This is a genomic window from Enterobacter sp. SST3, assembly GCF_000286655.1.
Classification (GTDB): domain Bacteria; phylum Pseudomonadota; class Gammaproteobacteria; order Enterobacterales; family Enterobacteriaceae; genus Enterobacter; species Enterobacter roggenkampii.
In genome coordinates this window covers 115,344-173,014 of sequence record NZ_ALNS01000023.1, presented here as the reverse complement: position 1 = coordinate 173,014, position 57,671 = coordinate 115,344, and the positions used below count along the sequence as shown (strand labels likewise).

Sequence of the window (57,671 nt, the reverse complement as noted above, 5' to 3'; positions counted from 1 at the left end):
CGCTGGCGCGCAGGGAGAGCGTCGTGGTTTCGTTCAGGTTGCCGGTGACGCCCAGCTCTAACTGACCGCGATCTTCCGGCGTATCGTTGCTGACGGTCTCGCCGTTAAACGCCAGATCGTTCTGACCTGCGCCTTTCAGCCAGTTCACGGCAACGTACGGCTGCCAGGCTTTCACGTCTTTCTGTTCGAAGTAGCTTGATTTGACGCCCAGACGACCAAACAGACCGTCGTTGTCCAGCGTGGTAATCCGCACGCCGTCGCGATCGGTATGGTTTTCCTGATCCAGATAGCTGTAGATAACCTGCGCCTGAGGTTCGATTTTCCAGGTGCGCTCATTTTCTGAATCAATCACCCATGCATGGCCCACTTCGACGGATGCCGCGAAGCCCTCACTGTCGTAATCTTCATCATTACGGTTGCTGGTCACTTTATTGTTGTACCAGCTATAGGCGGCCCAGGTATCAACGTAGCTGCCCAGACGCAGCTTCTGATCTTCCTGCCTGGTTGCATACAGGCCGACGTTAAAGCCATCCACTTTGCCCTGCGCATCACGTACGTTGTGTTTTGCATCAGAGTGGGTCTTCGCCTGGCCTGCCCCGAACATGCCACCCGCACGCAGGATGCCGTTGTCCATTGGCTTACTCATGAAGTCGCTGCCTACCTGAAGGACAGTGGTGGTGGTGTCATAGCTGACTTTGTCACCGCCCGCATTGTTTTCATGGTAGCGGCCTTTGACGTACATCCAGGTGTTAAGATCTTCCTCGTTACGGAAGGTGATCTGATCGCGATCGTCACGCTTGTGCAGGAACATGCTCTGCGCGGCAAGGTAGTTACCTAAGTAAGCGCCGACCTCAGGAGCCATGACTTCGGGACCGCTATTGCTGCCGTTGTCGGTGTTACCACCGTTGTCAGTGTTACTGCCGTTGTCGGTGTTACTGCCGTTGTCGGTGTTACTGCCGTTGTCGGTGTTACTGCCGTTGTCGGTATTACCGCCATTGTCGGTGTTACTGCCGTTGTCGGTATTACCACCGTTGTCGGTATTATTGCCGTTGTCGGTATCGTCTGCCGGAATGTCTGATGGCGTTGCCTTCGATTCCAGATACCAGTTTCCGTCGCCGTGCTGATAAAGATTATACTCATACGCACCCGCAACAACCGGTTTTGCCAGGGTGAGCTGAGCTTCTGAACTGCCGCCAACTCTGACAATTTCCATCCCGTTTACGGTTTGCGCGCCCAGCCCCCCCATGTTGCTGACGCTGACCCCGGATTGGCCAAAGCTGCTCCCGGTGATGGTGAGATGGTCGGTTGGTGCATTATCCTCACCGAGCGTACTGTTTAACACGATCTGGCTGCCCGCGGAGCCGGTATAGTCGCCGTTAATGGTGAAATTGTTGCCAACGCTGTTATTGGCGGCGCTGAGCAACAGTTTGCCGCCATTAGCCACGTTGCCGTTGATAGTATCAACGCCGGCAGCGCTGAGCGTGGCGTTACCCTGGACTGCATTCCATGCCGCCAGCGTACCGCCCGCCAGAACATGAATGTTATTGTTCACTTCACCCGCAGTAGCAAACGTAGCGCCATTTTCAACGGTGACGGTGGCGTTACTGTTCTTTACGCCGAGCGTAGCACCATTAGCGACCAGGGTGGTGCCGCCGTGCAGAACAGTATCGCCCGTGTAGCTGTTCTTGCCGGTGAGGGTCAGGGTGTGTGAATCTACTTTCTCAACCTTGCCGCTACCGGTCATATCGGTGGCGAAAGTGGAATTGTTGCCCTGATTAAATATTACCGTACCGTTGTTTTTCAGGCCGCCACTGAGCGAAGCTGTTTTTTGGCCATTGCCTAATTGTAGAGAGGCATCTTTAGTAACCAGCGTATTGCCGCTATTAGAGACGGTTCCCGCCAGCGTTAAATCACCGCTGTTAACCTGAAGGGAATCGCCAGAACCGATCACGTCGAGATCGCCCGTCAGCGTCCAGCTTTCACCCTCCATTTTGACAGAGGCAAAACCGTCTCCCTTATTCAGGCCAACAAAATTGCTGTCTTCTATTCCGGCACCAACCAGCGTGAGGCTATTTCCCGTTGAGCCGGTAGAGATCACATCACCGTTGAACGAGGAACCGGTATTGAGTACCAGCGTATTATTTTTATTACTGGCAAAGGAGATTGCCGTATTGCCGCCACCGATTGAACCACTGTTTATGATGTCGACTTTAGCGGTATTCGTTACGTTGATTCCGTGCTGAAGGCCCTCTACGGTACCCGTGTTCGTGAGCTTAATATTGCCATCGCTCAGGGTAATACCGTCAACTTCTGTACCCTTGATGGTGCCAGCGTTATGAATGGCAACACCTACTTCAGCATTAAGACCTGATTTGCCTTTAATAAGACCGGTAGCGGTATTGGAAATACTGACAGCAGATGAGTTTTTACTGACGAAAACACCATTTTCAGCCGCAGTAATATTCCCTTTGTTAATCAAGTCCCCTTGCATGGTATCAATATTAACACCTGTCGCTGAAGTAGAGGAAATTGTCGCCCCTTCCTCGTTATTCACTACTAAACGTTGTGCTCCAGTGCTAATATCAAGTCCATTCCCGTAACCAGAAATATTTCCCATATTTTCAACGTTTGAAACATCAATCCCATTGACCGACACGGCAGCTTCATTCCCGGAAGAGGTTATCGTAACGTCTTTATTAATGACGTATTCAGCGTCGGTGGAGAAGTTTTGTGGAATTGAGGTTGATTGGTCAATCGTGCTGGCAAAAGCGACGGCGGGGGTGAATAACAATAGGGCAGGAAAGAGACTTCCCAGAGTTTTAGTCGTTTTATTGAGTCTGAAATGTTTGTTGCTCATTTACACATCCATTTGAATTAGAAAGGCGCGATACGACGTATTAAAATTACGTCAGTATGCGGAGAAAAAGAATGAGCTCGCTACAAAGAGCGTAAAATTATTATTTTTTCAATGTTTTATGTATAGATCGATTTATTAAATAATTATTTTAGATTTTCTTAAAATATCTCATTCCTTTATGGATTGAAGTGAGATATTCACATCCTGGATTTTTTGGAGAGGAAAAATCGTCCAACGAATGATGATTACCAATAGCTGCGCTTTCCTTTTCATGGCTGCTGCGCCCCTTTCACCGGGCGGGTTAACTGTCTACACTCACTGCTACAAGAAGAGAAGAAGACAGGCCATTTGATGATACTCATAATTTATGCGCACCCCTATCCGCAGCACTCGCATGCGAATAAGCGGATGCTTGAGCAGGTAAGGACGCTTGAAAACGTCGAGATACGTTCCCTCTATCAACTCTATCCCGATTTCAACATCGATATTGCCGCCGAACAGGAGGCGCTCTCCCGTGCCGATCTGATCGTCTGGCAGCATCCCATGCAGTGGTACAGCACGCCCCCGCTCCTGAAATTATGGATTGATAAAGTCTTCTCCCACGGCTGGGCGTATGGCCACAATGGCCATGCCCTAAAAGGGAAAAGCCTGATGTGGGCGGTCACCACGGGTGGAGGGGAAAGCCACTTTGATATTGGTTCCTTCCCGGGGTTTGAGGTTCTGGCACAGCCGCTGCAGGCGACCGCACTTTATTGCGGGCTGAACTGGCTCCCGCCTTTTGCGATGCACTGCACCTTTGTCTGCGACGATGAAACGCTGCAGGCGCAGGCGCGCCATTATAAACAACGCTTACTTGAGTGGCAGGAGGCGCACCATGGATAGCCATACGCTGATACAGGCGCTGATATACCTCGGCGCGGCGGCGCTGATTGTGCCCGTGGCGGTTCGCCTGGGACTGGGCTCTGTTCTCGGCTATCTGATTGCGGGCTGCGTCATTGGGCCGTGGGGCTTTCGACTGGTGACGGATGCAGAGGCAATCCTCCATTTCGCTGAAATCGGCGTTGTGCTGATGCTCTTTGTGATTGGTCTGGAACTCGATCCGCAGCGCCTGTGGAAGCTTCGCGCCTCGGTGTTTGGCGGCGGGGCGCTGCAGATGGTGGCCTGCGGCCTGCTGCTGGGTGGGTTCTGCATCCTGCTGGGCATGGACTGGAAAGTGGCAGAGCTTATCGGCATGACGCTGGCGCTCTCCTCGACCGCCATTGCCATGCAGGCCATGAACGAGCGCAATCTGACGGTCTCCCACATGGGACGCAGCGCGTTCTCGGTGCTGCTGTTCCAGGACATTGCCGCTATCCCGCTGGTGGCGATGATCCCACTGCTGGCGGCCAGCGGTTCCGCCACGACGCTGGGGGCGTTTGCGCTGTCGGCATTAAAAGTGGTGGGGGCGCTGGCGCTGGTGGTGCTGCTTGGTCGCTACGTCACCCGTCCGCTGCTGCGGTTCGTTGCCCGCTCGGGCCTTCGCGAAGTGTTCAGCGCCGTGGCGCTGTTCCTGGTGTTTGGCTTCGGTCTGCTGTTGGAGGAGGCCGGGCTGTCGATGGCGATGGGGGCCTTCCTGGCGGGCGTTCTGCTGGCGAGTTCTGAATACCGTCACGCGCTGGAAAGCGATATCGAGCCGTTTAAAGGCTTGCTGCTGGGGCTGTTTTTCATCGGCGTGGGGATGTCCGTCGACTTCGGCACGCTGGTGACGCATCCGCTGCGGATCGTCGTCCTGCTGGTCGGCTTCCTGATCATTAAAATGGCGATGCTGTGGCTGATTGCGCGTCCGCTCAAGGTGCCGAATAAGCAGCGCAACTGGTTTGCGGTTCTGCTGGGGCAGGGGAGCGAATTTGCGTTTGTGGTCTTTGGCGCAGCACAGATGGCAAACGTCCTCGACCCAGAATGGGCGAAAGCGCTGACGCTCGCGGTCGCGCTGTCGATGGCCGCGACGCCTATTCTGCTGGTGGTGCTGACGCGTCTGGAAAAATCGGGTAGCGAGCAGGAGCGCGAAGCCGATGAAATTGACGAAGAGCAGCCGCGCGTCATTATTGCCGGATTTGGCCGCTACGGGCAGATCGTTGGCCGTCTGCTGCTGTCCAGCGGGGTGAAAATGGTTATCCTCGATCACGACCCCGACCATGTCGATACCCTGCGAAAATTTGATATGAAGGTGTTTTACGGCGATGCGACCCGCGTCGATCTGCTGGAATCTGCCGGGGCGGCAAAAGCGGAGGTGTTGATTAACGCCATTGACGATCCGGAGACCAGCATGCAGATGGTGGAAATGGCGAAAGAACATTTCCCGAATCTGACCATCATTTCCCGCGCCCGCGATGTGGATCACTATATCCGGCTGCGGCAGGCGGGGGTAGAAGCACCGGAGCGTGAAACCTTTGAAGGCGCGCTGAAGTCTGGCCGCATGGCGCTGGAAAATCTGGGGCTCGGCGCGTACGAAGCGCGCGAGCGTGCGGACCTGTTCCGCCGCTTTAATACTGAGATGGTGGAAGAGATGGCGGCGATGGCCGGGAGTACGGCCACCGAGCGTGCGGCGGTGTTTAAACGCACCAGCGCGATGCTGACGGAAATCATTAACGAGGACCGTAATCACCTGTCGCTGATCCAGCGTCACGGCTGGCAGGGAACGGAAGAGGGCAAGCATACCGGGGATCCGGCTGACGAACCGGAGAGTAAACCTTCCGCGTGAAGTGGAGTTGCCAGCAATAATAAAAAATTTCTTTATCTTTACCCTGCCGCCAGTCGACGAAAGATTAAGCTTTCCGTATAGTGGCGGCAATTTTTTGCATCCGGGAAATTTTCAATGATCAGTCTGATTGCAGCGCTGGCGGTGGACCGCGTTATCGGTATGGAAAATGCCATGCCGTGGAACCTGCCTGCCGATCTCGCATGGTTTAAACGTACTACGTTAAACAAGCCGGTAGTGATGGGCCGCCTGACCTGGGAGTCGATTGGTCGTCCATTGCCGGGCCGTAAAAATATCGTTATCAGCAGCCAGCCGGGCACTGACGATCGCGTCGAATGGGTAAAATCAGTCGACGAGGCGATTGCTGCATGCGGCAATGCCGAAGAGATCATGGTGATTGGCGGCGGGCGCGTGTACGAGCAGTTCCTGCCAAAAGCGCAGAAGCTGTATCTGACCCACATTGATGCGGAAGTGGAAGGGGATACCCATTTCCCTGACTACGATCCGGACGAGTGGGAATCGGTATTCAGTGAATTCCACGACGCGGATGCACAGAATTCTCACAGCTACTGCTTCGAGATTCTGGAACGTCGTTAAGTGATTTTTTCCCTCTCCCGGCCGGGAGAGGGAAGTGCATATCAGGAGGCAACCGCCTCGTCTCCCCCTAAATCCAGCTGTCGGTTGGACGGCTGAACAAAGTAAGTTTTATCTTCCCAGCGTAAGCAGGTTAACTCTCCGCCCCAGCAGCATCCGGTATCCAGACCGTAGATCCCTTCCGGCGTTCCTTTTCCTTCCAGTGCAGCCCAGTGACCAAATACCACGTTGTACTCACTTGTCACCGGCCCCGGAATGGCAAACCACGGTTTTAGCGGAGCGGGCGCGCTCTCCGGCGTCTCTTTGGAATACATGTCCAGCTGTCCGTTCGGGAAGCAGAAACGCATGCGGGTGAAGGCGTTGGTAATAAAGCGCAGACGCGCCAGACCGCTGAGATCCTCGCTCCAGTGGTTCGGCATATCGCCGTACATGGCATCGAGGAAGAAAGGATAGGAGTCGCTCGCCAGCACCGCCTCAACGTCACGCGCACAGGTTTTCGCCGTCTCAAGATCCCATTGTGGGGTGATCCCGGCATGCGCCATGACCAGCTTTTTCTCTTCGTCGACCTGCAGCAGCGGCTGACGGCGCAGCCAGTTAATCAGCTCGTCGGCATCTGGCGCATCCAGCAGCGGGGTGAGGCGATCTTTAGGCTTGTTGCGGCTGATCCCGGCGAACACCGCCAGCAGATGCAAATCGTGATTGCCCAGCACCATGCGCACGCTGTCGCCTAGCGATTTGACGAAACGTAATACTTCAAGGGAGCCGGGGCCACGCGCGACTAAATCGCCCGTCAGCCAGAGTGTGTCCTGTCCTGGCGTAAAGTCGACCTGTTTTAATAATGCGATCAGTTCATCGTAGCAACCGTGAACGTCGCCAATCAGATATGTAGACATTAGATTAATGAATGAGTGTGGTTACGGCGAGACGGAACACAGGAATGGCAACGCGGAAATCATTGCCATCGACGTCGACCATTTCATAATGGCCTTGCATGGTACCCATCGGCGTTTCAATCACCGCGCCGCTGGTGTACTGGTACTCTTCGCCAGGGGCGATATGAGGCTGTTCACCGACCACACCTTCCCCCTGGACTTCGATTTCGCGGCCATTGCCGTTGGTGATAAGCCAGTAGCGCCCGCGCAGCTGCACGGGCGTCCGCCCCAGATTGCGAATGGTCACGGTGTAAGCAAAGACAAAACGTTCTTCATCCGGTGAGGACTGTGATTCAACATAAACGCTTTGTACATGGACACATACGCGGGGCGAATCAATCATGGCTTAACTCTCCTTCGGCGGCGCATTTTCGCTGATGTAATTAGCCAGCTTGCAGTACTGCTCTACGGAGATGTTCTCCGCACGCATTGCCGGGTCGATCCCAAGCTCAGCTAACACCTCAACGGTGAAGGAATTGCTGAGGCTGTTACGGATCGTTTTACGACGCTGGTTAAAGGCTTCAGTGGTGATGCGGCTCAGTACACGCAGATCTTTTACCGGGTACGGTTTCGTTTTGTGCGGCACAAGGCGCACAACCGCTGAATCCACTTTCGGTGGTGGTGTGAACGCTGACGGCGGTACTTCGAGTACCGGGATCACGTTGCAGTAATATTGCGCCATCACGCTTAAACGACCATACGCTTTACTGTTCGGGCCTGCAACCAGGCGGTTAACCACCTCTTTTTGCAACATGAAGTGCATGTCGGCAATGGCATCAGTATAGCTAAAGAGGTGGAACATGAGCGGCGTGGAGATGTTATACGGCAGGTTGCCGAATACGCGCAGCGGCTGACCCATTTTTTCTGACAGTTCGCCGAAGTTCATGGTCATGGCGTCCTGCTGATAGATGGTCAGCTTCGGCCCGAGGAACGGGTGCGTTTGCAGGCGTGCGGCCAGATCGCGGTCCAGTTCGATGACGGTCAGTTCGTCGAGGCGTTCGCCTACCGGCTCGGTCAGTGCGGCAAGGCCCGGGCCGATTTCGACCATCGCCTGGCCTTTTTGTGGATTAATAGCCGAGACAATGCTTTCGATCACGAACTGATCGTTAAGGAAGTTTTGCCCGAAACGTTTACGGGCTAAGTGGCCCTGATGGACTCGATTAGTCATTGAGTATTAACAATCATTTTGATGGCGAGATTAAGCGCCGTAATAAAACTGCCGACATCCGCCTTCCCCTGGCCTGCCAGATCCAGCGCAGTACCGTGGTCAACGGACGTTCGAATAAAGGGTAAACCGAGGGTGATATTCACGCCGCGGCCAAAGCCCTGGTATTTTAGCACGGGCAGGCCCTGATCGTGGTACATCGCGAGCACGGCGTCGGCATTATCCAGGTATTTCGGCTGGAAAAGGGTATCAGCAGGCAGCGGACCGCTGAGATTCATCCCCTTCGCCCGCATTTCGTTGAGTACCGGAATGATGGTGTCGATCTCTTCGGTACCCATGTGCCCGCCTTCGCCGGCGTGCGGATTCAGGCCGCAGACCAGCACATGCGGCTGCGGGATCCCAAATTTTGTCTGCAGATCGTGATGCAAAATCCCGATGATCTCGCGCAGGAGTTCAGGCGTGATCGCATCCGGAATCGCTTTGATCGGCAGATGGGTGGTCACCAGCGCAACGCGCATTTCTTCCGTCGCCAGCATCATCACCACTTTCGGACTGTGCGAGCGCTCTTCAAAGAACTCCGTATGCCCGGTAAACGGTATACCCGCTTCGTTGATGACGCCTTTGTGGACGGGGCCGGTAATCAGGGCGGCAAATTCGCCCTTCAGGCAACCGTCGCAGGCGCGCGCAAGGGTTTCAACGACATAGTGGCCGTTTTCCGTGCTGAGCTGGCCAGGAATGACCGGCGTACGAAGGGGAACAGAAAGAAGGGTGAGGGTACCGGCTTGCTGCGGTGCAGGCTGTTGACCTTCAACGTAAGGGATGAGCGTTAAAGGCAGACCGAGCAGCGCTGCCCGGTCTTGTAACAGTGTTGCATCGGCGCAGACAACCAGTTCTACTGGCCAGCTGCGCTGGGCAAGCTGGACAACGAGGTCAGGCCCAATCCCGGCGGGTTCGCCGGGCGTGATAACAACACGATGCTGTTTCATTAGTTGCTCAGCACTTTCACGTAAGCACTGGCGCGTTGTTCCTGCATCCAGGTGGCTGCTTCTTCAGAAAACTTACGGTTAAACAGCATGCGGTAGGCTCTGTCTTTCTGTGCTGCATCCGTTTTATCAACGTTACGAGTGTCCATCAGCTCGATCAGATGCCAGCCAAACGAAGAGTGTACCGGCGCGCTGATCTGGCCTTTGTTCAGCTTCATCAACGCGTCACGGAAGGCAGGATCGTAAATATCCGCCGCTGCCCAGCCCAGATCGCCACCCTGGTTAGCAGAGCCAGGATCCTGAGAGAACTCTTTTGCTGCCTTCGCAAACGAGGTTTTACCGCTCTTAATATCTGCCGCAATCTGTTCCAGCTTCGCACGCGCCTGATCGTCAGTCATGATTGGTGACGGCTTCAGCAGAATGTGGCGAGCGTGAACTTCGGTAACGGAGATATTTTGGCTCTGGCCGCGCAGATCGTTCACTTTCAGAATGTGGAAGCCCACGCCTGAACGGATTGGACCGACGATATCGCCTTTCTTAGCCGTGCTCAGTGCCTGAGCAAAGAGGGATGGCAGCTCCTGAATACGTCCCCAGCCCATCTGGCCGCCTTTCAGCGCCTGTTGGTCTGCGGAGTAGGTGATGGCCAGCTTGCCAAAGTCACCGCCGTTACGCGCCTGTTCGACAATTGAACGCGCCTGGCTTTCTGCTTCCGCAGCCTGATCGGACGTAGGGTTCTCTGGCAGTGGGATCAGAATGTGGCTCAGGTTCAGCTCTGTGCTTGCATCGTTCTGGTTACCCACCTGTTTTGCCAGCGCGTCCACTTCCTGAGGCAGGATAGTAACGCGGCGACGCACTTCGTTGTTACGCACTTCCGAAATCAGCATCTCTTTACGGATCTGGTTACGGTAGGTAGCGTAGCTGATGCCGTCATAGGCCAGACGGCTGCGCATCTGGTCTAAAGACATATTGTTCTGCTTTGCGATGTTAGCGATGGCCTGATCGAGCTGCTCGTCAGTAACCTTCACACCCATTTTCTGCCCCATCTGAAGAACGATCTGATCCATGATCAGGCGTTCCAGGATCTGATGGCGCAGCGTGGCGTCATCCGGAAGCTGCTGACCCGCTTCGCCCGAATTGAGCTTCACCGATTTCATCAGACCGTCAACGTCACTTTCAAGCACGACGCCGTTGTTAACCACAGCAGCGACTTTATCAACAACCTGGGGGGCCGCGAAGCTGGTATTCGCAACCATAGCGACACCGAGCAGCAGCGTTTTCCAGTTCTTCATACTTTTTCCATTTCAATTAACCGCAAAGCGGATTACGTTGCAAATCAAGCACATTACAAGGAACTGCGGTAAGGCAGAATGTTCGAGCGCAGCATTTTCTGCGTACCCAGACCGTAGTTGGAACTCAGGCCGCGTAACTCGAAGTTAAAGCCAATCACGTTATCGTATTTGCTCTGATTGTTTTCCCAGCCGTTAAGCTTACGTTCGTAACCGACACGCAGCGCGTAGCAGCAGGAGTTATATTGCAGCCCCAACATCTGGTCAGCAGCTTTATTGGTGTTAGTGTCAAAGTAGTAAGCGCCTACGATTGACCAACGGTCGGCGATAGGCCAACTCGCTGCGCCACCCACCTGCGAAATACCGTCTTTATACTGCTCGGCAGTACCATAGTTTGGTAATGTCGCCTGAATATATTCGGGACTGGCATAACGATAAGTCAATTGCACCATCCGATCTTCATCCCGGCGATATTCTATAGCCGCCGTGCTGTTAGCGATATTGTCGAGACGGGTGTCATACTGAACGCCACCACGCAGGCCCCAACGATCGGTCATACGCCAGTAGGTATCGCCAGCCCAAATCAGCGAACCCGTCTTATTATCTTTCTCCCACTTAATGTTGTCATCGCCCGTGCGAGACTCGGTGAAATAATAGATTTGACCAACAGAAACGTTAAAACGTTCAACGGCAGCATCATCATAAACGCGCGATGTGACCCCGGTCGTTAACTGGTTCGCTGATGCGATGCGGTCAAGGCCACCGTAGGTACGGTCGCGGAAGAGGCCACTGTAGTCAGACTGCAGTAAAGAAGAGTCGTAGTTATTGATATTGCTCTGATCGCGATAAGGCACGTACAGATACTGCATACGTGGCTCCAGCGTCTGGGTATAGCCATCCGCCAGAAGATCCATATCGCGTTCGAAGATCAGCTTACCGTCCATTTTGAACTGAGGAAGCGTACGGTTTACTGATTCTTCCAGGTGACCGGTATTGTTTGGGTTCGCGTTGTAATCATCTATGTTTTTCTGCTGATAGTGTGTCGCCATCAGCTTAGCTTCCGTGTTCAGACTAGCCCAGTCATTCGACCATGGAAGGTTAATGACGGGCTCCAGGTGAACACGGGTGGCTTCCGGCATAGAGGAATTGGTGTTTACAAAATGCACTGCCTGGCCATAAATACGGGTGTCAAATGGCCCTACGTCATTCTGGTACCAGTTAACGTCCAACTGCGGTTCGGCACCATAGGTACTCGCCGTCTGGCTTGAGAACACCTGGAACTGCTTACTGGTTACCGTCGCATCGAAGTTCTGCACCGCATAGCCAACGCTGAAGATCTGCGTTGCATAACCGTCGGTACTCGAACCGTATTTTGACGAAAAATCGTTAAAGTAGTTCGGGTCACTGACCTTGGTGTAATTGACGTTGAAACGCCACACCTGATCCATCACCCCGGAATGCTGCCAGAAATACATCCAGCGGTGCTTATCACCTTCAGTGGGATGCTCGTCCTGGAAGACTTTATCCGACGGCAGATAATCCAGCTCCATCAGACCCGCACCTGCCTGAGTCAGATAGCGGAACTCGTTCTCCCACATGACGTTACCGCGCTTGTGGATATAGTGCGGCGTGATCGTCGCATCCATGTTAGGCGCGATGTTCCAGTAATACGGCAGGTAGAACTCAAAGTAGTTCGTGGTGCTGTATTTGGCATTCGGGATCAGGAAACCGGAGCGACGTTTGTCACCCACGGGAAGCTGCAGATAAGGGCTGTAGAATATGGGGACCGGACCCACCTTGAAGCGGGCGTTCCAGATCTCTGCGACCTGCTCTTCGCGGTCATGGATAACTTCGCTCCCGACCACGCTCCAGGTATTTGAACCCGGCAGACACGACGTGAACGTGCCATTTTCCAGGATCGTATAGCGGTTTTCACCGCGCTGTTTCATCAGGTCTGCGTCACCGCGCCCCTGGCGACCCACCATCTGGTAATCACCTTTCCAGACGTTAGTGTCTTTGGTATTCAGGTTTGACCAGGCTTTCGGACCTTTCAGGATGACCTGATTGTCGTCATAGTGCACATTACCCAGCGCATCCACCGTTCGTACCGGCTCGGCCGCACCTTCCGGCTGCTTCTGGTGCAACTGCACTTCATCTGCCTGCAGGCGGCTATTGCCCTGGTTAATATCGACATTGCCTGTAAAGGTGGCATTGTCAGGGTAAGTCCCTTTTGAACTGTCGGCAGTAATGGTTACCGGCAAGCTATTGGTATCGCCACTCACCAGTGGGCGATTATAACTTGGGACGCCAAGCATACACTGCGAGGCGAGATCGGCCGCCAGCCCCTGTTGACTGTACAGGGCGGTGCCAATCATTGTGGCCAGGAGGGTGGGGATACGTTTTTTCATACGTTGTATTTTATTGTTCCGTCATCAGTGGCTACGGCTTACAAACGCTCAGAGACTATCTTACTCATCTGCGCAGTACCAGCGTTAATCCTGCCCGTTTGCGTGCCAGAGTGTTAGGCTCGCTATCGAATGACGAGTATGATAAAGCAAATTATAGGCGATGTCCTTCAATTGACCGTGACTTGAACACAGTGATGATGACGTTGCGTCGGCCAGGAATATGACTATCCGGGGAGTATATGCAGTATTGGGGTAAAATAATCGGCGTTGCGTTCGCCATCATCATGGGTGCCGGGTTCTGGGGAATAGTGCTGGGGCTTATTATTGGCCATATGTTTGATAAGGCGCGCAGCCGTAAAATGGCCTGGTTTGCCAACCAGCGCGAGCGCCAGTCACTCTTTTTCTCCACCACTTTTGAGGTGATGGGGCATTTAACCAAATCCAAAGGGCGCGTCACGGAAGCCGATATTCAGATTGCCAGCGTCTTTATGGATCGCATGAATCTGCACGGTGACTCCCGCCTGGAGGCGCAAAATGCGTTTCGCATCGGGAAATCCGATAACTACCCGCTTCGCGAAAAAATGCGCCAGTTCCGCAGCATCTGCTTCGGCCGTTTTGATTTAATTCGGATGTTTCTGGAAATCCAGATTCAGGCGGCCTTCGCCGACGGCTCGCTTCACCCTAACGAACGCGATGTTTTATACGTGATAGCGGAAGAGCTGGGTATCTCCCGTATGCAGTTCGATCAGTTCCTGCGCATGATGCAGGGTGGCGCGCAGTTTGGCGGCGGGTATCACCAGCAGTCTTCTGGCGGTGCCTGGCAGCAGGCGCAGCGTGGTCCGACGCTGGAAGATGCCTGCAACGTGCTTGGCGTAAAACCCTCTGACGATCAGACCACCATCAAACGTGCCTATCGTAAGCTCATGAGCGAGCACCATCCAGACAAGCTCGTTGCAAAAGGCTTACCGCCTGAAATGATGGAGATGGCGAAGCAAAAAGCGCAGGAAATTCAGAAAGCGTACGAGCTGATTAAAGAGAAGAAAGGCTTCAAATAAGCCCCTTTTTAGAATGATGAAGGGCCTGACAGCATGAGCTGCCAGGCCCTTTATACAGCGTTACCAGCTGTAGCGTACGTTCAGGCTACCGTTTACATCGCTGTAATCATTATCACCTTTCTGTCCGGAGACCTGGGCAATAACGCTCCATTGCTTGCTCACATTTGCCTGAATACCCGCTTTCAGCTCCGCACGATCGGCAGGAAGGTCCTGTTTGATCTGTGTGTCACCAAAGTTGACTGCCGTGTCTTCAGAGGTATGCAGCCAGTTGGCCTCCGCAAACGGCTGGATAACCGCGTCGTTCGACTTATTCATCTTGCTGTCAATGCGCAGGCCTAAACGGGTGGTCCAGCTTTCGCCGTTTTGCCCATCAATCGTCGTGCCGCTGCTGTCTTTGATGTCATCCGCACTGTAATCCTGCCAGACGACCTGTGCCTGCGGCGTGAGGCTCAGCGTGTTGTCGCCGAGTGCGATATCGTAGCGGTAGCCTGTTTCCAGCGAAACGGCGTTGGCGTTTGAATCGTAATCCGTTGAGCCAACATCACCGTTATCTACGCTGTTGTGGTACATCCCATACTGATACCAACTGTCGACATAGAAACCCTGATGCTGTCGGGCATCGGCAAACCACGTTGCATAGACTCCGAGGTTATAGCCATCGACTTTACCGTCAGCGCTAAAGCGGCTGCCGTCAGCACCTTTATTGCCAGTGCTGTCGCTGCTGGCGTTGATATAGCTACCCATAACCCCGACCACCAGGCTTTGTTCGCCGTTGTTCCAGGCGGCAACATCGCCCCCAATCTGGAACTGGGAATAGTTGCTGTCGATATCAATATTGCTCTCTGCCGCAGTAGACTGGTTCTTACCTGCTTTGAAACGCGCCCATGTCGTGCCGTTTTCCGATTTGAACTGACTGCCTTCTCGGTCTGACAGGGTCTGCATTTGCAGATCGCGAGCCAGCCACTGGTTGCTGAGGTATGAACCGATATCGGCACGATACTGAGGCGTTACGTCGCCATTATCACTCGTGGCCTGGGAACGAAGATACCAGTCCCCTGAGTCCTGATACAGGCGGTATTCGTAGGCGTTAATCTGGACCTGATTACCCTGAACAAAGGTGCCGTTTGATGCACCGCCGACCTGAATCACTTCAATACCGTTTTGGGTCAGTGCGCCCTGACCACCAACGTTGTTAATGTACAGGGTGGTGTTCCCGGACGTATTCCCCGTAATGTTAAGCATATCGGTTGGAGACGTGTCGTCGCCTAACTGCGTATTTAGCGTCACAGAACCCTGGTTGCTGGTGTAATCGCCGTTTACGATCAGCGTGTTGCCGGTCGTCGCACCATTGGTTCCTTCAATATTGCCGCTGACAATGCTGCCTGCGTTGCTCAGATCGCCATTGATCGTTAGCGTGTCGTTGAACTGAACGGTGCCCTTGCTATTAACATTGCCGTTCACCACACCGCTGGAACCGCCAAACGTGGCGCCTGCCGCGACATTCACGGCCTGCTCGCTGTTTTGTACGCCGATAACGCCGGCCTCGTCCAGCCAGAGCGTGCCCTGGTTGACATCCGTTGTGCCGCTGTAACTGTTTACGGCATTAAGGATCAGCGTACCTTGCCCCTCTTTGGTCAGCGATTTTCCGTCCCATCCGGTCGTGGCTTCGGCATTTTGATCGACAAGCGCCGTGCTCAGCGTAAAGCTGCCGTCAGGATTGTTCAGAGTGAATGTGCCGTGAGCCGCTGTTGCCGCTGGGTTCTGGCTGGCATACCAGGTTAATGACGGTGTCAGGACGTAATTGGTCACGTCGGCGGGATCAATGGTGCCGCTAAAGGTGATGAAGTCAACGGAGCCAGATGCCATGCCCGCGACGGTGAGGTTGGTAAAATTGCCATTGATTGCATTTTCAGCGTCAATCACCGTGAAGGCGCTATCCGCGGAAAGCGTGCTGGCACTACCGTAACCTGTAATATTTAGTGTGCCATCAAGCGTCGCATTCTGAGCGACAATCGGCGCATCGGTCGCGTTTGCGTCAAGATAGACATCAGTTTGGCTGTTAGCCCGAAGGGTGAGATTACCGACATTGAGTGTACCAGTACTGCCGTTTTCATCGCCGAGTGTGATGCGTCCGCTGCTGGTAAGATTACCGACGCTGGAATCGGCCGTCAGCAGCCATTGGCTGTTCGCATCCAGCGTCATGCTGACGTTATCACCGCTGGCCTTAACGGCGCCGGACAGCTTGCTGTTTTCAGCGCGAAGGGTGACTGCATCAGTGGTATTGGCCACGGTGAGCAGATTGTCTGCGTTCATCGTTTGCACATTCTTCACGTTAATATCGGCAGATCCGGAATCCACCGCAAAAGCACTTCCTCCTGACGCGGTTGCCGTAATGCTCCCTCCGTCAATCGTAGCGACATTTTTTCCACCGCTGAACGAGAAGGCGACATTGCTACCGGAAACGTTGCTGTGGGTGACGGTCGCGCTGCTGGCGCTTTCTAAGGCAATGGCAGCAGATTGTTCGCTGGTGATATCTGTGCTGTTCGCCTCAAGGGTTCCACCGTGAGTCATCGCCACTGCCCGCGAATTTTCTCCGGACGCGATCGCTGAACCGTTATTCAGTACGAATGTGCTCTTTGCCCCGTCAGAGGATATTGCGTCAGCATTTTTCCCATGAGTGACGATATGAGTATCAGTGAGTTCTGCGCGTCCGGTATTCATTATGCCAACTGACTGCTCACCGTAAGTTTCAACGTGGGATGCCGCTAAATTAAATGTGTTGGTATAGTTTTGAATACCAAAGCTCTGACTTCCGGTAGTGGTAATCGTGACGTTTGAGCCGGTCAATTCACCGTCGTTATATATACCTGCATTACCAAAATCTCCCGTGGTGTTTATATTCACATTGTCTAATGAAAGGGTGGCATATCGGTTAACAATAGCCCGAGCCATGCCATACCCGGAAGTCGTAATGGTCGCGTTTTTTATCGTCAGGTCTGCGCCATTCAATATCTCAACACCATAAGAACCCTCTCCCGTCGCCGTATAGCTCCCCCCGTCAATGGTGCCTTTTGCATTAGAGCTAAACAATACGGCAGAGGCGATCTCGCCTTCCGTCGAAACGGTAAGGTTGTTCAACATGGCTTCTGAGTTATCACCGACAATGGTTATCGCATGACTGCCTTCCCCGGAAGTGCGGATTGTGGATCCCGAATCATCGAGCGTGATTTTCGCTCCATTCGACACGGATAGCCCCATGCCTGCATCCCCGGTTGTGGATATCGTTAAGGCGCCGTTATCGGTGACGATGACATCAGAGCCAGAGGCGGATACCGCCGAGGTATTAGGGCTCGTCGTTGAATATTCACCACTGATGGTGTTATTACCCGGGGCTGCAACAAACGTCGTGTCACTGGCGTGTGCGGTACTCACAACACCTGACAAGATAAACGTTGCGATCGCGCTTCCGGCGCGTACGCAGGATTTAACTTTGCTGTCCCCTTTTGAAAACTCCGAGGCAACGATGTACATATTTCTGGCGCAATTCCAGACGATGTTATACGAACGGTTCATACACTTCCTTGTGAATCAATGAGTAAACTAAGTGTGGCTGTTGAGTAGAAAAATAACTCCGTTTGGATAGGGTAGAGTTAGTATTTCCTTAAAATGAGCTGGATTATCAGTAATAAATTGCATCGTGTTCAATTTAATATTTTTTAATCCAAACCTTAGTCTTTCTAAAAATACTGAGTGTTATTTAAGGAAGAGATAATTATCGTGAATGAACTTGGGCGGGTTTTCAGATGAGCAGGGGAGATATATATGCTGTGTGAATATTTACCGTCGACAGTGAGCTGACAGTAAATATTCACATCAGGAATTTAAAAATCGACCGGGGCTTTAAACGTCATCGCGTTACCGAAGGCCGGATGGGTGATGGTAAGCGTCTGCGCGTGCAGCTGCAGACGTGGCGCTAAGGCCAGCGCTTCAGGCGGCGCGTAAAAGCGGTCGCCCAGAATCGGATGACCCAGCGCAAGCATATGCACGCGCAGCTGGTGTGAACGTCCAGTAATCGGCTTAAGCAGGACGCGCGCGGTATTATCCGGCGCGTACTCAAGCACTTCATACTCGGTTTGCGCGGCCTTACCGGTTTCATAACACACCTTCTGCTTTGGCCGATTCGGCCAGTCGCAGATCAGCGGTAAATCCACCAGCCCTTCCGCCTGCGCCGGGTGACCCCAGACGCGGGCGACATACTGCTTCTTCGGCTCGCGCTCGCGGAACTGGCGCTTCAGCTCGCGTTCTGCCGCTTTGTTCAGCGCCACCACAATCACGCCGCTGGTCGCCATGTCCAGGCGATGGACCGACTCCGCCTGAGGATAATCGCGCTGAATGCGCGTCATCACGCTGTCTTTGTGCTCATCCAGACGACCCGGCACGGACAACAGCCCGCTGGGCTTGTTGACTACCATAATGTGTTCATCCTGATACAGAATGACCAGCCAGGGATCCTGCGGCGGATTGTACGGCTCCATCACCATCTTGCGCTCCGTTTACTGATGCGTCACAACGATAAGACGCAGGGCATCCAGACGCCAGCTTGCCTGATCCAGGCTTTCCAGCACCTGCTGACGGTTGCTTTCAATCGCCGCCAGCTCGTCGTCACGGATGTTCGGGTTCACGGCCTTCAACGCCTCCAGACGCGACAGCTCTGCAGACAGTTTCTCGTCGGCTTCACTGCGCGCGGCGTCAATCAGCGCTCTGGCCGCTTTTTCAATCTGGGTTTCACCCTGCTGGAGAATGGCATGCACGTCCTGCTGCACCGCATTGACCAGCTTGCTGCCGGTATGGCGGTTCACCGCGCTCAGCTGGCGGTTGAAACTCTCAAATTCAACCTGTCCTGCGAGGTTCGTGCCGTTTTTATCCAGCAGCAGACGCACCGGCGTTGGTGGCAGGAAGCGGTTGAGCTGCAGCTGTTTCGGCGCCTGCGCTTCCACAACGTAGATCAGCTCCAGCAGCAGCGTGCCTACGGGCAGCGCCTTGTTTTTCAACAGCGAGATGGTGCTGCTGCCGGTATCGCCAGAGAGGATCAGATCCAGCCCGTTACGGATCAGCGGGTGTTCCCAGGTGATGAACTGGGCATCTTCGCGGGACAGCGCCACATCACGCTCGAAGGTGATGGTGCAGCCATCTTCCGGCAGGCCCGGGAAATCTGGCACCAGCATGTGATCGGACGGGGTCAGGACAATCAGGTTCTCGCCGCGGTCGTCCTGGTTAATGCCCACGATGTCGAACAGGTTCATGGAGAAGCTGATGAGGCTGGTGTCATCATCCTGCTCTTCAATGCTCTCAGCCAGCGCCTGCGCTTTTTCCCCGCCGTTGGAGTGGATCTCCAGCAGGCGGTCGCGGCCTTGTTCAAGCTGCGCTTTCAGCGCGTCGTGCTTCTCGCGGCAGGACTTAATCAGATCGTCAAAGCCGTCGGTGTTTTCCGGCGCGGCCAGATAGCCGATCAGATCGCCGTGCACCTGATCGTAAATGGTGCGGCCCGTCGGGCAGGTATGTTCAAACGCATCCAGACCTTCGTGGAACCAGCGCACCAGCACGGACTGGGCCGTTTTTTCCAGATACGGCACGTGGATCTGAATATCGTGCGCCTGACCGATACGATCCAGACGGCCAATACGCTGCTCCAGCAGATCCGGGTTGAACGGCAGATCGAACATCACCAGGTTGCTGGCGAACTGGAAGTTACGGCCTTCAGAACCGATTTCAGAGCAGAGCATAACCTGAGCGCCGCTGTCCTCTTCGGCAAACCACGCCGCAGCGCGGTCGCGTTCAACGATGGACATGCCTTCGTGGAACACGGCGGCGCGAATGCCTTCGCGCTCGCGCAGGACCTGCTCCAGCTGCAGCGCGGTGGCCGCCTTGGCGCAGATCACCAGCACCTTCTGGGAGCGGTGCGCGGTCAGGTAGCCCATCAGCCACTCTACGCGCGGATCGAAGTTCCACCAGGTGCCGGTATCGCCTTCAAATTCCTGGTAGATTTGTTCCGGGTAGAGCATGTCGCGGGCGCGCTCTTCCTGCGTTTTGCGCGCGCCCATGATGCCGGAAACTTTAATTGCCGTCTGATACTGCGTCGGCAGCGGCAGCTTAATGGTATGCAGCTCGCGTTTCGGGAACCCTTTCACACCGTTACGGGTGTTACGGAACAGGACGCGACTGGTGCCGTGGCGATCCATCAGCATGTCGATCAGCTCTTTACGCGCGGATTCCGCGTTGTCGCTGTCGCTGTTAGCGGCCTGCAGCAGCGGCTCGATATCCTGCTCGCCAATCAGATCGCTCAGGGTGTTGAGTTCATCATCAGAAAGACGCTTGCCCGCCAGCAGCAGCGCGACGGCATCCGCAACCGGACGGTAGTTATTCTGTTCTTCCACAAACTGCCCGAAGTCGTGGAAACGGTTTGGATCGAGCAGGCGCAGACGGGCGAAGTGGCTTTCCAGACCCAGCTGTTCCGGCGTAGCGGTCAACAGCAGGACGCCAGGCACGCGCTCGGCAAGCTGCTCGATAGCCATATATTCGCGGCTCGGCGCGTCTTCGCTCCAGACCAGGTGGTGCGCTTCGTCGACCACCATCAGGTCCCACTCGGCATCGCACAAATGCTCAAGACGCTGCTTGCTGCGGCGCACGAAGTCCAGGGAGCAGATCACCAGCTGTTCGGTTTCAAACGGGTTGTCCGCATCGTGCTGGGCTTCGGCGTAGCGTTCGTCATCGAACAGAGAGAAGCGCAGGTTAAAGCGGCGCAGCATCTCAACCAGCCACTGGTGCTGTAAGGTTTCTGGCACCACAATCAGCACGCGCTCGGCAGCGCCGGAAAGCAGCTGTTGGTGCAGGATCATACCCGCTTCGATGGTTTTACCCAGGCCCACTTCATCTGCCAGCAGCACGCGCGGCGCATGGCGACGGCCCACGTCATGGGCGATGTTCAGCTGGTGGGGGATCAGGCTGGTGCGCTGGCCGCGCAGGCCGCTCCAGGGCATGCGGTACTGTTCACTCTGGAACTTACGCGCGCGATAGCGCAGGGAGAAGCGATCCATACGGTCGATTTGCCCGGCAAACAGGCGGTCCTGCGGCTTGCTGAACACCAGCTTGCTGTCGAGCAGCACTTCGCGCAGGATGACATTGGCCTCGTCGGTGTCCAGGCGAGTGCCGATGTAGGCGAGCAGTCCATTCTCTTCTTTTACGTCTTCAATCTTGAGCTGCCAGCCGTCGTGGCTGGTCACGGTGTCACCCGGATTAAACATCACGCGGGTTACAGGGGAGTCATTGCGGGCGTACAGGCGGTTTTCACCGGTGGCAGGGAAGAGGAGGGTAACCATGCGCGCATCAACGGCAACGACGGTTCCTAATCCAAGTTCGCTTTCTGTATCGCTGATCCAGCGTTGACCAAGTGTAAAAGGCATAGTTGTTCGGCTCTAATCTTTAATTGCAGGCAATAGTTCGACCACCGTCAAAAAAGACGGTCATCGAAAAATGGGTCCGGGAATGGAAAGGGCGCTATGGTACTGGATGGCAGCCATTTCGTCACGCGTCAAAATAGGCCAAGTTGCCCTGTCACTAGTGTAGCAAAATCATCGTCGATGAAGGGCAAAATTCCGTCGGCAACCGGCTGAAGCTGACGCGTCAGATAGTGTTCATAATCCAGAGGCGAGTGCTGATAATCCACCGGTTCCGGACCGTTTATCGTCCAGACGTATTTGATGGTTCCCCGATTCTGATACTGCGGCGCGCGGCCACGGCGGACGTTTTCTTCGTCCGCGAGGCGCGCGGCGCGAACGTGCGGAGGAACGTTGCGCTGGTACTCCGCGAGCGGGCGGCGCAGGCGTTTGCGATACACCAGCTGCGCGTCAAGTTCGCCTGCCATCAGGCTGGCGATCGTCTCGCGCACGTAGTCCTGATACGGCTCATTGCGAAATACCCGCAGATAGAGCGTTTGCTGGAACTGCTGGGCCAGCGGCGTCCAGTCGGTACGCACTGTCTCGAGCCCTTTAAAGACCATCCGCTGCGCGTCGCCTTCCTGAATCAGCCCGGCATAGCGCTTCTTGCTGCCCTGATCGGTACCGCGGATGGTGGGCATTAAGAAGCGGGCAAAATGGGTTTCAAATTCCAGCTCCAGCGCGCTGGTTAAGCGCGCTTTCTGCAGATGTTCCTGCCACCAGTCGTTCACGAAGGCAACCAGCGCTTTGCCGATTTGCGCGGCATCGTCTTCGGAATGCGCGCCCTTAAGCCATACAAAGGTGGAGTCCGTGTCGCCGTAGATGACGTCATAGCCCCGGGATTCAATCAGCGCTTTAGTCTGACGCATGATCTCGTGCCCACGCATGGTGATCGACGACGCCAGCCGCGGGTCGAAGAAGCGACAGGCGCTGGTGCCCAGCACCCCGTAGAAGGCGTTCATGATGATTTTCAGCGCCTGAGAAAGGGGCTTGTTGCCGTGGCGCTTGGCCTCATCGCGGCCGTGCCAGATGTTGCCCACGATGTCGGGCAGGCAGTGTTTTTCCCGCGAAAAACGGGCGCCGAGGAAACCGTCGGTGCTGTGGGCGTCGTCCGGCTGCGCCATGCCTTCTACCAGCCCGACGGGATCGATCAGGAAGGTGCGGATAATCGACGGGTAGAGGCTTTTGTAGTCCAGCACCAGAACCGAGTCATACAGGCCAGGCCGGGAGTCCATCACGTAGCCGCCGGGGCTGGCCTGCGGTGGCACGTCTCCGAGGTTGGGCGCAACATAGCCCGCACGGTGCATTCGTGGGAAATAGAGGTGGCTAAAGGCCGCCACGGAGCCGCCGTGCCTGTCGACCGCAAGGCCGTTTACCGTCGCGCGCTCCAGCAGGAAGGGCATGATCTCGGTTTTGTGGAAAATCCGCGTGACCAGCTCACAGTCTTTCAGGTTATAGGTGGCGAGCGCGGGCTTGTCTTCGTTAAAGCGCCGGTCGATCTCGTCCATTCTGTCCCAGGGGTTGTCGATGGATTTGCCTTCGCCAAGCAGCTCCTGCGCCACCGCTTCGAGGGCGAATGACGAGAAGTTCCAGAAGGCGGACTTGAGCGCCTCGATGCCGTCGATAATCAGGCGGCCGTTCGCCTGTGCGAAGAAAACGCCGTTCTTAAAACCGTGTTCGCGCCACTCAAGCTCGCTGTTGCCGCGCCCGAGCATCAGCGGGATGCGGTAACGCTCGGCGTGTTTTTGCAGCACGCGCAGGTCGAACTGCACCACATTCCAGCCGATCAGAACGTCGGGATCGAAGTCGGCAAACCACTGGTTGAGCTTCTCCAGCAGCTGCGGCCGGCTGGTAACATACTCAAGCCGGAAATCCAGCGCGGAGGCATCACCATTCGGTGGCCCAAGCATATAGACAACCCGATCGCCGCAGCCTTCAAGTCCTATACAGTACAGTTCGCCGTGACGGGTGGTTTCGATATCCAGGGAGACCCACTTCAGCGGCGGGCGGTAATGCGGGTTCGGCTTTAGCCGCGCGTTGATGAGACCGCCATTTTGCGGAGAACCATCGACCCAGACGGGCGCGGTAATAAACCGCTCCATCAGAAAGCGTTCCGGTGGGCGGATATCCGCTTCGTAGAGCGTCACGCCTGCTTCACGGAGCAGTTTTTCATAGCGCATCAGCTGACGATGGGCGCGACAGTAGAGGCCGTGAACCGGCTGACGGTGGAAATCTTTCAGTTCAAGCGGGGTAATGCGCCAGCCGTTTTCACCGCGCAGCAGCTGCTTCACTTTTTCGACGTGCGCTTCAGGAATAAACGCCACGGACTCCTGCGGCGGCAGCGTCACCTGCAGCGGGCCGTTGTCCGTTGCCAGCCAGAATTCAACCTCGGTGCCCTGAGGCGTATCCCGCCAGTGTCGGGTCAGTAAAAAGCCTTCTTGCGCCTGCGCCACGCCGTTATCCCATAAAACAAAACCAGGCCTGATTATAGCCTGGTTAAGATTTTAATGCTGGGTTTATATACAGTTTACTGCCCGTAGTAGGCCTTCGCGCCGTGCTTGCGCAGATAATGCTTATCCAGCAGGGTTTGCTGCATATCCGGCAGCTGCGGCGCCAGCTGTCGACAGAAGATCCCCATATAGGCGATCTCTTCAAGCACGATGGCGTTATGCACCGCGTCTTCTGCGTTTTTACCCCAGGCGAACGGGCCGTGGGAGTGCACCAGCACGCCGGGCATTTGCGCCGCGTCGATACCCTGTTTTTCAAAGGTTTCGACGATCACGTTCCCGGTTTCCCATTCGTACTCACCGTTAATCTCCGCATCGGTCATCAGACGCGTACAGGGAATGGTGCCGTAAAAGTAGTCCGCGTGGGTGGTGCCGGTCGCCGGGATGGACTGGCCCGCCTGCGCCCAGATGGTGGCATGGCGTGAATGGGTATGCACGATACCGCCGATGGTTGGGAATGAGCGGTACAGCAACCGGTGGGTTGGCGTATCGGAGGAGGGCTTTTTGTTCCCTTCCACCACTTCACCCGTTTCGATGCTGACCACCACCATATCGTCCGCCGTCATCACCGCGTAATCGACGCCGGAAGGCTTGATCACAAACACGCCTTTATCGCGGTCAACGGCGCTGACGTTGCCCCAGGTCAGGGTGACCAGATTATGTTTCGGCAGCGCCAGGTTGGCTTCGAGCACCTGGCGTTTGAGCTCTTCTAACATTGTTGTCTCCAGTGCCGGATGGCGCTTCGCTTATCCGGCCTACAGAACCGTAGGCCCGGTAAACGCGGTGCCACCGGGCATTCAGGGCTTAGCGTTTTGAACCGTAATAGACTTCGTTCCAGCGCAGCGCGTCTTTGAAGGCGGGCAGGCGGGTATCGTTATCAATGACGGTCAGCTCGATATCATGCAGCTCGGCGAACTGACGCATGTCGTTCAGATCCAGCGCGTGGCTGAAGACGGTATGGTGCGCGCCGCCGGCCAGGATCCAGGCTTCTGACGCGGTCGGCAGATCCGGCTGTGCTTTCCACAGGGCGTTGGCGACCGGCAGTTTCGGCAGGGAGTGTGGCGTTTCAACCGCATCGACGCAGTTCACCAGCAGGCGGAAACGATCGCCCAGATCGATCAGGCTGGCGTTGATGGCCGGGCCCGTGCGGGTGTTGAAGATCAGACGCGCCGGATCGGCTTTACCGCCGATGCCGAGGTACTGCACGTCGAGGATCGGTTTTTCCTCTACCGCGATGGAAGGACACACTTCCAGCATGTGCGAGCCGAGCACCAGGTCATTGCCGTTTTCGAAGTGGTAGGTGTAGTCCTCCATAAAGGAGGTGCCGCCCTGCAGACCGGTCGACATCACCTTCATGATGCGAAGCAGAGCGGCAGTTTTCCAGTCGCCTTCGCCTGCAAAGCCGTAGCCCTGCTGCATCAGACGCTGTACCGCCAGGCCCGGCAGCTGTTTCAGGCCGTGGAGGTCTTCAAAAGTGGTAGTAAAAGCGTGGAAGCCACCCTGTTCCAGGAAGCGCTTCATGCCCAACTCAATGCGCGCCGCGTCCAGCACGTTCTGGCGCTTGTCGCCGTTGATTTGTGCCGCAGGCGTCAGGCGGTAGCGGCTTTCGTACTCGTCCACCAGCGCGCTCACGTCGCCATCGCTGATGTCATTCACCACCTGCACCAGATCGCCCACGGCCCAGGTATTCACTGAGAAGCCGAACTTGATCTGCGCGGCGACTTTATCGCCGTCTGTGACCGCCACTTCACGCATGTTGTCGCCGAAACGCACCACTTTCAGGTGGCGGGTATCCTGCTTAGAGACCGCCTGACGCATCCAGGCGCCGATACGCTGTTGCGCCTTGCCATCCTGCCAGTGGCCGGTGACCACCGCGTGCTGCTGACGCATACGCGCGCCGATGAAGCCGAACTCGCGGCCGCCGTGTGCGGTCTGGTTCAGGTTCATAAAGTCCATGTCGATGCTGTCCCACGGCAGGGAGGCGTTGAACTGGGTATGGAACTGCAGCAGCGGTTTGTTGAGGATAGACAGGCCGTTGATCCACATTTTTGCCGGTGAGAAGGTGTGCAACCACACCACCAGACCGGCGCATTTATCGTCGTAGTTGGCGTCGCGGCAGATGTGGGTGATTTCGTCCGGCGTCGTGCCCAGCGGTTTCAGCACCAGTTTGCACGGCAGTTTGGCTTCCGCGTTCAGCGCGTTAACGACGTGCTCCGCGTGTTTCGTTACCTGCTGCAGCGCTTCCGGTCCGTAAAGATGCTGGCTGCCAATCACAAACCACACTTCATAGTTATTAAAAATGGTCATCATCGTGTCCTTAATGGGTCAGGGTTGCCGTAGTGTCCGCGGTGCTTTTGGCCGGGGCGGCGACAGGGAGATAGTGAAGTTCGGCGCTTTTTGCCCATTGCTGGTAGCGCTGATAAAGCTGTTCAAAGCGTTGTGCCTGCTGGGTACGCGGCTGAAGGGTGTTTTCGACGGCACTCGCCATATGCTGCTGCGCGGTGGGGATATCCGCATGGACGCCAGCGGCTACGGCGGCGAAAATTGCCGCCCCCAGCGCGCAGCACTGATCGGAGGCCACAATCTGGAGCGGACGGTTCAGCACGTCGCAGCAGGCCTGCATGATCACCGGGTTTTTACGGGCGATGCCGCCCAGCGCCATCACGTTATTCACGTCGATGCCCTGCTCGGTGAAGCACTCCATAATCGCGCGGGCGCCGAAGGCGGTGGCGGCAATCAGACCGCCGAACAGCGCAGGCGCGTCGGTCGCCAGGTTGAGGTCGGTAATCACCCCTTTCAGGCGCTGGTTGGCAAACGGCGTGCGGCGGCCGTTAAACCAGTCCAGCACCACCGGGAGGTGGTCGAGAGACGGATTTTTAGCCCAGGCGTCGGTAAGCTGCGGCAGGAGCTGCTTTTTGCTCTCGGCGATCTGGGTTTTCAGTTCAGGATGTGACGCCGCCAGCCGATCCAGCGGCCAGCCGAGCACGCGGCCAAACCAGGCGTAAATATCGCCAAACGCGGACTGACCGGCTTCGAGGCCGATAAAGTCTGGCACCACGCTGCCGTCAACCTGGCCGCAGATGCCTTTTACCGCGCGGTCGCCTACGGTGGCTTTATCTGCCGTCAGGATGTCGCAGGTGGAGGTGCCGATCACTTTTACCAGCGTGTTTGGCTGTGCGCCCGCGCCCACGGCGCCCATATGGCAGTCAAACGCGCCGCCGGAGATAGCTACGTTCTGCGGCAGGCCGAGACGCGTCGCCCACTCTTCGCAGAGGGTGCCGACGGGAATATCGGCGGTGAAGGTGTCGGTAAACAGCGGGTATGACAGGCTCTTGTTAATGATCGGGTCGAGCTCATCAAAGAACGCGGCCGGAGGCAGACCGCCCCAGCTTTCATGCCACAGGGATTTATGCCCGGCGCTGCAGCGGCCGCGGCGGATATCCTGCGGGCGCGTGGTGCCGGAGAGCAGGGCGGGAACCCAGTCGCATAGCTCAATCCATGACGCCGCTGCCTGTGCGACAGACGCGTCCGCGCGGGTGACGTGCAGGATCTTGGCCCAGAACCACTCGCTGGAGTAAATCCCGCCGATATACCGTGAGTAGTCGGTTTTGCCCGGCTGATGGCATAAGCGGGTGATGGCTTCGGCCTCTTCCACGGCGGTATGGTCTTTCCACAGCACGAACATGGCGTTCGGGTTGTCGGCAAACTCAGGACGCAGCGCCAGCACGCGGCCTTCGGCATCCACAGGGGCAGGCGTAGAGCCGGTGCTGTCGACGCCAATCCCCACAACATCGGCCCGCTGGGCGTCGGTCAGGTCTGCCAGAACGGTTTTGATCGCCGCTTCCATCGACTCGATGTAGTCCCGCGGGTGGTGACGGAACTGGTTGTTTGGCGCATCGCAGTAGCGCCCCTCTTGCCAGCGCGGATACCACTCAACGCTGGTTGCTATCTCCTGGCCGGACGTACAGTCCACTGCCAGCGCGCGAACTGAATCGCTGCCAAAATCGAGGCCAATCGCAATTGCCATGGTGTTGCTCCATCGAAAAAACAGGTATGGAAGAACATTAGAGACTGGGGACAAAAGTCGTCAGGCAGGATCCGCTAATCTTATGGACTAAATTGCTGTTACAACGGAAAGTGTGACGCTGTGCAAATATTCAATGTGGACATTTCTGCCGCACTTATAGACACTTTTGTTACTGGTTATCTGCCTGCTCTGGCGGAGAAATCAGGGGGAAAGGCTGAAACATGGCGGACGTAAAAGCGGCGTGATGCTTTTTGGATCTTTTCGCGGGCCATTTTTAACCTGCATTTAGTGATATGGACAATTGGTTTCCTTCAGGACCCTTGGGAGAACTGAATCTATGGCCGAAACGCAGAACGATCCCCTGCTGCCGGGATACTCCTTTAACGCGCACCTTGTGGCGGGGCTGACCCCTATCGAGGCTGAGGGATATCTCGACTTTTACGTCGACCGACCGCTCGGGATGAAAGGGTATATCCTCAACCTGACCGTGCGGGGGGAAGGGATCATCAAGAACGGTGACCAGCATTTCGTCTGCCGCCCGGGGGATATCCTGCTGTTCCCGCCGGGGGAGATCCACCACTATGGCCGTCATCCAGATGCCAAAGAGTGGTATCACCAGTGGGTCTACTTCCGTCCGCGCGCCTACTGGCAGGAGTGGCTTTCCTGGCCGGCTATTTTTGCACACACCGGGTTTTATCGCCCGGATGAGGTGCATCTGGCGCAGTTTCGCGAGCTTTTTGCGCAGATTATCGAGGCGGGGCAGGCTGGTGGACGCTATGCCGAACTGCTGGCGATAAACCTCCTTGAACAGCTGTTGCTGCGGCGGATGGAGGCGATTAACGCGTCGCTTAACCCGCCGCTGGATAACCGCGTGCGCGACGCCTGCCAGTACATCAGCGACCACCTGGCCGATAGCCAGTTTGATATCGCCAGCGTTGCCCAGCACGTCTGCCTGTCGCCGTCGCGGCTGTCGCACCTGTTCCGCCAGCAGCTTGGCGTCAGCGTACTGAGCTGGCGCGAGGATCAGCGCATCAGCCAGGCGAAGCTGCTGCTCAGCACCACCCGGATGCCCATCGCCACCGTGGGGCGCAACGTGGGCTTTGAGGATCAGCTCTATTTCTCCCGCGTATTTAAAAAATGCACCGGTGCCAGCCCCAGTGAATTTCGCGCGGGATGTGAATAAACGGTAAAAAAAGATAAACAAACAGGTGAATGCGGAAAGCTACCTGTAAACTATTCAGACAATTGTTGCCTTGACGCGGTGCGGGGCGCTAAGCAGAATCGCTGATTCGTTTTCTGACCGGAATAGTTATGCAGGCATTGCTAGAACACTTTATTACCCAGTCCGTTATGTACTCGCTCATCGCTGTGGCGCTGGTGGCGTTTCTGGAATCGCTGGCGCTTGTCGGGTTAATCCTGCCCGGCACCGTGATGATGGCGGGGCTTGGGGCGCTGATCGGCAGCGGTGAGGTCAATTTCTGGCAGGCATGGCTGGCCGGGATTATCGGCTGTCTGCTGGGGGACTGGATCTCCTTCTGGCTGGGCTGGCGCTTTAAGAAGCCGTTGCACCGCTGGTCGTTCATGAAAAAGAACAAAGCGTTGCTCGATAAAACCGAGCATGCGCTGCACCAGCACAGCATGTTTACCATCCTCGTGGGCCGCTTTGTTGGGCCAACGCGTCCGCTGGTGCCGATGGTGGCCGGGATGCTGGATCTGCCCGTCGCGAAATTTGTGGTGCCGAACATCATCGGCTGCGTCTTTTGGCCGCCGTTCTATTTCCTGCCGGGGATCCTGGCGGGCGCGGCCATCGATATTCCTGACGGTATGCAAAGCGGTGAGTTCAAGTGGCTGCTGCTGGGCACGGCGGTCCTGCTGTGGCTGGCGGTCTGGCTCTGCTGGCGCCTGTGGCGCAGCGCGAAAGCGAGCGTCGATCGCCTGACGCGCTATCTTCCGCGCTCTCGTCTTTTGTGGCTGGCCCCGCTGACGCTGGGTGTGGCCGTGGTGGCGCTTGTGGCGCTGATTCGCCACCCGCTGATGCCGGTGTACGGTGAGATCCTGTTGAAAGTTGTGAGCCGTTAAGCGCCGGGCGGCACTGCGTTTGCCCGGCCTACGGTTTTATACCCAATAATCCAGAAGCGCTTTCTTTTCCGCTCATTAATGCTTCTGTTGCTCCATCCCACAAAATGCGTCCCTCCGCGATCACCACCGATCGCGGCGCAATCCGTGCGGCATCTTCGATACTGTGCGACACCATCAGCATCGTCAGCTGCTGGCGCTGACAGACGTCCTTCACCAGCGCCAGCATCTCCTGACGCAGCGCGGGATCGAGCGCCGAGAACGGCTCATCCAGCAGCAGCAGCGGCTGCTCGCGCACCAGACAACGCGCCAGCGCCACGCGCTGACGCTGGCCGCCGGAGAGCTCGCCCGGCAGCCTGTCGATGAATTCAGCGATCCCCATCTGTGCGGCAATCACTTCAAGTTTTTCGCGTTGGGCATCGTTCAGCCTGAGCCCCGGATGCATTCCCAGCGCGATGTTTTGCCGCACCGTCAGATGGGTAAACAGGTTGTTTTCCTGAAACAGCATCGACACAGGACGTTTAGCCGGAGGGGCGTCGGTGAAATCACGATTATCGATGGCTATCGACCCGCTGGCAGGTTGCAGAAAACCAGCGATCAAATTGAGCAAGGTGCTTTTCCCGGCACCGCTTGGGCCAAGCACCGCAATCCGCTCGCCCTGCTGAACGGAGAGCGTAAAGCGCATCGGCAGATGCTGATAGAGCCAGGTTACATCAGTCAGTTTTAACATCACGCCCCGGGAGTTTTTCGATAACGGTAAATAAGGCAAAGCACAGCAGCAGCAGTAACAGCGCGGTGACCGCGCCGTCCTGACTGCGGTAAGAGCCGATTTGCTGATAAAGCCAGTACGGCAGCGTGCGGAAATCGTCATTACCGAACAGCGCCACGACCCCAAAGTCTCCAATGGAGAGCACGCAGGCAAACGCCAGCGCCTGAGCAAGCGGACGTTTTAGCGCGCGCAGTTCCACAACCTTCAGCCGCTGCCAGCCCTGCATGCCCAGCGACTGACACAGCAAACCGTAGCGGCTGTTGACGTCGCGCATCGGGTTTTCCAGCACCTTAAGCGCGTAGGGGATGGCCATTAAGGCGTTAGTGAAAATCACAATGCCATCGGCCCTTTCCGGCAGGCCGAGGGTGCTGTTGAACAGTAAAAAGAAGCCCGTTGCCAGCACGATACCCGGCATCGCCAGTATCAGCATGCCCGTCAGTTCCAGCATTTGTCCGGCTTTTTGCGCCTGGCGGGCGTAGAGCTCACGGCTGCTCCACAGCAGCATCATGGTCAGCATAACGCACAGCAATCCGGCAGCCAGCGCTATGCGTACCGAGGTCCAGGTCGCCTGCCAGAGAACGGGCTGTTGCAGGACGGACATAAGATTGAGGTTCAGGCCGTCAACGATAACGGCCAGCAGCGGCGGCAGCAACAGCAGCAGCGCCAGCGCGATCAGGATAACATCGCTGATGCGGCTGTGCGGGCTGTCCTGCGGATCGCGCCAGCCGGTTATTTGATGACTACCTGCGGGAACGGCTTTACTCAGCCGCTGGCTCAACAGCACCAGCACCAGACAGCACGCCATCTGGACTATCGCCAGCAGCGCGGCGCGACCGGGATCGTAGTCGTAACTCAGCGCCTGGTAAATCGCCAGCTCAATGGTGGTGGCCTGCGGCCCGCCGCCAAGTGACAGCACGGTGGCAAAGCTGGCAAAGCAGAGCATAAAGATTAATGCCGCCACGGGCGGGAGCTGGCGGCGCAGCCACGGCCATTCGACAAAACGGAAAAACGACCAGCCGCGCATGCCGAGCTGGGCGGCAATCTGCCGCTGCTCGCCGGGAATGTTCTCCAGCGCCTGCAAAAAGAGGCGCGTTGCCATCGGCATATTGAAAAACACGTGCGCCAGCAGAATGCCCTGCAGTCCGTAAGGCGAGAATGACCACTCAATACCAAGCTGGCCGAACAGCGAGGCCAGCCAGCCCTGGCGACCGTAAACGCTCAGAATACCAAATACCGCTACCAGCACGGGCAGGATCAGCGTCATGGCGCACAGGCGCAGCAGGGCCTGCCTGCCAGGGAAACGCCGCCGATAGAGCGCGCGTGCAAGAAAAATAGCCGGGATCGCCGACAGCAGGGCAGAAAGAGACGCCTGCCAGAAGGAGAACCGGATAACGTGCCAGAGGTAGCTGTCGTGCCAGAGGGCGAGCAGGTCGCTCTCCGGTGCGTTAAACCACAGCGCAAGAAAGGCTCCCAGACTGACCGCCACCATCACGACGGCGGCAAGCAATCCGGGGAGTAACCAGCCGGGAATTAACGGCTGACGGCGCGTTGCCATTCACTTACCCATGCGGCACGCTGCGCGGCGACCTGCTGCGGCGTAAACTCCAGCGAGGTTTTCGGCTTGGTCAGCTGCTCAAAACCAGTGGGCAGCGCAACGCTGGTGACCGGATACATCCAGTTGCCCGCTGGAATGGCGTTCTGGAATGCCGGTGAAACCATAAACTTCAGGAACTTCTCGGCCAGTTCCGGCTGTTTGCTGGCGGCGGTACGCGCGGCCACTTCCACCTGCAGATAGTGCCCTTCCGCAAAATCAGCCGCAGCATAGTTGTCTTTCTTCTCGGCGATAATGTGGTAGGCCGGGGAGGTGGTGTAGCTCAGCACCAGATCGCTTTCACCTTTCAGGAACAGGCCATAGGCTTCGCTCCAGCCTTTGGTCACGGTGACGGTTTTGGCGGCCAGCTTCTGCCACGCTTCCGGCGCCTTATCGCCGTAGACTTTCTGCATCCACAGCAGCAGGCCCAGGCCCGGCGTGCTGGTCCGCGGATCTTCGTAAATCACGCGCCACTTCTGGTCGCTTTCCACCAGCTCTTTCAGGCTCTTCGGCGGGTTTTTCAGCTTGTTTTTATCGTAGACGAAAGCAAAGTAGCCGTAGTCGAACGGCACAAAGGTGTCGTTCTTCCAGCCGCCCGGCACGTTAACGGCCTCTGCCGCGACGCCGCTTTTGGCAAAGAGTTTGGTTTGCGAGGCGGCTTCAAGCAGGTTGTTATCCAGTCCGAGTACCACGTCGGCCTTGCTGTTTTTGCCTTCCATGCGCAGGCGGTTGAGCAGCGAAACGCCATCTTCCAGCGCCACGAACTTCAGCTCGCAGTTGCAGTCGGCTTCAAAGGCTTTTTTGACAACCGGGCCAGGGCCCCAGTCGGCGGAGAAGGAGTCGTAGGTGTAGACCGTCAGAACGGGCTTGGCTAAAGCGGGCAGCGCGAACAGCGCCAGCAGGGGGAGAACTTTTTTTAACACTTTGCACCTCAGGGTTGAGTGGCAAAGGATTTTGAGCGACAGCCTCAAATCCCTTCGCCGGCGTTATCCGGATCAGGTTCGACGGGTATTATCTCAGCGCACATCTGTGATGCAGCACCCCGTTGAGAACGGCGCTATTGTAATGATTTGGTGAATATTACGAAAGCGTTATGGCTCCGGGGGCGCAAACCAGGCGGATTTAAAATCAAACCAGCCCAGGGTGTTCATCCGCAGGCCGCGCATGCTGCGCTGGCCCTGGATCATCAGCCAGTGGTGGATCAGCGGGACGATCGCCTGCTCGGCCAGCAGCTGCTGGCACCATACGGCAAGATTCATCTCGCCCGCACGCCACAGGGCGGCATCCTGCTGCCAGTCCCGGTCGATGCAGTGCTGGATCAGCGGGACTTCATACAAATGCGAGAAGAGGGAAAAATCGAGCGGCAGGGTGAAGTTGGCGCTGTTCAGCCAGATATCGCTGGCGATTTCCCCCTGATGCCATTCGTCATAGTCCACTTCCCTGATGTCCAGCCTGACCCCCTCCGCTGCCAGCAGGCGGGTCATGATCCTGGCGATAAAACGATGCTCAACATGATCGCGGTAGTAGGTCAGGGTGATGGACTCCAGACCTGCGGGCTTGTCGCAGCGCGTTGGTCGGGCATGGTGCCAGCGCGGAAGCAGGCCGTACGCCGGGAACCAGTATGTCTGGTACTGCTCTTCCGCATGGTAGATAAGATTGGAAGGAGACAGCACGTGGCTGATCCACTTGCGGACAGCCGGGTTTGCCCCACGGTGGGTGCGGCGGTCAAAGAGGAGATAGTAGCAGCCCTCCTCCAGGCGGCTCTCCACGGCCTTTTCTCCGGTGGTGGGGCCTTCAAGCGTCAGCCCGCAGCTCAGGTCTTCATTGAGATCCGGTAATACCCACACGTTCACTTCGTCGATCAGCGCCCGATAGCCAAAGTAGTCATCGAACGCGCGGATTTTCAGCTGGTTGCTGTTATTGCGGGAGACGGAGTAGGGCCCGGTGCCAATCGGCAGGCTGGCAAAATTGTTCAAGGATTCCCACTCGGCAGGCAAAATCATCGACGGCACATAGCCCAGCAGCCAGGGAAGCCACTTGTCCTGCTGCGCCAGCTCGATATCCAGCGTCCAGGCCGTGGGGGAGTGGATGCGCGAAATATGCGAGTAGAGCGGCAGCCTGCGGGCGCGTTCCAGAGAGGCGATGACGTCGTGCATCTCCAGTTCGCGACCGTGGTGAAAGTGGATGCCGGGGCGTAAGAAGAAGCGCCAGTGGCGCGGGGAAAGCTGCTGCCAGTGGTGCGCGATATCCGCCTCCAGTTCCCCGTTTTCCTCATTTATCCGCGTCAGGCCGCTGAAGATTTGTCGGGCCATGTGGGTTTCAGAACGCCGTAACGCCGTGCCGGGCAACAGATTTTTCATCGGACGGTAGTAGAGCACCCGCAGAATGTGTCGGCCCTGACGAAAACTGCGTCCGAGATGGGAGACCAGCATCTGGCGCACGGCGGCCTTGTCGCCCACCAGCTGGACCAGCTGATCGATACGGTCCTGCTCGAGCAGGTCTTCTGCACGCTGCTGCTGCAATGCCAGCCCGGTGTAGAGAAAGGTCAGCCGCGAGCGTTTCCCGCGTCCCGCCTCCGCTTCCCAGCTTAACCACCCCTGCTGCTGCATGGTATTGAGCAGCGTGCGCATATGGCGGCGGGAACAGCTAAGCAGGTCAGCCAGCTCGTTGAGCGTGGTTTCCTGCGATTGCCCCTCGCAGCACTGCCAGAGGCGGATAAATTGTTGCTGCAGACGACCGGAAGGCATAAAAGAGGAACTCCTGACAAAAAATCAGCAATTTATTAATCCCTATATTAGGCCAATAATGCATCCCGATGAAGCGAGGAGGTAAATGATGAAGAGGTCTACCGCACGTCAGTTTTATCAGCAGTACTTTTCAGCGACAAAAGGATCGTCCTGGCTGGCCCGCCCGTGTGCAGAGCAACGGCTGAAAATGTTAGAAGAACTGATGCAGTGGGACGTTACGAAACCGGCCTCTTCTCGCTGACTCGCCTCGATCATGTGTGACTGAGTATTGGTGCTAATCACCCGCCAGCAAAATGTTTTTGCTGGCTTTTTTCGTTTATTCTTTCACCCAATTTCGATTCGCTTTCACAAGGACTTGCGCATGCTGTGGTTGATGACGATGGGGCGACGCCTGAACGGCGTGTATGCCGCTTTTATGCTGGTGGCCTTTATGATGGGCGTGGCGGGAGCGCTGCAGGCGCCGACGCTGAGCCTGTTTCTCAGCCGCGAGGTGGGGGCACAGCCGTTCTGGGTGGGGCTGTTTTATACCGTCAACGCGATTGCCGGGATCCTGGTCAGCCTCGCGCTGGCGAAGCGATCGGACAGCCAGGGCGATCGCCGCAGGCTGATCCTCTTTTGCTGCGCCATGGCCGTGGGCAACGCGCTGCTCTTTGCCTTTAACCGCCATTACCTGACGCTCATTACCTGCGGCGTGCTGCTGGCCTCTCTTGCGAACACCGCCATGCCGCAGCTGTTCGCGCTGGCCCGTGAATACGCGGATAGCTCGGCGCGGGAAGTGGTGATGTTCAGCTCGGTGATGCGTGCCCAGCTCTCGCTGGCGTGGGTCATTGGCCCGCCGCTGGCCTTCATGCTGGCGTTGAACTACGGCTTTACCGCGATGTTCTCCATCGCGGCCGGGATTTTTGTCATCAGCCTGGCGCTGATTGCCTTCGCACTGCCGTCCGTGGCGCGCGTCGAACAGACAGCGGATAAACCGCTCACCCAGGTGAGCGGCTGGCAGGACAAAAACGTCCGCATGCTGTTTATTGCCTCCACGCTGATGTGGACCTGCAACACCATGTACATCATCGACATGCCGCTGTGGATCAGCAGCGATCTGGGCTTACCGGACAAGCTCGCGGGGATCTTAATGGGCACCGCTGCCGGGCTGGAAATTCCGGCGATGATTCTGGCGGGCTATTACGTTAAGCGCTTTGGGAAGCGTCGGATGATGATCGTCGCCGTGGCGGCCGGGGTGCTGTTCTACGCGGGGCTGATCCTTTTCCATTCGCGTGAAGCGCTGCTTGCGCTGCAGCTGTTTAATGCTGTGTTTATTGGCATCGTTGCCGGGATCGGCATGCTCTGGTTCCAGGATTTAATGCCGGGCCGCGCCGGGTCGGCGACCACGCTTTTTACCAACAGTATTTCGACCGGAGTGATCCTGGCGGGGGTGATTCAGGGGGCGCTGGCGCAAAGTTACGGGCATGGCTCAGTTTACTGGATGATTGCCGCGATTTCGGTGGTTACGCTTGGGCTGACTTGCCGGGTTAAGGATGTCTGATTCTGGAAGGCGGCTTCACGAAACAAATCAATGGCCCGCTTTTTGCGGGCCATTGTCTTTAGCCCATAAACGCAGGCTGTTTTTTCTCGTACGCGGAGATGGCGTCTTCGTGCTGGAGAGTTAAACCAATGCTGTCCAGACCGTTCAGCATGCAGTGGCGACGGAAGGCATCAATGCTGAAGCTGTAGGTTTTATCCCCGGCTTTCACCACTTCCCCTTCCAGATCCACTTCAAACGACATGCCCGGATTTGCCTTAATCAGCGCGAACAATTCATCGACCTGTTCGTCGCTCAGCGTCACCGGCAGCAGCTGGTTGTTGAAGCTGTTGCCATAAAAGATATCCGCGAAGCTGGGGGCAATGACCACCTTAAAGCCGTAGTCTGTCAACGCCCAGGGGGCGTGTTCACGCGACGAGCCGCAGCCAAAATTTTCCCGCGCCAGCAGGATGGATGCGCCTTTGTACTCCGGGAAGTTCAGAACGAAATCCGGATTAGGCACCTCGCCTTTATCGTCCAGGAAACGCCAGTCGTTGAACAGGTGCGCGCCAAAGCCGGTGCGGGTCACCTTCTGCAAAAACTGCTTAGGAATGATCGCGTCCGTATCAACGTTAGCGGCGTCCAGCGGGACAACACGGCCCGTATGTTGGGTAAATTTCTCTGCCATGATTGTCTCCTTATTTCAGGCTGCGAATGTCGGCGAAATGACCGGTGACTGCCGCAGCGGCGGCCATTGCCGGGCTGACCAGATGGGTGCGCCCACCGCGGCCCTGACGGCCTTCAAAGTTACGGTTGCTGGTGGAGGCACAGCGCTCACCCGGATTCAGGCGATCGTTGTTCATGGCCAGACACATGGAACAGCCTGGCAGGCGCCACTCGAAGCCTGCTTCGATAAAGATCTTATCCAGACCTTCGGCTTCCGCCTGGGCTTTCACCGGACCGGAGCCTGGCACCACCAGCGCCTGCACGCCCGGCGCGACTTTACGGCCTTTGGCGATCTCTGCCGCCGCACGCAAATCTTCGATACGGGAGTTGGTGCAGGAGCCGATAAACACTTTATCAATGGTCACGTCGGTCAACGGCACGCCGGGCTTCAACCCCATATAGGCCAGCGCTTTTTCCGCACTGGCGCGCTCGACCGGATCGGCGAAGGAAGCCGGATCGGGAATGGCGTCGTTGACGGAAATCACCTGACCCGGGTTGGTCCCCCAGGTCACCTGAGGGGCAATCTCTTCTGCCTGCAGCGTGACAACGGTATCAAACGTTGCCCCGTCGTCGGTTTTCAGGGTTTTCCAGTAGGCTACCGCGTCGTCAAAATCCTGCCCTTTCGGCGCGTGCAGACGGCCCTTCACATAGTTAAAGGTCGTTTCATCTGGCGCGACCAGCCCGGCTTTGGCACCCATCTCAATGGCCATGTTGCACAGGGTCATGCGACCCTCCATGCTCAGCGCCTGAATAGCGTCGCCGCAGAACTCAACGACGTGGCCGGTACCGCCTGCGCTGCCGGTTTTACCGATAATCGCCAGCACGATATCTTTCGCGGTGATGCCAGGTGCTGCTTTGCCCTTCACTTCAATCTTCATCGTTTTGGCGCGACCCTGCTTCAGGGTCTGCGTCGCCAGCACGTGTTCCACCTCGGAAGTGCCAATCCCGAACGCCAGGGCGCCAAACGCGCCGTGGGTTGCGGTATGGGAGTCACCGCAGACGATGGTCATGCCCGGCAGGGTAATCCCCTGCTCAGGGCCCATGACGTGGACGATGCCCTGATACGGATGGTTCAGGTCGTACAGCTCAACGCCAAATTCATTGCAGTTCTTAATCAGCTCCTGCATCTGGATACGCGCCATCTCACCCGAGGCGTTAATGTCTTTAGTCTGGGTGGAAACGTTGTGATCCATCGTCGCGAAGGTTTTACCCGGCTGGCGCACTGGACGCTTGTGCGCGCGGAGGCCGTCAAATGCCTGGGGAGAGGTCACCTCGTGTACCAGATGTCTGTCGATATACAGCAGTGGGGTTTCGTTTGGTGCTTCGTAGACAACGTGCGCATCAAACAACTTTTCATATAACGTCTTAGCCATGATTACACCCCTTCAGCGACATAGCGGGCAATAATGTCGCCCATTTCATCGGTACTGACTGCCGCCGTGCCGCGTGCTAAATCACCGGTACGAACGCCTTCTTCTAACGCCCGGTTAATGGCGTTTTCAATTGCGGTTGCTGCATCGCCTGCATCCAGGCTGTAGCGCAGCAGCAGGGCCAGAGAGAGGATCTGCGCAATCGGGTTAGCGATGTTTTTGCCGGCGATATCCGGTGCGGAGCCGCCCGCAGGCTCGTACAGGCCGAAGCCTTCTTCATTCAGGCTGGCGGATGGCAGCATGCCCATCGAGCCGGTGATCATCGCGCACTCGTCAGAGAGAATATCGCCGAACAGGTTGGAGCACAGCAGCACGTCAAACTGGGACGGATCCTTAATCAGCTGCATGGTCGCGTTGTCGATGTACATGTGCGACAGCGCAACGTCCGGGAACTGTTTAGCGACTTCACTGACGATCTCGCGCCACAAAATGGAAGACTGCAGCACGTTCGCTTTATCAATCGAGGTCACCTTATGGCGGCGTTTGCGCGCCGACTCAAACGCGATATGGGCGATACGTTCAATTTCGAAGCGGTGATACACCTCGGTATCGAACGCTTTTTCATGCTGACCGCTGCCTTCGCGCCCCTTTGGCTGACCGAAATAGATCCCACCGGTCAGTTCACGTACGCACAGAATGTCGAAACCGTTGGCGGCGATATCGGCGCGCAGCGGGCAAAACTCTTCCAGACCCTGGTACAGCTTCGCCGGACGCAGGTTACTGAACAGTTTGAAATGTTTACGCAGCGGCAGCAGCGCGCCGCGCTCTGGCTGCTCTGCTGGCGGCAGGTGTTCCCATTTTGGACCACCGACGGAACCAAACAGCACGGCATCGGCATTTTCACAGCCTTCCACGGTCGCTTTTGGCAGTGGCGTACCGTGGTTATCAATCGCAATACCGCCCACATCGTAGTGGCTGGTGGTGATTTTCATCGCAAAACGCGCGCGAACGGCTTCCAGTACTTTCAGCGCCTGTGCCATCACTTCCGGGCCAATACCGTCGCCCGGTAACACAGCAATATGGTAATTCTTCGACATTACACGGTTTCCTTGTTGTTCTCTTTATTCTGAGCTTTGCGTTGCAACTCTTTTTCGACTTCGGCGGCGCGCCAGATGTTATTCAGCACATGCACCATCGCTTTCGCGGAGGATTCAACGATATCGGTCGCCAGACCCACGCCATGGAAGCGGCGGCCATTGTGGGTCACAACAATGTCGACCTGGCCCAGTGCATCTTTGCCGTGGCCCTTGGCCGTCAGGTCATATTTGACCAGCTCAACGTCGTACTCGGTAACGCGGTTGATGGCCTGGTAAATCGCATCGACAGGTCCATTACCGTTAGCTGCCTCTGCTTTAATTTCATCTCCGCAGGCCAGCTTGACCGAGGCGGTGGCGATGTCGCTGGAGCCGGACTGCACGTTGAAGTAATCCAGACGGAAGTGCTCTGGCTCTTCCTGCTGTTTGTTAATAAAGGCCAGCGCTTCCAGGTCATAGTCGAACACCTGCCCTTTTTTGTCGGCCAGCTTCAGGAACGCGTCATACAGCTGATCCATGTTGTAATCGCTGTCCTTATAACCCATCTCTTCCATGCGGTGCTTCACTGCCGCGCGACCGGAACGGGAGGTCAGGTTCAACTGGACCTGGTTCAGGCCGATGGATTCCGGGGTCATAATTTCGTAGTTTTCACGGTTCTTCAGCACGCCATCCTGATGAATACCGGAGGAGTGCGCGAAGGCGCCAGTGCCGACAATCGCTTTGTTGGCCGGAATAGGCATGTTGCAAATCTGGCTGACGGTCTGGCTGGTGCGCCAGATCTCGTTGTGATTGATGCGGGTGTGCACGTCCATGATGTCCTTGCGCACTTTGATCGCCATGATCACTTCTTCCAGCGAACAGTTGCCCGCACGTTCACCGATACCGTTCATCGCGCCTTCTACCTGACGCGCGCCAGCGTGGACGGCGGCGATAGCATTACCCACGGCCAGACCCAAATCATCGTGGGTGTGGACGGAGATAATCGCTTTATCAATGTTTGGAACGCGGTCATACAGGCCGGTGATGATGTTGGCGAACTCAAACGGCATGGTGTAGCCGACGGTGTCCGGGATGTTGATGGTTTTGGCACCCGCGTTAATGGCAGCTTCCACGACGCGCGCCAAATCGTCGATTGGCGTGCGGCCTGCATCTTCACAGGAGAATTCAACGTCATCGGTGTAATTACGTGCGCGTTTCACCATATACACCGCGCGCTCAATCACCTCATCCAGCGTGCTGCGCAGCTTGGTGGCGATGTGCATAGGTGAGGTGGCAATAAAGGTGTGAATACGGAACGCTTCGGCCACTTTCAGCGACTCAGCCGCGACGTCGATATCTTTTTCAACACAGCGTGCCAGACCGCACACGCGGCTGTTTTTAATGGTGCGGGCGATAGTCTGGACGGATTCGAAATCACCCGGAGACGAGACCGGGAAACCCACCTCCATCACGTCGACACCCATACGTTCGAGAGCCAGCGCGATCTGCAGTTTCTCTTTTACACTCAGGCTTGCCTGTAATGCCTGTTCACCGTCACGTAAAGTAGTATCGAAAATAATGACTTGCTGGCTCATGGGTTAGGTCCTTGTCAGTCTTAGGGCGCCTTGCTACGAGCATAAAAAAACCCGCGCAGTGGCGCGGGTTTTTAGTCTTACTGGTGACGATTCAACGCTGAATTTCGCCCGCCAGTCTACCGCGCACAGTGGATGCGTTTAGTAGTAGTAGACCGGTGAAACGAATGGTGCGAATCATGAATCGTGCTCCGTTAAATTCAATATGCTTTTAGTGGTACTGGATACGCCAGTTGATGTCAACCCCTGATGATAAAAACGGGCCCGACGGGCGTAATCAGCAGGATAATTACTTTAGCTAATTGTGCTGGTTTTGGCTTTTACGACCCGACTAATTGTCTAATTTTGGACTGAAGAAAACAGTTGCAGAAACAAATAAATATAATTGTTTCAAATGAGTGACGCGCGTTACTGAGAATGTTCTGTACGTAAAGGGTTTTAATATCATTAAGTTATAATTATGGTGAATCTATTGCGCTTCGCTGAAAAACGAAAAGAGATAACATGTTATTAACTAACTGCAGAGCGGTGGCGATAACAGTTTAATAATACTTAAGTCATCATTAACCTGGCGGTCATTGTGTATTTGTTTGGTTTATGGTTTCATTTGAATCCTAAAGTCAAACATATCATTTGCGCTATTTTCTTTTCGTTTATATAGCGTCTTTATATATTCTGAATTTTAAATAATTCTCTTTCGCTGATCGTATTTGCATGATAAATCATATTTTTCGAGATGATTAGCGTACGTTGGCAAAGGGAGTTTAGCGTGACAGTGGAGTCAGAAGTGCCAGAAAATAATATTAAACAACCTCAAGCTACTGATGGGATTAAACCGCAGTTACGCACGGTGGATCTTAATCTTCTGACGGTGTTTGATGCGGTCATGCAGGAACAGAATATCACCCGCGCCGCCCAGGCGTTGGGGATGTCGCAACCTGCTGTGAGTAATGCCGTTGCCAGACTCAAGCTCATGTTTAACGACGAATTATTCGTTCGTTACGGGAGGGGGATCCAGCCTACGGCACGCGCATTCCAGCTGTTCGGTTCCATCCGCCAGGCGTTGCAGTTGGTGCAAAATGAGCTGCCGGGATCGGGCTTTGAACCCTTGAGCAGCGAGCGCGTATTCCATCTTTGTGTCTGCAGTCCATTAGATAATTATTTAACGTCGATTATTTATAATAAAGTTGAAGAAATCGCACCAAATATCAATCTGGTTTTTAAATCATCCCTGAATCAAAACACGGAACATCAGTTACGCTATCAAGAGATCGAATTCGTGCTGGGGTATGAAGAGTTCCGTCGTCCGGAATTTTCCTGCGTGCCGCTCTTTAAAGATGAAATGGTTCTTGTCGCCAGTAAAAAACACCCACGTCTGAATTCTCCGCTGCGAGAACACGATGTTTATAACGAACAGCACGCCGTTGTTGCTCTCGACAGATATGCTTCCTTTAGCCTGCCGTGGTATGACACTGCGGATAAACAGGCGTGCGTGGCTTATCAGGGCATGGCTATGGTCAGCGTATTAAACGTGGTCTCCCAGACACAGCTGGTGGCGATTGCACCGCGCTGGCTGGCAGAAGAGTTTTCTGACCCATTAAATCTGCAAATTTTGCCATTGCCGCTTAAGTTAAATAGCCGAACCTGTTATCTCTCCTGGCATGAAGCGGCCGGACGGGATAAAGGACACCAGTGGATGGAAGAGTTGCTGGTTGGTATCTGTCGCCGGTAAACGCATCGGGATAAATCGCATCGGATCATGTGATTTATCCTGAGTTTTTTTGGATAGTTGCTATTTTGTTCTGTGAGTCTTTTTTTCGGGCGGCTCTTCGGCACGCAAAAATAGATGATTTCCTGCATTGTCCTGCTTTTCAGCGATGATTTATCACACCGTCCTCTATTCTCAGAGGAATTAACCATATCTTCTGTTAACGGCTGCGTTTTCTGCTTTACGCACCGTTTATCTCTCCGGGTTTGCTAATTGCCTGCCTCATAACGAGCGGTTAAGGTAAAGAACACTCTGCAAAATATAAGATTGGTTCATCCCAATCGTAAGACGGTGCGGAAATGAATTCGGCAGTCCGTCTATAACAAAATGCCTGGAGGCAAAGCATGGAGATGTTGTCTGGCGCGGAAATGGTCGTCCGGTCGCTGATCGATCAGGGCGTAAAGCAAGTGTTCGGCTACCCTGGCGGCGCGGTCCTCGATATTTATGATGCCCTCCATACGGTAGGGGGCATTGACCATGTTCTGGTACGTCACGAGCAGGCGGCCGTACACATGGCCGACGGCCTGGCGCGTGCGACGGGTGAAGTGGGCGTGGTGTTAGTCACGTCCGGCCCCGGCGCGACAAACGCCATTACCGGCATTGCGACGGCGTATATGGACTCTATCCCGCTGGTGATCCTCTCCGGGCAGGTAGCCACCTCGCTGATTGGCTACGATGCTTTTCAGGAGTGCGACATGGTCGGGATTTCGCGTCCCGTGGTGAAGCACAGCTTCCTGGTTAAGCAAACCGAAGATATTCCCGGCGTACTGAAAAAAGCCTTCTGGCTGGCGGCAAGCGGACGCCCGGGACCGGTGGTGGTCGATCTGCCTAAAGACATTCTGAACCCGGCAAACAAGCTGCCTTACGTCTGGCCGGAATCGGTGAGCATGCGTTCTTACAACCCGACAACGCAGGGGCATAAAGGTCAGATCAAGCGGGCGTTGCAAACGCTTCTGGCAGCCAAGAAACCGGTCGTCTATGTCGGGGGCGGAGCGATCAATGCAGCCTGTGAAGCCCAGCTTCGTGAACTGATTGAAAAACTCAACCTTCCTGTTGCGTCGTCGCTGATGGGGCTGGGGGCGTTTCCCGCCACCCACCGCCAGGCGCTGGGTATGCTGGGTATGCACGGTACCTATGAAGCCAACATGACGATGCACCACTCCGATGTGATCTTTGCCGTCGGTGTGCGTTTTGACGATCGTACCACCAACAACCTGGCGAAATATTGCCCGAATGCCACCGTGCTGCATATTGATATCGATCCGACGTCAATATCTAAAACGGTGTCGGCTGATGTGCCGATCGTCGGTGATGCCCGTCAGGTTCTGGAACAGATGCTGGAGCTGCTGGCCCAGGAGAAAGCGACCCAGCCGCTGGATGAGATCCGCGACTGGTGGCAGCAGATTGAACAGTGGCGCGCGCGTCAGTGCCTGAAATATGACACGCAGAGCGAAAACATTAAGCCGCAGGCGGTCATCGAAGCGGTGTGGCGACTGACGAAAGGTGAAGCGTATGTGACCTCAGACGTGGGCCAGCACCAGATGTTTGCTGCCCTGTATTATCCGTTTGATAAACCGCGACACTGGATCAACTCGGGTGGCTTAGGCACCATGGGCTTTGGTCTGCCTGCCGCGCTGGGCGTGAAGCTGGCGCTGCCGGATGAAACCGTCGTCTGCGTGACCGGAGACGGTAGTATCCAGATGAACATTCAGGAGCTGTCTACCGCGCTGCAGTATGAACTGCCGGTTCTCGTGCTGAACCTGAATAACGGCTACCTCGGCATGGTGAAGCAGTGGCAGGATATGATTTATTCTGGCCGTCACTCACAGTCATACATGAAATCGCTGCCGGATTTTGTTCGTCTTGCTGAAGCTTACGGCCATGTTGGCATGCGGGTAACCGATCCGGCCGAGCTGGAAACGAAGCTCGCACAAGCGCTTGAGCACGTTAAAAACAACCGCCTCGTCTTTATGGATGTGATTGTTGATGGAACCGAGCACGTCTATCCGATGCATATTCGGGGTGGTGGTATGGATGAAATGTGGTTAAGCAAAACGGAGAGAACCTGATATGCGCCGGATATTATCAGTTTTACTGGAAAACGAGTCTGGCGCACTGTCGCGCGTCATTGGCCTTTTTGCGCAGCGCGGCTATAACATTGAAAGCCTGACCGTCGCCCCGACGGAAGACCCAACGCTGTCGCGCATGACGATCCAAACCGTCGGCGACGCTAAGGTGCTTGAACAGATTGAGAAACAGCTGCATAAGCTGGTCGACGTGCTGCGCGTGAGCGAGCTGGGGCAAGGGGCCTACGTTGAACGTGAGGTCATGCTGGTGAAAATTCAGGCCAGCGGCTACGGGCGTGAAGAAGTCAAACGCAATGCGGATATTTTCCGCGGACAGATTATCGACGTCACGCCTTCTCTTTATACCGTTCAGCTGGTCGGGACGAGCGACAAGCTGGATGCGTTCCTGGCGTCCGTACGGGATGTCGCAAAAATTGTCGAGGTGGCGAGATCGGGGGTTGTGGGTCTGTCACGCGGCGAGAAAATCATGCGTTAGTTGTCAAAAAGGTTCGCCTCTTTCTGCCCGGTCACCAAAGCCGGGCTTTTTTTTGCGTAATCAGCCGACAACGCAGATAAAAGCGGTTGCCGCGAAGGCTTTTCTGCGTTTAGATGTTAAAAGATTTAACCATAACCTTGACAGGGCCATGGACTCTTTTCTTTTTTTAAGGGGCAATTGTGAAACTGGATGAAATCGCCCGGCTAGCCGGCGTGTCACGAACAACGGCCAGCTATGTGATTAACGGTAAAGCAAAGCAGTACCGTGTCAGCGACAAGACCGTTGAAAAAGTTATGGCGGTGGTTCGTGAACATAACTACCATCCGAATGCTGTCGCAGCCGGTCTGCGCGCCGGGCGCACCCGCTCTATTGGTCTGGTAATCCCGGACCTGGAAAACACCAGCTATACCCGTATCGCCAACTATCTTGAACGTCAGGCGCGTCAGCGCGGCTATCAATTGCTGATTGCCTGCTCGGAAGATCAGCCTGATAACGAGATGCGCTGCATTGAACATCTGCTTCAGCGCCAGGTGGATGCCATTATTGTTTCGACCTCCTTACCGCCGGAGCATCCTTTCTACCAGCGCTGGGCGAATGATCCGTTCCCGATCGTTGCGCTTGACCGTGCCCTCGATCGCGAGCACTTCACCAGCGTGGTGGGTGCCGATCAGGATGATGCCGAAATGCTGGCCGCAGAGCTGCGGACGTTCCCGGCGGAAACGGTACTGTATTTGGGCGCGCTGCCTGAACTTTCCGTGAGCTTCCTGCGCGAGCAGGGATTCAGAACGGCCTGGAAAGACGATCCGCGCGAGGTTCACTACCTCTATGCCAACAGCTACGAACGTGAAGCCGCCGCGCAGCTGTTCGAAAAATGGCTGGAAACGCATCCGATGCCTCAGGCGCTGTTCACTACCTCGTTTGCGCTCTTGCAGGGTGTCATGGATGTGACCTTACGTCGTGAAGGTAAACTGCCTTCCGATCTGGCGATTGCCACGTTCGGGGATAATGAGCTGCTCGACTTCCTTCAGTGCCCGGTGCTGGCGGTTGCACAGCGCCATCGCGATGTGGCTGAACGCGTGCTGGAGATTGTGCTGGCAAGTCTTGATGAACCCCGCAAACCGAAGCCGGGCCTGACGCGTATCAAACGTAACCTCTACCATCGCGGAATTTTAAGCCGCCAAAAATGAAATGACCGGGGCGGTGAAATCTGCCCCTTTTTGCTGCAATAATTTGTGCAGATAATTCCCGGAGAGAAATTAGGATAATTCTTGGGAGATCATAATCGCCTATTTTTCTTTATTCATTTTGGCTTTTAAATTGCCCTTTAAACAACATCTCAGCGATTTTAAACGGCACTCTTTGTATTATTTTGTTACAAACCCTCTTCGGTCGATGAATATTCAGACGTTTTTTCCTCTTCCTTTGACAGCTTACGCGATAACCACTGCGCTTACCGCTCGCCTGAGTGAATCTGGCGCTGTCATCCCCTGAGAATCTGTCATAAAATGCTGCCCGCGTCGCAAACTGACACTTTATATTTATCTGCGATGATATTGAGTGAGCCTTAACGCTAGTGTGCATATTCGGTTTTTTTCTTACAAATATTCATAACGTTAATTTTGCCTCGCCAGTTGTGCAGTTATTAACCAGGACTGTTTATCTCTGTAAATAGAGGGCTTTCGAGTCCTTATGCCGAGAGTCCTGGCTTGACAAGCTTTTCCCTCGCTCCGTAAACTCCTTTAGGTGGGAATTTGTGGGTTAAAGTGGTGAGGAGGGGTGAGACTGGCATGTTCCGTGGAGCTACGTTAGTCAATCTCGACAGTAAAGGGCGTTTATCGGTACCAACCCGATACCGCGACCAGCTGATTGAGAACGCTGCGGGTCAAATGGTTTGCACCATTGACATTAACTCCCCCTGCCTGCTGCTTTACCCCCTGCCTGAATGGGAAATTATTGAGCAAAAGCTGTCGCGACTGTCGAGCATGAACCCGCAGGAACGCCGCGTGCAGCGGTTGTTATTGGGACATGCCAGTGAATGTCAGATGGATAACGCAGGGCGATTACTGATCGCGCCTGTGTTACGGCAACATGCCGGTCTGACCAAAGAAGTGATGCTGGTCGGGCAGTTCAACAAATTTGAACTGTGGGATGAAACGACCTGGTATCAACAGGTCAAGGAAGATATCGACGCTGAGCAGTCTGATTCCGCGACATTATCGGAACGGCTGCAGGACTTGTCTCTATAAATATGATGGAAAATTATAAACATAAAACGGTGTTACTGGACGAGGCCGTTAACGGCCTGAATATTCGTCCGGATGGCATCTACATTGATGGCACTTTTGGTCGCGGTGGTCACTCGCGTTTGATCCTCTCCCAACTGGGTGAGGAGGGGCGTCTGCTGGCAATCGATCGCGATCCGCAGGCAATTGCCGTTGCACAGACTATCAATGACCCACGCTTTTCCATCGTGCATGGACCTTTTTCTGCGCTCGCGGACTATGTGGCTGAGCGCGGCCTGACGGGCAAGATCGACGGGATTCTTCTCGATCTTGGCGTCTCTTCACCCCAACTTGATGATGCTGAACGCGGTTTCTCCTTTATGCGCGATGGTCCGCTGGACATGCGTATGGACCCGACTCGCGGCCAGTCTGCCGCCGAGTGGTTACAGACCGCTGATGAAGCGGATATTGCATGGGTCATCAAAACCTTCGGCGAAGAGCGCTTTGGCAAACGTATTGCGCGCGCCATTGTTGAGCGCAATCGCATTGAGCCGATGACCCGCACCAAAGAGTTGGCCGAGGTGATCGCGGCGGCAACGCCGGTGAAGGATAAGCACAAACATCCCGCGACCCGTACCTTCCAGGCGGTTCGCATCTGGGTAAACAGTGAACTGGAGGAAATAGAGCTGGCGCTAAAAAGCTCGATCGACGTGCTGGCCCCGGGTGGGCGGTTATCCATCATCAGCTTCCATTCGCTGGAAGACCGTATTGTGAAACGCTTTATGCGTGAACAAAGCCGCGGTCCACAGGTACCCGCGGGGCTGCCGATGACGGAAGAACAACTCAGGAAGCTGGGTGGCCGTCAGTTGCGAGCATTAGGCAAGTTGATGCCGGGCGAAGAAGAGGTGGCAGAGAATCCACGCGCCCGTAGTTCAGTGCTGCGTGTTGCAGAGAGGACGAACGCATGATCGGCAGAGTGACAGAGACCCTAAGCAAAGTTAAGGATTCGTTAGGAAGCAACGAGCGCCATGCCTTGCCTGGCGTGATCGGCGACGATCTTTTGCGGTTTGGGAAACTGCCACTCTGTCTGTTCATTTGCATCATTGTCACGGCTGTGACGGTGGTCACCACCGCCCACCACACACGTTTATTGACTGCGCAACGCGAGCAGATGGTACTGGAACGCGATGCGCTGGATATTGAATGGCGAAATCTGATCCTTGAAGAAAACGCGCTCGGCGATCACAGCCGGGTTGAACGGATCGCAACGGAAAAGCTGCAGCTGCAGCATGTTGATCCTTCACAGGAAAATATCGTAGTACAAAAATAAGGGAAAACGCGACGCATGAAAGCAGCGGCAAAAACGCTAAAACCAAAACGTCAGGAAGAACAGGCCAACTTTATCAGTTGGCGTTTTGCGTTGCTTTGCGGCTGCATTTTACTGGCGCTGGGTTTTCTGCTGGGCCGCGTGGCCTGGCTGCAAATCGTCGCCCCTGACATGCTGGTACGCCAGGGCGATATGCGCTCTCTGCGCGTTCAGGAGGTTTCCACGTCCCGCGGGATGATCACCGACCGCTCCGGTCGTCCGCTGGCGGTGAGCGTGCCGGTGAAAGCGATCTGGGCCGATCCGAAAGAGCTGCACGACGCCGGTGGCATTACCCTTGATAACCGCTGGAAAGCCCTGTCTGATGCGCTGAAAATGCCGCTGGATCAGCTGGCTTCCCGCGTTAACGCGAACCCGAAAGGACGTTTTATCTATCTGGCGCGTCAGGTTAACCCTGACATGGCGGACTACATTCGCAAACTGAAGCTGCCGGGTATTCATCTGCGTGAAGAATCCCGCCGTTACTACCCATCCGGCGAAGTAACCGCTCACCTCATTGGTTTTACCAACGTCGACAGCCAGGGGATTGAGGGCGTTGAGAAAAGCTTCGATAAGTGGCTCACCGGCCAGCCGGGCGAGCGAATCGTGCGTAAGGACCGCTACGGGCGCGTCATCGAAGATATCTCTTCCACGGACAGTCAGGCAGCGCACAACCTGGCCCTGAGTATCGACGAGCGCCTGCAGGCGCTTGTCTACCGCGAGCTGAACAACGCGGTGGCGTTCAACAAGGCGGAGTCAGGCAGCGCCGTGCTGGTGGATGTCAGCACCGGTGAAGTGCTGGCGATGGCCAACAGCCCGTCCTACAACCCGAACAACTTTACCGGCACCGCAAAAGATGCCATGCGTAACCGGGCAATTACCGACGTGTTCGAACCCGGCTCCACGGTGAAGCCGATGGTGGTGATGACCGCGCTCCAGCGCGGTATTGTCAATGAAAACACGGTACTGAACACTGTCCCATACCGTATTAACGGCCACGAGATAAAAGACGTGGCGCGCTACAGCGAATTGACCCTGACCGGGGTGTTACAGAAGTCGAGTAACGTCGGTGTTTCAAAGCTGGCGTTAGCGATGCCGTCCTCAGCGTTAGTAGAAACTTACTCACGTTTTGGACTGGGAAAGGCGACCAATTTGGGGTTGGTCGGAGAACGCAGTGGCTTATATCCTCAAAAACAACGGTGGTCTGACATAGAGAGGGCCACCTTCTCTTTCGGCTACGGGCTAATGGTAACCCCGTTACAGTTAGCGCGAGTCTACGCAACGATTGGCAGCTATGGCGTCTATCGCCCGCTGTCGATTACCAAAGTTGATCCACCGGTCCCGGGCGAGCGTATCTTCCCGGAATCCATCGTTCGTACCGTGGTGCACATGATGGAAAGCGTGGCGTTGCCGGGCGGCGGCGGCGTGAAGGCGGCGATTAAAGGCTATCGTATCGCCATTAAAACCGGTACAGCGAAAAAAGTGGGGCCAGACGGCCGCTACATCAACAAATACATTGCCTATACCGCAGGCGTTGCGCCTGCAAGCAATCCGCGTTTTGCGCTGGTGGTCGTGATAAACGATCCACAGGCGGGTAAATACTACGGCGGCGCCGTCTCCGCGCCTGTGTTCGGGGCCATCATGGGCGGCGTGTTACGCACCATGAACATTGAACCGGATGCGCTGGCGACGGGCGAAAAAAGTGAATTTGTAATTAATCAAGGCGAGGGTACAGGTGGCAGATCGTAATTTGCGCGACCTTCTCGCTCCGTGGGTGCCAAATGCACCGGAGCGAGCACTGCGAGAGATGGTTCTGGACAGCCGCGTAGCGGCTTCTGGCGATCTTTTTGTGGCGGTGGTCGGTCATCAGGCGGACGGGCGTCGTTATATCCCGCAGGCGATTGCGCAAGGTGTGGCTGCCATTATTGCTGAGGCTAAAGATGAGGCAACCGACGGTGAGATCCGTGAAATGCACGGCGTGCCGGTCCTCTATCTCAGCCAGTTAAACGAACGTCTTTCCGCACTGGCGGGACGTTTTTATCACGAACCTTCCGACCAGCTGCGTCTGGTTGGCGTAACGGGTACGAACGGTAAAACCACCACCACGCAGCTGATGGCGCAGTGGGCACAGCTACTGGGTGAAACCGGTGCGGTGATGGGAACCGTGGGTAACGGTCTGCTGGGCAAAGTGAGCCCGACGGAAAACACCACCGGCTCGGCGGTTGACGTACAGCACGTGCTTGCCGGTCTGGCAGGGCAGGGCGCAACCTTCGCCGCGATGGAGGTCTCTTCGCACGGTTTGGTACAGCACCGCGTCGCGGCGCTGAAATTTGCTGCATCCGTGTTTACCAACCTGAGCCGCGACCATCTTGATTATCATGGCGATATGGAGCACTACGAAGCCGCGAAATGGCTGCTGTTCTCTACTCACCATTACGGTCAGGCCATCATCAACGCCGACGATGAAGTGGGCCGCCGCTGGCTGGCGAAGCTACCGGATGCGGTTGCCGTCTCGATGGAAGACCATATCAATCCGAACTGCCACGGCCGCTGGCTGAAGGCGGTTGAGGTGAATTATCACGACAGCGGGGCGACCATCCGCTTTGCCTCTTCCTGGGGTGAAGGCGAAATTGAAAGCCGCCTGATGGGGGCGTTTAACGTCAGCAACCTACTGCTGGCCCTGGCAACGCTGCTGGCGCTGGGTTACCCGATGGCTGAACTGCTGAAAACCGCCGCGCGACTGCAGCCGGTTTGTGGCCGTATGGAAGTATTTAGCGCGCCGGGTAAGCCGACCGTTGTGGTTGATTATGCCCACACGCCGGATGCGCTGGAAAAAGCGCTGGAAGCGGCGCGCCTGCACTGTACCGGTAAGCTCTGGTGCGTGTTTGGCTGCGGCGGCGATCGCGACAAAGGCAAACGCCCGCTGATGGGGGCGATTGCGGAACAGTTCGCGGATATTCCGGTTGTCACCGATGACAACCCGCGTACCGAAGAGCCGCGCGCCATCATTAATGACATTCTGGCGGGTATGCTGGACGCAGGCCGCGCGCGCGTCGTGGAAGGCCGTGCTGAAGCCGTGACAAACGCCATCATGCAGGCACAGGAGAATGATGTTGTTCTGCTGGCGGGCAAAGGCCATGAAGATTATCAGATCGTTGGCAATCGCCGTCTGGACTACTCGGATCGCGTAACGGCAGCTCGCCTGCTGGGAGTTGTCGCATGATTAGCCTCTCCTTAAGCCAGGCCGCAGAAGTACTGCACGGTGACCTGCACGGGCAAGACCTGACCATCGATGCCGTGACGACGGACACCCGTAAAGTCACCGCAGGCTGTCTCTTTGTGGCGCTGAAAGGCGAGCGTTTTGACGCGCATGATTTTGCCGAGCAGGCCAAAGAGAACGGCGCCGGTGCGCTGCTGGTCAGCCGCAAGCTTGATATCGATCTGCCGCAGGTTGTGGTGAAAGATACGCGTCTCGCGTTCGGTGAGCTGGCTGCCTGGGTTCGTCAGCAGGTGCCGGCTCGCGTCGTCGCGCTAACAGGGTCATCAGGCAAAACGTCAGTGAAAGAGATGACGGCGGCGATCCTCAGCCAGTGCGGCAATACGCTTTTTACCGCGGGCAACCTCAATAATGACATCGGCGTGCCGATGACATTGCTTCGCCTGACCAAAGAGCATGACTATGCGGTGATCGAGTTAGGCGCAAACCACCAGGGTGAAATCGCCTGGACCGTAAGCCTGACTCGCCCGGAAGCGGCGCTGGTGAATAACCTCGCGGCTGCGCACCTGGAAGGCTTTGGCTCGCTGGAAGGCGTGGCGAAAGCGAAAGGCGAGATTTACACCGGCCTGCCGGATAACGGTATCGCCATTCTGAACGCCGACAACAACGACTGGCTGAACTGGCAGAGCATCATTGGTGCGCGTAAAACCTGGCGCTTCTCTCCAAATGCGGCCAACAGTGATTTTACGGCGACCAATATCCATGTGACGTCGCACGGCACCGAGTTCACCCTCACTACCCCAACGGGTGGCGTGGAGGTGCTGCTGCCGCTGCCGGGTCGTCATAACATCGCCAATGCCCTTGCGGCGGCGGCGCTGGCAACGGCGGTGGGCGCTTCACATGCGGCAATTAAAGCCGGGCTGGCGAACCTGAAAGCCGTACCGGGACGCCTGTTCCCGATTCAGCTTTCGGAAAACAAGCTGCTGCTGGATGACTCCTACAACGCGAATGTTGGCTCGATGACGGCGGCGGTGCAGGTGTTATCTGAAATGCCGGGTTACCGCATCATGGTGGTTGGCGACATGGCAGAGCTGGGCGACGAAAGCGAAGCCTGTCATACCCAGGTCGGTGAAGCGGCGAAAGCGGCGGGGCTGGACTGTGTACTGAGCGCAGGAAAACTGAGCCAGGCGATCAGCCAGGCCAGCGGCGTTGGCGAGCATTTTGCCGATAAAGCCGCCTTGATTGAGCGCCTTAAGGCATTAATGACTGAAAAACAAATTGTGACAGTGTTAGTGAAAGGTTCACGTAGTGCCGCCATGGAAGAGGTTGTGCACGCATTACAGGAGAACGGGACATGTTAGTTTGGCTGGCCGAACATTTGGTCAAATATTACTCAGGCTTTAACGTCTTTTCGTATCTGACGTTTCGCGCCATCGTCAGCCTGCTGACTGCGCTGTTCATCTCGTTGTGGATGGGCCCGCGCATGATTGCCCGTCTGCAAAAGCTCTCTTTCGGCCAGGTTGTGCGTAATGACGGCCCGGAATCGCACTTCAGCAAGCGCGGTACGCCGACCATGGGCGGGATCATGATCCTGACTGCCATCGTCGTTTCCGTGCTGTTGTGGGCGTACCCGTCCAACCCGTACGTCTGGTGTGTGCTGACGGTACTGGTGGGTTACGGGATCATCGGTTTCGTCGATGATTACCGCAAAGTCGTCCGCAAAGATACCAAAGGCCTGATTGCCCGCTGGAAGTATTTCTGGATGTCGGTGATCGCGCTGGGCGTGGCCTTCGCACTGTATCTTGCCGGGAAAGACACGCCAGCGACCGAGCTGGTCGTGCCGTTCTTTAAAGACGTGATGCCGCAGCTGGGTCTGTTCTACATTCTGCTGGCGTACTTTGTGATTGTCGGCACCGGTAACGCCGTTAATCTGACCGACGGTCTGGATGGCCTGGCAATCATGCCTACCGTCTTCGTTGCGGCCGGTTTTGCGCTGGTGGCGTGGGCGACCGGTAACATGAACTTTGCGAACTACCTGCACATCCCTTATCTGCGTCATGCGGGTGAACTGGTGATCGTCTGTACGGCGATTGTCGGTGCGGGTCTTGGCTTCCTGTGGTTCAACACCTATCCGGCTCAGGTCTTTATGGGTGACGTCGGTTCACTGGCTTTGGGCGGCGCGCTGGGCATTATTGCCGTGCTGCTGCGCCAGGAGTTCCTGCTGGTGATCATGGGCGGCGTGTTTGTGGTTGAGACGCTGTCGGTGATTTTGCAGGTCGGCTCCTTCAAGCTGCGCGGTCAGCGCATCTTCCGTATGGCGCCGATTCACCACCACTATGAACTGAAAGGCTGGCCGGAGCCGCGCGTCATTGTGCGCTTCTGGATTATTTCGCTGATGCTGGTGCTGATTGGCCTGGCAACGCTGAAGGTACGTTAATCATGGCAGATTACCAGGGCAAAAAAGTCGTTATCATCGGGTTGGGCCTCACGGGGCTCTCCTGCGTGGACTTTTTCCTCGCGCGTGGCGTGACGCCGCGCGTGATGGATACGCGTGTCTCTCCGCCGGGTCTGGACAAGCTGCCGGAACAGGTTGAACGCCACCTGGGTGGTCTGAATGATGACTGGCTGATGGCAGCCGATCTGATTGTCGCCAGCCCGGGTATGGCGCTGGCGCATCCTTCCCTGAGCGCTGCCGCAGATGCGGGCGTTGAGATTGTTGGCGATATCGAGCTGTTCTGCCGCGAAGCGCAGGCGCCCGTTATCGCGATTACCGGTTCTAACGGTAAAAGCACCGTCACCACCCTGGTGGGGGAAATGGCAAAAGCGGCGGGCATGAACGTCGGCGTTGGCGGTAACATTGGTTTGCCTGCTCTGATGCTGCTGGATAAAGGCTGTGAACTGTATGTTCTCGAGCTTTCCAGCTTCCAGCTGGAAACGACCTCCAGCCTGCATGCTGCCGCTGCGACGATCCTCAACGTGACTGAAGATCATATGGACAGATATCCCTTTGGTCTGCAGCAGTACCGTGCCGCCAAGCTGCGCGTTTATGAGAATGCCAAAGTCTGCGTGGTGAACGCCGATGATGCGCTGACCATGCCGGTGCGTGGCGCAGACGACCGCTGCATCAGTTTTGGCATCACCATGGGTGATTATCATCTGAACCGCCAGCTGGGCGAAACCTGGCTGCGCGTGAAAGGTGAGAAAGTGCTGAACGTGAAAGAGATGAAGCTCTCTGGTCAGCACAACTATACCAATGCGCTGGCGGCGCTGGCGCTGGCGGATGCCGTGGGGCTGCCGCGCTCCTCGAGCCTGAAAGCGTTAACCACGTTTTCTGGCCTGGCGCACCGTTTCCAGCTGGCGCTGGAGCACAACGGCGTGCGCTGGATCAACGACTCCAAAGCCACCAACGTGGGCAGCACGGAGGCCGCGCTGAACGGGCTGCACGTTGACGGTACCCTGCATCTGCTGCTGGGCGGCGACGGTAAGTCAGCTGATTTCTCGTCCCTGAAGCCGTATCTCTCCGGCGATAACATCCGTCTCTACTGCTTCGGCCGTGACGGCAGCGAGCTGGCTGAACTGCGCCCTGAGATCGCCGAGCAAACCGAAACCATGGAACAGGCGATGCGGCTGATTGCCCCTCGCGTGAAGCCGGGTGATATGGTGCTGCTCTCTCCGGCCTGTGCAAGTCTGGATCAATTCAAGAATTTCGAACAGCGTGGTGATGTCTTTACCCGCCTGGCGAAGGAGTTAGGCTGATGCGTTTATCTCTCCCTCGCCTGAAAATGCCGCGCCTGCCAGGATTTGGGATCCTGGTGTGGTTGTTTGCGGCGCTTAAAGGCTGGGTGATGGGCTCTCGTCAAAAAGATAACGACAGCCTGATCATGTACGACCGCACGCTGTTCTGGCTCACAATGGGGCTCGCGGCGGTCGGCTTTATAATGGTGACGTCAGCGTCAATGCCCGTCGGGCAGCGTCTGGCGAACGATCCTTTCCTGTTTGCCAAACGTGATGGTCTGTACATCATCCTGGCATTCTGCCTGGCGCTGGTGACCTTGCGTCTACCGATGGAGTTCTGGCAGCGGCACAGTACGGCGATGCTGATCGCCTCGATCATTATGCTGCTGATCGTTCTGGTGGTGGGGAGTTCCGTAAACGGGGCATCACGCTGGATCGCCTTTGGCCCGCTGCGTATTCAGCCTGCGGAATTTACCAAGCTCTCCCTGTTCTGCTACCTGGCGAACTACCTGGTGCGTAAAGTAGATGAAGTGCGTAACAACCTGCGCGGCTTCTTAAAACCGATGGGCGTGATTCTGGTGCTGGCGGTCTTACTGCTGGCGCAGCCTGACCTCGGTACGGTGGTTGTACTGTTTGTCACCACGCTGGCCATGCTGTTCCTGGCGGGCGCGAAGTTGTGGCAGTTCATCGCCATCATTGGGATGGGGATTTCAGCGGTTGTGCTGTTGATCCTCGCCGAGCCTTACCGTATTCGCCGCGTGACCTCTTTCTGGAACCCGTGGGAAGACCCGTTCGGCAGCGGTTATCAGCTGACGCAGTCACTCATGGCCTTTGGTCGTGGTGAGCTCTGGGGACAGGGGCTGGGTAACTCGGTACAGAAACTGGAGTATTTACCGGAAGCGCATACTGACTTCATCTTCTCCATTATTGCGGAAGAACTGGGTTATATCGGTGTGGTATTAGCGCTATTAATGGTATTCTTCGTCGCTTTCCGCGCCATGTCCATCGGCCGGAAAGCGCTGGAGATCGATCACCGTTTCTCAGGCTTCCTGGCCTGCTCAATTGGTATCTGGTTTAGTTTCCAGGCATTGGTTAACGTCGGGGCCGCAGCGGGTATGCTGCCGACCAAAGGTCTGACGTTGCCGTTGATCAGTTATGGTGGTTCCAGTCTGTTGATTATGTCGACGGCCATCATGCTGTTGTTGCGCATAGATTATGAAACGCGTCTGGAAAAAGCCCAGGCGTTTACACGAGGTTCACGATGAATCAACCGAAGCGGTTAATGGTGATGGCAGGCGGT

General features: G+C 56.0%; 45 protein-coding genes and 1 riboswitch (2 of these 46 cut by a window edge). Of the genes, 22 read left to right on the top strand and 23 right to left on the bottom strand.

Annotation, left to right across the window (positions count from 1 at the left end):
* Positions 1–2,857, bottom strand: the 5' portion of a protein-coding gene (locus tag B498_RS07770; RefSeq protein ID WP_008502026.1) for an autotransporter outer membrane beta-barrel domain-containing protein. The gene continues 65 nt to the left of window position 1, outside the view; the window shows 2,857 of its 2,922 coding nt (coding positions 1–2,857); it begins with the start codon at positions 2,855–2,857; its stop codon lies off the left edge, out of view.
* A 351-nt stretch (positions 2,858–3,208) separates the two neighbouring features.
* On the opposite strand from B498_RS07770, the gene kefF reads away from it, so the two are divergent.
* The 3 genes from kefF (at position 3,209) to folA (ending at position 6,191) form a co-directional block, all read left to right on the top strand.
* Complete coding sequence (gene kefF / locus B498_RS07775) at positions 3,209–3,739, top strand: glutathione-regulated potassium-efflux system oxidoreductase KefF (RefSeq protein ID WP_008502025.1); 531 nt, start codon at positions 3,209–3,211, stop codon at positions 3,737–3,739.
* A complete protein-coding gene (kefC, locus tag B498_RS07780) occupies positions 3,732–5,597 on the top strand; it encodes a glutathione-regulated potassium-efflux system protein KefC (RefSeq protein ID WP_008502024.1) in 1,866 nt (621 codons plus the stop codon). The genes kefF and kefC overlap by 8 nt, the downstream gene beginning before the upstream one ends.
* Positions 5,598–5,711: 114 nt before the next feature.
* The gene (gene folA, locus B498_RS07785; RefSeq protein WP_008502023.1) at positions 5,712–6,191 is read left to right on the top strand and encodes a type 3 dihydrofolate reductase; all 480 of its coding nucleotides are present in this window, start codon (positions 5,712–5,714) and stop codon (positions 6,189–6,191) included.
* 41 nt (positions 6,192–6,232) lie between these two features.
* On the opposite strand, the gene apaH is transcribed toward folA, so the two are convergent.
* From apaH to lptD, 6 genes are read right to left on the bottom strand one after another with little or no spacing between them, the layout of a single operon-like run.
* Positions 6,233–7,081 (bottom strand): bis(5'-nucleosyl)-tetraphosphatase (symmetrical) ApaH, encoded by an 849-nt coding sequence (apaH, locus tag B498_RS07790; RefSeq protein WP_008502022.1) that lies wholly within the window; start codon positions 7,079–7,081, stop codon positions 6,233–6,235.
* Positions 7,082–7,085: 4 nt separating this feature from the next.
* Positions 7,086–7,463 carry a Co2+/Mg2+ efflux protein ApaG gene (gene apaG, locus B498_RS07795; RefSeq protein WP_008502021.1) on the bottom strand — a complete coding sequence of 126 codons (378 nt, stop codon included), beginning with the start codon at positions 7,461–7,463 and terminating at the stop codon, positions 7,086–7,088.
* A 3-nt stretch (positions 7,464–7,466) separates the two neighbouring features.
* The gene (rsmA, locus tag B498_RS07800) at positions 7,467–8,288 is read right to left on the bottom strand and encodes a 16S rRNA (adenine(1518)-N(6)/adenine(1519)-N(6))-dimethyltransferase RsmA (RefSeq protein WP_008502020.1); all 822 of its coding nucleotides are present in this window, start codon (positions 8,286–8,288) and stop codon (positions 7,467–7,469) included.
* Positions 8,285–9,271, bottom strand: coding sequence for a 4-hydroxythreonine-4-phosphate dehydrogenase PdxA (pdxA, locus tag B498_RS07805; protein ID WP_008502019.1), 987 nt, complete (start codon positions 9,269–9,271; stop codon positions 8,285–8,287). Before pdxA ends, rsmA begins: the two co-directional genes overlap by 4 nt.
* Entirely contained in the window at positions 9,271–10,557 is a 1,287-nt protein-coding gene (surA, locus tag B498_RS07810) for a peptidylprolyl isomerase SurA (RefSeq protein WP_008502018.1), read from the bottom strand. Before surA ends, pdxA begins: the two co-directional genes overlap by 1 nt.
* Positions 10,558–10,610: 53 nt before the next feature.
* Positions 10,611–12,962, bottom strand: coding sequence for an LPS assembly protein LptD (gene lptD / locus B498_RS07815; RefSeq protein WP_008502017.1), 2,352 nt, complete (start codon positions 12,960–12,962; stop codon positions 10,611–10,613).
* A gap of 239 nt (positions 12,963–13,201) precedes the next feature.
* Between lptD and djlA the strand changes: the two genes are divergently transcribed.
* Positions 13,202–14,017 (top strand): co-chaperone DjlA, encoded by an 816-nt coding sequence (djlA, locus tag B498_RS07820; protein WP_008502016.1) that lies wholly within the window; start codon positions 13,202–13,204, stop codon positions 14,015–14,017.
* Between the two features lie 60 nt (positions 14,018–14,077).
* Here djlA and B498_RS0121525 read toward each other — a convergent pair whose 3' ends face one another.
* The 7 genes from B498_RS0121525 to araB all read right to left on the bottom strand — a co-directional run bounded on the left by B498_RS0121525 (position 14,078) and on the right by araB (position 28,044).
* Entirely contained in the window at positions 14,078–17,590 is a 3,513-nt protein-coding gene (locus tag B498_RS0121525) for an autotransporter outer membrane beta-barrel domain-containing protein (protein WP_008502015.1), read from the bottom strand.
* A gap of 308 nt (positions 17,591–17,898) precedes the next feature.
* Complete coding sequence (rluA, locus tag B498_RS07825) at positions 17,899–18,558, bottom strand: bifunctional tRNA pseudouridine(32) synthase/23S rRNA pseudouridine(746) synthase RluA (RefSeq protein WP_008502014.1); 660 nt, start codon at positions 18,556–18,558, stop codon at positions 17,899–17,901.
* Between the two features lie 12 nt (positions 18,559–18,570).
* Complete coding sequence (rapA, locus tag B498_RS07830; RefSeq protein WP_008502013.1) at positions 18,571–21,477, bottom strand: RNA polymerase-associated protein RapA; 2,907 nt, start codon at positions 21,475–21,477, stop codon at positions 18,571–18,573.
* 128 nt (positions 21,478–21,605) lie between these two features.
* Positions 21,606–23,963, bottom strand: a complete 2,358-nt coding sequence (polB, locus tag B498_RS07835; protein WP_008502012.1) for a DNA polymerase II — start codon at positions 23,961–23,963, stop codon at positions 21,606–21,608.
* Between the two features lie 74 nt (positions 23,964–24,037).
* Positions 24,038–24,733: an L-ribulose-5-phosphate 4-epimerase gene (araD, locus tag B498_RS07840; RefSeq protein ID WP_008502011.1), complete on the bottom strand. Its 696-nt coding sequence runs from the start codon at positions 24,731–24,733 to the stop codon at positions 24,038–24,040.
* An 88-nt stretch (positions 24,734–24,821) separates the two neighbouring features.
* Entirely contained in the window at positions 24,822–26,324 is a 1,503-nt protein-coding gene (gene araA, locus B498_RS07845; protein ID WP_008502010.1) for an L-arabinose isomerase, read from the bottom strand.
* A gap of 10 nt (positions 26,325–26,334) precedes the next feature.
* Positions 26,335–28,044 (bottom strand): ribulokinase, encoded by a 1,710-nt coding sequence (gene araB, locus B498_RS07850; protein ID WP_008502009.1) that lies wholly within the window; start codon positions 28,042–28,044, stop codon positions 26,335–26,337.
* A gap of 337 nt (positions 28,045–28,381) precedes the next feature.
* Between araB and araC the strand changes: the two genes are divergently transcribed.
* Together araC and B498_RS07860 are read left to right on the top strand one after the other, a co-directional pair.
* Positions 28,382–29,227: an arabinose operon transcriptional regulator AraC gene (gene araC / locus B498_RS07855; RefSeq protein WP_008502008.1), complete on the top strand. Its 846-nt coding sequence runs from the start codon at positions 28,382–28,384 to the stop codon at positions 29,225–29,227.
* A gap of 128 nt (positions 29,228–29,355) precedes the next feature.
* Entirely contained in the window at positions 29,356–30,123 is a 768-nt protein-coding gene (locus tag B498_RS07860) for a DedA family protein (protein WP_008502007.1), read from the top strand.
* A 28-nt stretch (positions 30,124–30,151) separates the two neighbouring features.
* Here B498_RS07860 and thiQ read toward each other — a convergent pair whose 3' ends face one another.
* From thiQ to sgrR, 4 genes are all read right to left on the bottom strand, one after another.
* Positions 30,152–30,850: a thiamine ABC transporter ATP-binding protein ThiQ gene (gene thiQ, locus B498_RS07865; protein WP_008502006.1), complete on the bottom strand. Its 699-nt coding sequence runs from the start codon at positions 30,848–30,850 to the stop codon at positions 30,152–30,154.
* Complete coding sequence (gene thiP, locus B498_RS07870; protein WP_008502005.1) at positions 30,834–32,444, bottom strand: thiamine/thiamine pyrophosphate ABC transporter permease ThiP; 1,611 nt, start codon at positions 32,442–32,444, stop codon at positions 30,834–30,836. The genes thiQ and thiP overlap by 17 nt, the downstream gene beginning before the upstream one ends.
* Entirely contained in the window at positions 32,420–33,403 is a 984-nt protein-coding gene (gene thiB, locus B498_RS07875; RefSeq protein WP_008502004.1) for a thiamine ABC transporter substrate binding subunit, read from the bottom strand. Before thiB ends, thiP begins: the two co-directional genes overlap by 25 nt.
* Before the next feature lie 31 nt (positions 33,404–33,434).
* Positions 33,435–33,535, bottom strand: a riboswitch (TPP riboswitch).
* Between the two features lie 36 nt (positions 33,536–33,571).
* Positions 33,572–35,227 (bottom strand): HTH-type transcriptional regulator SgrR, encoded by a 1,656-nt coding sequence (gene sgrR, locus B498_RS07880; RefSeq protein WP_008502003.1) that lies wholly within the window; start codon positions 35,225–35,227, stop codon positions 33,572–33,574.
* An 88-nt stretch (positions 35,228–35,315) separates the two neighbouring features.
* Here sgrR and sgrT point away from each other — a divergent pair, with 88 nt between their 5' ends.
* Positions 35,316–35,468: a glucose uptake inhibitor SgrT gene (sgrT, locus tag B498_RS07885; RefSeq protein ID WP_008502002.1), complete on the top strand. Its 153-nt coding sequence runs from the start codon at positions 35,316–35,318 to the stop codon at positions 35,466–35,468.
* A 120-nt stretch (positions 35,469–35,588) separates the two neighbouring features.
* Positions 35,589–36,767: a sugar efflux transporter gene (locus B498_RS07890; RefSeq protein ID WP_008502001.1), complete on the top strand. Its 1,179-nt coding sequence runs from the start codon at positions 35,589–35,591 to the stop codon at positions 36,765–36,767.
* A gap of 58 nt (positions 36,768–36,825) precedes the next feature.
* Here the strand turns inward: B498_RS07890 and leuD are convergent, their stop codons facing one another.
* From leuD to leuL, 5 genes are all read right to left on the bottom strand, one after another.
* The gene (gene leuD / locus B498_RS07895; protein WP_008502000.1) at positions 36,826–37,431 is read right to left on the bottom strand and encodes a 3-isopropylmalate dehydratase small subunit; all 606 of its coding nucleotides are present in this window, start codon (positions 37,429–37,431) and stop codon (positions 36,826–36,828) included.
* A gap of 10 nt (positions 37,432–37,441) precedes the next feature.
* A complete protein-coding gene (gene leuC / locus B498_RS07900; RefSeq protein ID WP_008501999.1) occupies positions 37,442–38,842 on the bottom strand; it encodes a 3-isopropylmalate dehydratase large subunit in 1,401 nt (466 codons plus the stop codon).
* A 2-nt stretch (positions 38,843–38,844) separates the two neighbouring features.
* The gene (leuB, locus tag B498_RS07905; protein ID WP_008501998.1) at positions 38,845–39,936 is read right to left on the bottom strand and encodes a 3-isopropylmalate dehydrogenase; all 1,092 of its coding nucleotides are present in this window, start codon (positions 39,934–39,936) and stop codon (positions 38,845–38,847) included.
* On the bottom strand, positions 39,936–41,507 hold the full coding sequence (gene leuA / locus B498_RS07910; RefSeq protein ID WP_008501997.1) for a 2-isopropylmalate synthase: 1,572 nt from the start codon (positions 41,505–41,507) through the stop codon (positions 39,936–39,938). The genes leuB and leuA overlap by 1 nt, the downstream gene beginning before the upstream one ends.
* Positions 41,508–41,598: 91 nt before the next feature.
* Positions 41,599–41,685 (bottom strand): leu operon leader peptide, encoded by an 87-nt coding sequence (gene leuL / locus B498_RS23515; protein WP_071530973.1) that lies wholly within the window; start codon positions 41,683–41,685, stop codon positions 41,599–41,601.
* Positions 41,686–42,291: 606 nt separating this feature from the next.
* Between leuL and leuO the strand changes: the two genes are divergently transcribed.
* From leuO to murG, 14 genes are all read left to right on the top strand, one after another.
* The gene (gene leuO, locus B498_RS07915) at positions 42,292–43,236 is read left to right on the top strand and encodes a transcriptional regulator LeuO (RefSeq protein WP_025912169.1); all 945 of its coding nucleotides are present in this window, start codon (positions 42,292–42,294) and stop codon (positions 43,234–43,236) included.
* 380 nt (positions 43,237–43,616) lie between these two features.
* Positions 43,617–45,341 carry an acetolactate synthase 3 large subunit gene (ilvI, locus tag B498_RS07920; RefSeq protein WP_008501995.1) on the top strand — a complete coding sequence of 575 codons (1,725 nt, stop codon included), beginning with the start codon at positions 43,617–43,619 and terminating at the stop codon, positions 45,339–45,341.
* A gap of 1 nt (position 45,342) precedes the next feature.
* Positions 45,343–45,834: an acetolactate synthase small subunit gene (ilvN, locus tag B498_RS07925; RefSeq protein ID WP_008501994.1), complete on the top strand. Its 492-nt coding sequence runs from the start codon at positions 45,343–45,345 to the stop codon at positions 45,832–45,834.
* 179 nt (positions 45,835–46,013) lie between these two features.
* The gene (gene cra / locus B498_RS07930) at positions 46,014–47,021 is read left to right on the top strand and encodes a catabolite repressor/activator (RefSeq protein ID WP_008501993.1); all 1,008 of its coding nucleotides are present in this window, start codon (positions 46,014–46,016) and stop codon (positions 47,019–47,021) included.
* 600 nt (positions 47,022–47,621) lie between these two features.
* Positions 47,622–48,080 (top strand): division/cell wall cluster transcriptional repressor MraZ, encoded by a 459-nt coding sequence (gene mraZ, locus B498_RS07935; protein WP_021240528.1) that lies wholly within the window; start codon positions 47,622–47,624, stop codon positions 48,078–48,080.
* Positions 48,081–48,082: 2 nt separating this feature from the next.
* Entirely contained in the window at positions 48,083–49,024 is a 942-nt protein-coding gene (rsmH, locus tag B498_RS07940; RefSeq protein ID WP_008501991.1) for a 16S rRNA (cytosine(1402)-N(4))-methyltransferase RsmH, read from the top strand.
* Positions 49,021–49,386, top strand: coding sequence for a cell division protein FtsL (gene ftsL, locus B498_RS07945; RefSeq protein WP_008501989.1), 366 nt, complete (start codon positions 49,021–49,023; stop codon positions 49,384–49,386). Before rsmH ends, ftsL begins: the two co-directional genes overlap by 4 nt.
* A 15-nt stretch (positions 49,387–49,401) precedes the next feature.
* Positions 49,402–51,168 (top strand): peptidoglycan glycosyltransferase FtsI, encoded by a 1,767-nt coding sequence (locus tag B498_RS07950; RefSeq protein ID WP_008501988.1) that lies wholly within the window; start codon positions 49,402–49,404, stop codon positions 51,166–51,168.
* Positions 51,155–52,642, top strand: coding sequence for a UDP-N-acetylmuramoyl-L-alanyl-D-glutamate--2,6-diaminopimelate ligase (gene murE / locus B498_RS07955; RefSeq protein ID WP_008501987.1), 1,488 nt, complete (start codon positions 51,155–51,157; stop codon positions 52,640–52,642). Before B498_RS07950 ends, murE begins: the two co-directional genes overlap by 14 nt.
* A complete protein-coding gene (murF, locus tag B498_RS07960) occupies positions 52,639–53,997 on the top strand; it encodes a UDP-N-acetylmuramoyl-tripeptide--D-alanyl-D-alanine ligase (RefSeq protein ID WP_008501986.1) in 1,359 nt (452 codons plus the stop codon). Before murE ends, murF begins: the two co-directional genes overlap by 4 nt.
* Entirely contained in the window at positions 53,991–55,073 is a 1,083-nt protein-coding gene (gene mraY, locus B498_RS07965; RefSeq protein WP_008501985.1) for a phospho-N-acetylmuramoyl-pentapeptide-transferase, read from the top strand. The genes murF and mraY overlap by 7 nt, the downstream gene beginning before the upstream one ends.
* A gap of 2 nt (positions 55,074–55,075) precedes the next feature.
* Positions 55,076–56,392 carry a UDP-N-acetylmuramoyl-L-alanine--D-glutamate ligase gene (murD, locus tag B498_RS07970; protein ID WP_008501984.1) on the top strand — a complete coding sequence of 439 codons (1,317 nt, stop codon included), beginning with the start codon at positions 55,076–55,078 and terminating at the stop codon, positions 56,390–56,392.
* Entirely contained in the window at positions 56,392–57,636 is a 1,245-nt protein-coding gene (gene ftsW / locus B498_RS07975; RefSeq protein ID WP_008501983.1) for a cell division protein FtsW, read from the top strand. The genes murD and ftsW overlap by 1 nt, the downstream gene beginning before the upstream one ends.
* Positions 57,633–57,671 carry the start of an undecaprenyldiphospho-muramoylpentapeptide beta-N-acetylglucosaminyltransferase gene (gene murG, locus B498_RS07980; protein WP_008501982.1) on the top strand. 1,026 nt of this gene lie beyond the right edge of the window, so 39 of the gene's 1,065 nt are visible here — the first part of the coding sequence; it begins with the start codon at positions 57,633–57,635; its stop codon lies beyond the right edge, outside the window. The genes ftsW and murG overlap by 4 nt, the downstream gene beginning before the upstream one ends.

Excerpts from the sequence above, each read along its gene's own strand:
- kefF (WP_008502025.1), top strand. The coding sequence starts at position 3,209 with ATGATACTCATAATTTATGCGCACCCCTATCCGCAGCACTCGCATGCG.
- kefC (WP_008502024.1), top strand. The coding sequence starts at position 3,732 with ATGGATAGCCATACGCTGATACAGGCGCTGATATACCTCGGCGCGGCG.
- folA (WP_008502023.1), top strand. The coding sequence starts at position 5,712 with ATGATCAGTCTGATTGCAGCGCTGGCGGTGGACCGCGTTATCGGTATG.
- apaH (WP_008502022.1), bottom strand. The coding sequence starts at position 7,081 with ATGTCTACATATCTGATTGGCGACGTTCACGGTTGCTACGATGAACTG.
- apaG (WP_008502021.1), bottom strand. The coding sequence starts at position 7,463 with ATGATTGATTCGCCCCGCGTATGTGTCCATGTACAAAGCGTTTATGTT.
- rsmA (WP_008502020.1), bottom strand. The coding sequence starts at position 8,288 with ATGACTAATCGAGTCCATCAGGGCCACTTAGCCCGTAAACGTTTCGGG.
- pdxA (WP_008502019.1), bottom strand. The coding sequence starts at position 9,271 with ATGAAACAGCATCGTGTTGTTATCACGCCCGGCGAACCCGCCGGGATT.
- surA (WP_008502018.1), bottom strand. The coding sequence starts at position 10,557 with ATGAAGAACTGGAAAACGCTGCTGCTCGGTGTCGCTATGGTTGCGAAT.
- lptD (WP_008502017.1), bottom strand. The coding sequence starts at position 12,962 with ATGAAAAAACGTATCCCCACCCTCCTGGCCACAATGATTGGCACCGCC.
- djlA (WP_008502016.1), top strand. The coding sequence starts at position 13,202 with ATGCAGTATTGGGGTAAAATAATCGGCGTTGCGTTCGCCATCATCATG.
- B498_RS0121525 (WP_008502015.1), bottom strand. The coding sequence starts at position 17,590 with ATGAACCGTTCGTATAACATCGTCTGGAATTGCGCCAGAAATATGTAC.
- rluA (WP_008502014.1), bottom strand. The coding sequence starts at position 18,558 with ATGGTGATGGAGCCGTACAATCCGCCGCAGGATCCCTGGCTGGTCATT.
- rapA (WP_008502013.1), bottom strand. The coding sequence starts at position 21,477 with ATGCCTTTTACACTTGGTCAACGCTGGATCAGCGATACAGAAAGCGAA.
- araD (WP_008502011.1), bottom strand. The coding sequence starts at position 24,733 with ATGTTAGAAGAGCTCAAACGCCAGGTGCTCGAAGCCAACCTGGCGCTG.
- araA (WP_008502010.1), bottom strand. The coding sequence starts at position 26,324 with ATGACCATTTTTAATAACTATGAAGTGTGGTTTGTGATTGGCAGCCAG.
- araB (WP_008502009.1), bottom strand. The coding sequence starts at position 28,044 with ATGGCAATTGCGATTGGCCTCGATTTTGGCAGCGATTCAGTTCGCGCG.
- araC (WP_008502008.1), top strand. The coding sequence starts at position 28,382 with ATGGCCGAAACGCAGAACGATCCCCTGCTGCCGGGATACTCCTTTAAC.
- B498_RS07860 (WP_008502007.1), top strand. The coding sequence starts at position 29,356 with ATGCAGGCATTGCTAGAACACTTTATTACCCAGTCCGTTATGTACTCG.
- thiQ (WP_008502006.1), bottom strand. The coding sequence starts at position 30,850 with ATGTTAAAACTGACTGATGTAACCTGGCTCTATCAGCATCTGCCGATG.
- thiP (WP_008502005.1), bottom strand. The coding sequence starts at position 32,444 with ATGGCAACGCGCCGTCAGCCGTTAATTCCCGGCTGGTTACTCCCCGGA.
- sgrR (WP_008502003.1), bottom strand. The coding sequence starts at position 35,227 with ATGCCTTCCGGTCGTCTGCAGCAACAATTTATCCGCCTCTGGCAGTGC.
- sgrT (WP_008502002.1), top strand. The coding sequence starts at position 35,316 with ATGAAGAGGTCTACCGCACGTCAGTTTTATCAGCAGTACTTTTCAGCG.
- B498_RS07890 (WP_008502001.1), top strand. The coding sequence starts at position 35,589 with ATGCTGTGGTTGATGACGATGGGGCGACGCCTGAACGGCGTGTATGCC.
- leuD (WP_008502000.1), bottom strand. The coding sequence starts at position 37,431 with ATGGCAGAGAAATTTACCCAACATACGGGCCGTGTTGTCCCGCTGGAC.
- leuC (WP_008501999.1), bottom strand. The coding sequence starts at position 38,842 with ATGGCTAAGACGTTATATGAAAAGTTGTTTGATGCGCACGTTGTCTAC.
- leuB (WP_008501998.1), bottom strand. The coding sequence starts at position 39,936 with ATGTCGAAGAATTACCATATTGCTGTGTTACCGGGCGACGGTATTGGC.
- leuA (WP_008501997.1), bottom strand. The coding sequence starts at position 41,507 with ATGAGCCAGCAAGTCATTATTTTCGATACTACTTTACGTGACGGTGAA.
- leuL (WP_071530973.1), bottom strand. The coding sequence starts at position 41,685 with ATGATTCGCACCATTCGTTTCACCGGTCTACTACTACTAAACGCATCC.
- ilvI (WP_008501995.1), top strand. The coding sequence starts at position 43,617 with ATGGAGATGTTGTCTGGCGCGGAAATGGTCGTCCGGTCGCTGATCGAT.
- ilvN (WP_008501994.1), top strand. The coding sequence starts at position 45,343 with ATGCGCCGGATATTATCAGTTTTACTGGAAAACGAGTCTGGCGCACTG.
- mraZ (WP_021240528.1), top strand. The coding sequence starts at position 47,622 with ATGTTCCGTGGAGCTACGTTAGTCAATCTCGACAGTAAAGGGCGTTTA.
- rsmH (WP_008501991.1), top strand. The coding sequence starts at position 48,083 with ATGATGGAAAATTATAAACATAAAACGGTGTTACTGGACGAGGCCGTT.
- ftsL (WP_008501989.1), top strand. The coding sequence starts at position 49,021 with ATGATCGGCAGAGTGACAGAGACCCTAAGCAAAGTTAAGGATTCGTTA.
- B498_RS07950 (WP_008501988.1), top strand. The coding sequence starts at position 49,402 with ATGAAAGCAGCGGCAAAAACGCTAAAACCAAAACGTCAGGAAGAACAG.
- murF (WP_008501986.1), top strand. The coding sequence starts at position 52,639 with ATGATTAGCCTCTCCTTAAGCCAGGCCGCAGAAGTACTGCACGGTGAC.
- mraY (WP_008501985.1), top strand. The coding sequence starts at position 53,991 with ATGTTAGTTTGGCTGGCCGAACATTTGGTCAAATATTACTCAGGCTTT.
- murD (WP_008501984.1), top strand. The coding sequence starts at position 55,076 with ATGGCAGATTACCAGGGCAAAAAAGTCGTTATCATCGGGTTGGGCCTC.
- ftsW (WP_008501983.1), top strand. The coding sequence starts at position 56,392 with ATGCGTTTATCTCTCCCTCGCCTGAAAATGCCGCGCCTGCCAGGATTT.